The sequence below is a fragment of the Psychrobacter communis genome, assembly GCF_014836505.1.
GTDB classification, from domain to species: Bacteria; Pseudomonadota; Gammaproteobacteria; order Pseudomonadales; family Moraxellaceae; genus Psychrobacter; species Psychrobacter faecalis.
The window spans coordinates 1-42,201 of record NZ_JACSQR010000024.1; the positions used below are offsets into that span (position 1 = coordinate 1).

Genomic DNA, 42,201 nt, shown 5'->3' on the forward strand with positions numbered 1-42,201 from the left:
GAGCTTAAAAACTTGTGCCAAATCGAACACTCACGCCATCGTAGTGTCACGGGGTTTATCACAAACTTGCTGTCAGGTTTAATTGCTTATTGCTGGTTTCCCTATAAACCCACCATCAAAAACATGCCTCAGCAGGGACAGGTAGCAACATTGTAAATAGTATCAATGAGTTACAATGTGGCTTATCCCGAACTGGGGTTCTAATAGGGTTTTTTGCCTGTGCAATAGTGAAGTAGCTGTTATAATCCCGCAATATATTAGTGGAATTAGCAATAAATTAAACGTATTTGCGTAATATAATGCTAGGCTAGTATTTGCCAAACAGAATATTAGACAGGCTCTGATGCTATCGCTTTTCGATAACAATCGAGATAACTTTCATTTATATGACTAATAAGTTTAGAGGTGATTGTGTCAAACCGTCGCTATCATATTCACGTCATATGCGCTGACAACGACCAACTGTTGGTTTTAGACAGTGTGGCGATGTTTTTCCAAGGCCGCGCATTTTTAACCTATGACGTTTCTAGCAAATTACCCAAAGCGGCGTTATATGGTCGCCAGTGTATCGATGCTTGCGATTATGCGCTGATGATAATCGGTGATAGCTATGGCACGGCGCAAAATACTGGTGTCAGTCAAATGCATTTGAGCTATCTCAATGCCAAAGCCAAGCTCAAACCCTTGTTAATATTGGTCAAAAGTCATCATAACGAGGTCAATATCAGTCGGCAGCTGCAAGAATTCACCAACATGGTGACCAAAAAAGCCGATAAGATTTATTACTATGAAACAGAAAATGATATCGAGCAGCTACTCATTCAGGCCTTCTATAAAATGGTCGCCAATCATGAAGTAGGGGACGGCTGGGTAAGAGTGAGCGACGAGCTGATGAAAGCCAATAAATCGGCACTGGCCGAAGAAACGGCCACGAGCTTTTCTACCAAGAAAGCCAAACTTACCCTATCTCGCCCTGCTGTTACCGATCATTTAGCAGCCGATAGTGTCAGCAAGCCACTGGTGCTGACAGACACTTTTGAGATTCAGTACAAAGCCCAAGCCTATGAAGGCGGTAATTTAACCGACGTCACCCGCCCTATGACTTTATCGTGGCAAGAAGTGCTCATCGCCTTAATAAAAATACCGGCTACCTTTTCAAGCTATGGTTTACAGAGCGCCATTAATCGCTTAATCGCAGTCAAAGCTGAAACAGATATCAAAAATGACATGCCAAATGTTCACGCGGTGGCACGTTGTCAGATTTATCAAGATGACTTAAACCAATTACAGCGGCAGTTGGTGGCGGCTAACTGGATTCAACTCACCACCTATGGCACGCGCGTGTCACAAGAGCTTTGGAAACTCACCTTTTATGCGAAGAGCTTATTGACAGGCACTGACGCCAACACTTCTAGTGCGCCAACTTTACCGCTTAGCTAGGGCAAATGCTCTCTGCTCTATTTATAATTTTATGGATAAAAAATCCATTTATAAAGCCGGCGCTTACCCTTTGTAATACAAAGCATACGTCTCTGTAGTTGTGAAGCTGAGCAATACCCGTAATAATAAGCGTATAAATACATAATAATGCTTAATAATTAGGGAGAACGAACAATGAGTGATGCCAAAAAAAATTTAAATAGTGAACTAACCAGCTTAGAAGAAACCATGCTTGAAGCCGACCAGTTTCGTACGCTCGAAGAACAAGTCGCCGATATGAAGCGCCGCGGCATTGACCCAACCCAAGCCTATAAAGACTTGGATAGAAAGGAAGAAGATGCTGACTGGGGTGATGCGACGTGGAAAGAAAACGGTAAATGGAAACCAAAAACGCCTGCGGATTTAGATGACAAAGCCCGCGAAAATTGGGATGGCGATAATGGAAAACCAAATCCGCCACCTGTTATCTAGTAGGTATTATTTAACAAAATAATAGAATGATGACCGTATTTTTTCCAATTTATTCAATTCATTTAATAAAAAAGCCACGCTCATTTGCGTGGCTTTTTTATTAGTCGCTAATACATGCTTGTAGATACTAAATAAATCATTCCTTAGCTTAGCTAATTATGAACCTTCATCGACACGTACAAGCTTTATCGTACCATCAGGACTGGTAACCCGGCGATAACGCGTATTGCCCGATGAGGTTGATGGTCTAACGGTTGGCTGCACAGACGGCTGTACCGAGTAAGGATTAGAGTTTGAGCTGCCAGTTTGCTGTTGAATCAATTGCCCCATACGGTCTGCAGGCGCAGGGTTTAAAGGACGACTGTTTGCTGGTTGTCCGTACGGATTGCCATATTGGGAAGTGCTTGCAGCACTATTACCAACGATGGCCCGATAAAATTTTTGTCCGGCGCGTCCATCGGCTGGAAAGATGCCATGGCTTGATTGATATTGCTGAATCGCCGTACGCGTATTATCACCAATGATACCGTCCACTTCGCCAATATCGTAGCCTGCATTTAATAATGCTTGCTGGATATCTTTAGATTGCTGACGGCTGATACCAGGGTCGTCCGTCGGCCAGGCAGTGACAAAGTCGGTTTTGCTGCTGTCTTCACGCGCGATTAAGTCTGATAAGTGGGCAATTGCTAAAGCATAATTTTCTGAAGCGTTATACGAATAAAACGTGTCGAAGTTTTTACCCACCAAGAATGCTGGGCCATCAGTGCCGGCTGGTAATAATAAACCTGCGCTGCCCAAGGTAGAAGGCAGAGGGCTGCCGTTCGCCAATGTCAGCCCTTGATTGCGCCAATGGCTGATAGATTTTTTGTCTTTACGGTTTGATGCGCCCCAAAAACCACTCGGCAGTTTGACTTCATAACCCCATGGCTCGCCGGTACGGTAACCACGTTTGTCCAAAAAGTTGGCAGTAGAGGCGAGCGCATCAGGGACGCTATTAACTAAGTCGCGGCGGCCATCACCATCGAAATCGACAGCCAGTTCTAAAAAGGTACTTGGCATAAACTGCGTTTGCCCAAATGCACCTGCCCATGAGCCGGTCATATCACTAGGTGCAATATCGCCATTTTGGACGATTTTTAGCGCATTGGCATATTCGCCTTGGAAGTAGCTTTGACGACGATCAAAACATGACAGCGTCGCTAAAGATTCAAACAAGGGCTTTTTACCCAATGTCTGACCAAAGTTTGACTCCACGCCCCATACGCCCAGTACGTGCTCGGCTTTAACCCCATAGCGCGATTCAATGCGGCGCAAGGTATCTGCCCATTGGTGCTTAGCGCGAATACCATCTTCGACCCGCTCTTTATCTACCAACGAAGACAAATAATCCCAAACGTCTTTTTGAAATTCAGGCTGGTAATTGAGTGACTGAATCACACTAGGATCAGGCTGGCTTGGACGATAATTATTAAACGTATAACTATCGACGCCGCGGAATTTACTAGAGTTTTTCAAACCATCTAAGCACTGTTGAAACTGGCTATTAGATAAGTCTGGGGCTGGTGGTTTGGCCGCTTGCGCAGTACTGGCAAAGCTGAGGCCAACTGCGATGCTAAGTAGCGATAACGTAGAGGTCGAAGAAAAACGCATGGAAATATCCTATAAACATCAAAATAGTCATTGAAAGAGAACAAAGCTGAATTAAGCAGTATGAACTTAGAGTAACCAATCTCAGTAATAAAGAAAAGGTATCGAAGCACTCGGTTACTATAAATTGACGTGAGCGTGAGGTTAGAAGAGGGTTTGGCTATCCTGTTGAAGCAAGCTTTAGCGCTTTTTCGTGGTTTAGCTCCAATGGATGAGTAGATTAAGGATTTAATAGCCAAACCTGTTCAGTTACGGCTAGCTCAGATGCCGCATTCAGGGTTGATGACTGGTTTTCAAGCTCGATAATTTTATAGTCGGTATCATAATACTGCTGTAACTGCTGCTGACTAATCGAAAAAGGCGGGCCGTCTTTTTTACTTTGGTCATAGTTTAGGGTGATTAATAGTTGTGGTGCATGATTGCTAAGCTTGACTATTTGCGCACTATAATTAGCACGCATCGTAGCTGGCAAGGCTATCAATGCTGCTCTATCATAAACAGCATTAATCTCGCCTATATCTGTTGCGCTCAGAGCAAAAATATCTGCTGCCCATAAAGTGATGGTTTGTCCAGCTAGCTGACCCTGATAGCGTTTTAAAATGGCATTATCCGTAGCGCTCGTAAATTCAGTAATAGTAGGAATAACCTTTTGTTCAGCAAAGAACGCTTGCACAGCGGTTTCGATAAGCTCGACGCCAACGACATCGTAGCCTGCGTGCGCAAGCCATACCATATCAACCGATTTACCGCATAAAGGTACCAAGACTTGGCTACCGATGGGCACTGCCAGTTCAGAAAAATACTTGATTAGCTGAGGATTGACGTCAGACTTATGAAAGCCAATACGGCCGTCTTGCCAGCGCTGTTGCCAAAATTTAGAATCCATACCTTTATTCCCAACCTATCTATGCTTTAAATGTTTGGTATTATCATACCGCTAAACGCAATAAAAAAGCCAAGCGTCTTAACCCTTGGCTTTGATAGCGTATAAAATTCACGTTACTTGTTTAATTCACCATATACTGACTAAATTCTTTGCGCAGTTTGGCAAGTTTTGGCGGAATAGCAAAGTTACAATAGGCTTGACCCGGGTTTCTATTATAGAAATCTTGATGGGCGTCTTCAGCTTTGTAAAATTCCATAGCGGGATGGACTTCTGTCACCACATTGAGGCCCATGTCGCGTAATTTGCTAATGGTGCGGTCGACCGTTGGTTTTTGCGCCTCATCGGTATAGAAAACCACGCTGCGGTATTGGCTGCCGACATCATTGCCTTGACGATCCATGGTGGTGGGATCATGCGTAGCAAAAAACACATCAAGAACCACTTCTAATGGTACGATAGATTCGTCAAACTCAACCTTGATTACTTCAACGTGTCCGGTATCACCACTGCAGACCGCTTCGTAGTTGGCAGAAACGGCATCGCCGCCCATATAGCCTGACACCACAGATTGCACGCCCTTTACGGATAAAAATACTGATTCGGTGCACCAAAAGCAGCCACCGCCTAAGATAATGGTTTGCATGATTGTTCCTATTATTATAGCTGTTGTCATAGAGATGCGCTAAGGTCTTTATTTGGTTGCAATATCTCATCTTTCAATACTAATTTTATGTCTCAATATTGCCTTTATAAAGAATTAGCGTTACCTATTTAGCTTAGCAAGGCAGTTGCTCGCCATAAGTAACAAACAGTAATGTTATAATGGGCTTTTGCTATCTTTAAAGCACTGAGCAATTCACCATTTAACTAACATTTTATTTTTAAAGAATTAAAGTTTCATTATTAAAAAACGAGCCACCATCAAAAAATGAGCAACCTCATGAGCCAAACTAAGCCTACTAACCTGACTAATAACACCGTAAAGCACGATACCTTATTTACCACGCCACTCGATAAAGCGGCGCGTTTTTCTTTTGATGAGCAAGTGGTGGCGTGTTTTCCTGATATGATTCGCCGTAGTGTACCCGGTTATGGTCAAGTGCTGGCGATGTTGCCGATATTTGCTCGTCGTCACTGTAAATACCGCCAGCAAGATGATAGCGGCCAGCGTGTCAGCCGTGTCTATGATTTGGGCTGCTCACTGGGTGCAGCAAGTATGGCGTTGGCAGGCGAGTTTGAGCCGCAAGATTTACAGATTAAGGCGATTGATATCTCACCCGCGATGACCAATGAGGCGAGCACGTTATTAACGGAGAATTATCCCGCGCATAACATCGAGGTCATCACCGCCGATATTCGTGATGTCGAGCTTGAGCCATGCGATATGGTCATTCTGAATCTGACGCTACAGTTTTTGCCCGCTGCCGATAGAGTGACAGTGCTTGAGAAAATTTATGCCGCATTAAGTGAAGGGGGTATTTTGGTATTGACCGAAAAAACCCATGCTTTTGATGAGCAGTATGATGCGTGGTTGGTTGAGCGTTATTATGATTTTAAACGCGCCAATGGTTATACCGAGATGGAAATCAGCGGCAAACGCAATGCGTTAGAGAACGTTTTGATTACCGATACCTTGGATGAGCATCATACGCGTCTAGCGCACGTTGGCTTTGAGCGTCATTTGACCTGGTTTCAATTTTTAAACTTTGTCTCTATTGTGGCCTTTAAATAATATTTAAACGCGATAGTAATAACGGCTCGACTTTTAATATAAATTTTTACTCTATCTTTTCCCCATATGGCAATCTGTTTTTATGCTTAACGACACCATTATTCACGCTGAACGCGAATTATATTTAACCTTGCTGTCATTGGCGCAGCAGCAGCCGAGTGCTTATGAGTGGCTCACGCGCTTACCAACGTGGCTTAATGCTATTAAAGATAAAGCCAATTACGCACACGCGCCTGCTTACCAAGCGTCGGTGGCACGTTTGCCAACAGTAGCGGCTGATGAAGTAGATTTGGACAGTGATGTATTAACGATTGCCGCCAACCTCAGCGACTCTGAGCGCAAACAAACCTTAGCGCTACTAAAGCAGCTAATGCCGTGGCGTAAAGGGCCTTTCCAGATTGGTGGTCAGATTGGCGATGATGAGTCAGGTATTAAGATTGATACCGAATGGCATAGCGATTGGAAATGGCAAAGGGTCGTGCCGCATTTAGGCAATTTAAAAGGCCGGCGCGTACTGGATGTAGGCGGTGGCTCAGGTTATCACGGTTGGCGGATGGCAGGGGCAGGCGCGGAGACGGTCATCATTATTGACCCATCGTGTTTGTTTTATCATCAATTTATGGCTATTCGTCATTTTGTCGGCGCCGCTGATCATTATAAAACGCATTATATCCCTGTACCACTTGAAGCCTTACCGGAGCACAGTCAGCTATTCGATATCGTATTTAGTATGGGCGTGCTCTATCATCGCCAGTCGCCGTTTGAGCATTTGCAACAGCTAAAAGGGCAACTGGTTAAAGGTGGCGAGCTGGTACTCGAAACCTTGGTTATCGATGGTGACGCCAATACTGTCCTTGTACCGCACGACCGTTATGCGCAGATGAATAATGTCTATTTTTTGCCATCCGTTGAGGCGCTCACTGGTTGGCTAGAAAAAGCAGGGTTTAGCGAGGTACGCTGCGTCGATGTAGCGGTTACGTCGACTGAGGAACAGCGCAAAACCGAATGGATGACGTATCATTCCTTGGCGGATTTTTTGGACCCTACTGATGGAAGTAAAACCATCGAAGGGTATCCTGCGCCGAAACGGGCAACCTTAATTGCAAAAAAATAGCGCTGGTTAGTTTGCGGTTGGCAAAGAGAGGTTGGTTAAATAAACCAGCGTTTAAATGCCATCTCTATCAATACTTTTAGGATAAAACCGATAAAACCCGCACCTAAGGCCAAAAACATCCAAAAAGTACCAGCGCGCCCAGCGTTAGACTGTTTTGATAAATCCCAAATGATAAAGAATAAGAAAGCAATAAAAATGGGCAATAAAATATACATGCCCCAACTGGTGACGGTACTAGAAGCAATGGCAAACATGGTTTTGTCCTGTCAATGAAAGTGTAAAGTGCTGCGTTTTCTATGGTCTGTTTTTATATATGGTTATAAATGGCATCAGCATTTATAGCAGTAATAGATTAATGTTGCCATTATAACGCGGAATGAGGTTGCTATAAATGTTTCACCAACGTCAAACAACAGTAACGCTACAATCCGCCTAAATAGACTTGTATTGGCAGCCTATAATAGTCGTTACCTTGTCACTTGCACATATCTAGTATAATAGCGGTGATTTTAATGCTATTTTTGGTTCAAATAGTGCAATAGCAGCTAAAGGTTGTTATATTTATAGGTTACTTATTTTTTCTGTTTTATCTTATATTACCCCAATTTTTTGTTCATTTATCTGAGTTTATAGTCCTATGTCACAAGCCCAAATCGATACGCTCGCCTCACTGTTTGACAGTGCCATTGAAGTCCTAAAAACGAACGGCGAACTACCGGCTGATTGGCAAAACAACAGCCAAATTACGCGGACTAAAGATACCAGTCATGGTGACTTTGCGAGCAATATCGCCCTAACGGCTGCCAAAGCTGCGAAAGCCAATCCGCGCCAGCTTGCTGAAAAAATCGTCAACGCCTTGCCTGAAAATCAAAATATTCGTCAAGTAGAAATCGCAGGCCCCGGTTTTATCAACGTCTTTTTAAATACCGAAGCCAAATTTGCGGTGTTAGAAGATATCTTTAAGTTGCAAGAACGCTTTGGTTTAAGCAAGCAGTTTAAAGGTCAAAAAATCCAAGTTGAATTTGTCTCGGCCAACCCTACGTCTAGCTTACACGTCGGTCATGGACGCGGCGCTGCTTTTGGAATGAGCGTGGCAAATTTGCTTGAAGCCATTGGTTATGACGTCACGCGTGAGTATTATGTCAATGACGCCGGACGCCAAATGGACATTTTAGCGACCAGTACTTATTTGCGTTATCTAGAAGCTAATGGCGAGGCAGTCACCTTCCCAGTCAATGGCTATCAAGGCGATTATGTCAGTGATATTGCGCAAACGCTAAAAACCCAGCATCGCGATAGCTACGTTCACAGTTTTGCTGACATTGGCAAAGACGTAGCGGAAGACGCGCAGTTTGAAATAAATAATGATGGCGAAAAAGTACTGCTATCAGGCGATAAAGAAGCCCATATCGATGGTTTGATTGCCAATAGCAAAGCCTTGCTTGGCGCCGGTTATGAGCTGTTTTTAAATGCAGCATTGAGCAGTATTTTGGCTGATATCAAAGACGACTTAAATGACTTTGGTGTCCGTTATGAGTGCTGGTTTAGCGAAAGATCCATCGATAGCGAGATTGAGCCTGTTTTACAAATCCTTGATGAAAAAGGCTATTTATACGAAAAAGACGGCAATATCTGGTTTAAATCGACTGATTTTGGCGATGAAAAAGATCGCGTTGTGCGCCGTGCCAATGGTCAAAGCACCTATTTTGCCTCTGATATTGCTTATCATAAAAACAAGTTCGATCGCGGTTTTGATAAAGTCATTAATGTTTGGGGCGCTGACCATCATGGTTATGTGCCGCGCGTAAAAGCGGCATTGACGGCGCTTGGTATCGATGCCGACCGCCTTGATGTGGTATTGGTACAGTTTGTTGCCTTATGGCGCGGTAGTGAAAAAGTGCAAATGTCATCGCGCTCGGGCAAATTTGTCACCTTACGTGAGCTGCGCCATGAAGTCGGTAACGATGCTGCGCGTTTTTATTACGTCGCTCGTAAGCCTGAAGTGCACGTCGATTTTGACTTGGAGCTGGCCAAATCGCAAAGTAAAGACAACTTGGTTTACTACATTCAGTATGCGCATGCCCGGGTTTGCCGTGTGTTAGAAAAACTAGAAACCAGTGGTCTGCAAGTAGACGATATTACTGGCGCTGAAAAGCAAGCGTTACTAGTCGCACCAAGTGAAGAAGAATTGATTAAGTTACTTGCCGCTTATCCGTCAACCTTGCTACGCTCAGCGACAGGCTATGAACCGCATATCTTAACCAACTATCTAAAAGAGTTGGCGGCGTTATTTCATGGTTGGTATGATGGCAATCGCATCTTGCCGGTCAGCCTAACTTCAGGTGAAACGCCAAGCCAAGTTGAGATGGATTTGATGCAAGCGCGTTTACGCTTATCTAAAGCCGTGCGTCAAGTATTGGCCAATGGATTGAGCTTATTAGGTTTGTCTGCACCGTCTAGCATGTAGTATAAAGGAAGACGGCTGTAGCCATTATTTGATGATAATTCTTCAATTCTAATCTAATCGACAGTGCTGATTCGATAAAGACAATTCGATTACGATAACTCGACAACGACAGATAATTCAGTAGGGAGAACGAGATCCATGTTAGCCAAAAAACCAAAAGGTGCCACTGAAAAACGCAAAACCAGTAGTGTGTCAGGCTTATTATGGATGTTTGTTGGGGCAGTATTGACGCTCATGATTGGGGTGTTTTTATACCTTTCACCCTTGTTTAACTTCAGTCCTGCGGGCAGCGGTGAGAGCACAGATGCTGATAGACAAGTTCAGCAACGAGTCAATACCGATACCGACAATGGTGATTATGAGTTCTATGATATTTTGCCAAATCAAGAGATGGCGACCATCCCTGATGAAGACTTTGGTGAAGGCAGTAGTAGTAGCCAATCCGGTCAAATCACTGATTTTGAGCCAGATGTAGTCGTTAATCAGCCAGAAAACACCGCGCCAAGTAATAATGATGCGGGTAATTTTGGTATCTCTGAGAGCACTACGATTGAGCCTAGTCGTAGCAACAACGCGAATAATGCAGCAAATAGTAGTAATGACGACGATATTGTCATCGTCGAAGAAGATGCGACTTATGATGGTACGCCAGCTGCCAATAATACAGGCGCGGCTGCAAACAGAGCTAATACAGCGAACGCTAGCAATGCTAGCATTCAGCCAGCGAAGCCTGCGGCGACTTATATTTTGCAAATCAACAGCTTTGGTGATGCCGATGAAGCAGACCGTCGCCGTGCACAAGTGTTGATGGCTGGTGTCGATGCTAGAGTGGTGAAAAACACTACCAGTAATGGCCTGCCTATTTATCAGGTGATTTCACGCCCGATGAATAATCGTCAAGCGGTTGCCACCGCTCAGCAGCGCCTGCAAAATAACGGTATTGATTCTATTATCGTTGAGCAGCGCCGTTAAACCTAAAGCATTGATAAAGAAAGCGTCAGAGGACGCTTTTTTTATCCCTTTTTTTTGATATGTTTCTTAGCTCCTTTCCGCAAACTCAATATAAGAGCATCATGATGACTGTGACTCCTTCAGAAACTGCGCCCGTTGGCATGATGAAAGCTTTTTTTCAAAAGTATTTTATCGATGCTTTTACCGGCATGGCGTTAGGGTTGTTTGTGACCCTTATCGCTGGTCTTATCATCTCGCAAATTGGTGGTTGGTTAAGCTTGTCAGCCTTGGTCGCAGTTGGCAAGCTGGCGTCAGTATTAATGGGCGCAGGTATCGGTGTTGGTATCGCCTACTACCTAAAAGCACCAACTTTGGTGATGCTAAGTTGCTTGGTTGCAGGGATGCTTGGCGCGCATTCTGAAGCTTTGATGGCGGGCAATTTATTTATCGCGCAAGAGGCAAGTCCAGCAACTTTCGTTGCTGTGCCCGGTAATCCAATTGGTGCTTATTTGGCTTCAGTATTTGCTTATCGCGCTGGTACTTGGATCGCTGGCAAGACCAAGCTCGATATTTTGCTTATCCCTTTAGTGGTATGTACGGTGGCACTCATCGTCTGTGCGCTACTTAATCCTCCAGTCGTCGCTGCGGTCAACGCCATTGGTCAGGGTATTCAAGCAGCGACTGAATTACAGCCGCTACTCATGGGTATCGTCATAGCAGTGGTGGTCGGGATTTTATTGACGCTACCGACCTCAAGCGCGGCTATCTGTATCGCTATTGGACTTGGTGGTTTAGCAGGAGGGGCAGCGGTCGTTGGCTGCGCGGCGCATATGATTGGCTTTGCGGTGGCCAGTTTTAAAGACAACGGCGTCAGTGGTGTCATATCCCAAGGGCTGGGCACCAGTATGCTACAGATTCCTAATGTCCTTAAAAAACCGCTCGTACTATTGCCTGCTGTGATTGCCAGCGCCATTGTTGGTCCTATCGCAACCGTTGGCTTTGGGCTAGCTTGCACAGCAACTGGCGCTGGTATGGGCACGGCAGGACTGGTTGGGGTGTTTGGCGTCATTGAAGCATCACAAGAAATCATGAGCAGTGCTCAGTTGTGGACGGCGATTATCTTATTGATGTTTGTATTACCAGCGCTCATTGCTGGTGTGGTCGCTTACGTGATGCGCCGCCTTGGCTGGTTGGTCGATGGCGATATGAAATTGCCTTAAATTAAAGATAAAGCTAAAGCACGCCAATTATCCTAACTATTTGTCTTAACTATCTATGATAAGAAAGCCCAGTTATTGAATAGCTGGGCTTTTTTATGGTCTGACTTATAAGCTTTTCAATTAACGACGCACATCTTTTGGTGCATCGCCATTTGGCCAATCTTTGTCTTTATTGGCTTTGACAGGGCGCGGCAAATGGGTAAAGTAGGCGGCAATATCGACCGCTGTCGCTTAGTGTATTGCCCTGACCGAACGGCATTTTACCTTTAATAAAGGCCGCGGCGGTATATGTACGCGCCATGCCTGCGCCATCATTAAAAGACTTGTCGCCTGCGACTGCTGGGTAAAGGTAAGTACCATCAGCATTGTATTGACCTTCGCCATCAGCACCGTGGCAAACGCTGCATTTTTCTGCAAACAGCTTTTTGCCGGTTTCAGAATTTGGCTCTAACTCTTTATTCACTTTTACAAAACCGCGACCTTCAGGTGATACCCCAAATGGCATATCTTGCGACAACCAGCTCATATAAGACGCCATCGCATTCATATTATCTCAATCAAGATCAAGTGCTTTACCATTCATCGAACGCTCAAAACAACCGTTAATATGCTCTTGTATGGTATCGACGCGACCTGCACGTGAGCGATAAATCGGATAGACGCTGGGCATATTGTTCCAAGGCGCGGCATACGCTTCTGAGCCATTGCCTAGGTGACAGCTGGTACAGTTAAGCTGGTTACCAACGTTATTCGGCAGCTCTTTATAAGTATGGTTGGCAAGCTGTAGACCGCGCCGTACGGCAGCGCCATACTCATCATCTGGAATGGTCAATTCATCTGGCATCTTAATGGACGGCTTACCGCTTGCAGCATCAGCGCCGCCTACAGTTATATCATTGGCAGCAGGCATGTTACCTTTTAAGGCGTCTGCACGTGCCTCAAGATCCTTTACGCGTGCTAGGGCTGCTGCCTCTTCAACGCGATCAACTGCCTTAGTTTCACTACTATTATCACAACCTGTGAGAACGGTTGCACCAAGAGCAAAGATAGACGCTACTAAAATAGAAGACTTAGTGCGTAAAAACTTTCTCATTGGAATGTCATTATCTTAAAATATAATATATAAAAATCTATCGATGTGTCAATTTAGCAGCAATGATGGCAGCACTTATGCTGTGGTTTAGATAAAAACGACAGCATGACTTTGCGTATACGCTCCACTTTGTTCATCAAAAACTACGGGGTAATCAATCAGTAACATGATGGTATCAAATACAAATACGTAAAGTTATTTTAAATTGAAAATAAAACATAACGTGACAAACCAAGTTAAAGAAAGCTGAAGCGCAAACCAAAGTATCTATAGTGAGTGGGAAGTAATATCGATATATCAGCAATACCGTCGCGTTTTTAGGATATTTTGACTATATGTTGTTTTCTACTAAAAAAGCGCGTGAATAGCGAAGTATTCACGCGCTTTTTGCTAAGAATGTTTCTTTAATAATTTAACTTATCGTCGTGTATTTGCCACTATATTAATGAGTAGATACCGCTTTACGGTTGGCACTTTTCGCGCGTTTTTTGCCTTTTAATTTACGTGATAATTTGTTGATATTATTGAGTACCTGACCATAACGAGACGGGAATACGCGCTGGACGGCATCCATCATTTTGGCATCGTTGCCAATCAAACAGCGTGGCTGGTTGGTGGCGGCGGCATGTAAAATAATCCAAGCCGCTTTACTGGCATCGAATTTTAAGAATTTATTAAAGCTACGAATGGCTTTGCTACCGCTACGCATACCGAGGTCGCTGATACTGTCGTTACCGCGTGCGCTATTGGCAATATTGGTTTTGATACCGCCGGGATGCACAGAAGTTGCCGACACGCCGCAGCGCTGAATGTCTAGCTCTTGGCGCAAGCTTTCGGTAAAGCCGCGCACCGCAAATTTACTGGCGTTATAGGCAGATTGTGACGGCTGCGCGGTCAAACCAAACAGGCTTGAGATATTGATGATATGACCATGTTCGTTAAATTGGCGTGGCTTGCTGTCTTTTTTACCAGTATCAATTTCGCTTTCTTTGACGCTATTTTTAATTAGGGGTAAAAACGCCTTGGTGCCATAAACCACGCCCCAAAAATTGATATCCATCACCCATTCAAGCTCGCCAATACTGCTACCTTCTACCGTTGAGTAGAGCGCCACGCCTGCATTATTAAAGATAAAATTCACTTTGCTATGTTCCGCCATCACGTTGTCCGCCCACGCTTCGACAGCTTTATTGTCCGAGACGTCGAGTACGGTAGTGGTAACTTTGACATCATAGCCGACCAGTAGCTCCTTGGTCTGCGCTAATTGTTCAGGATTGATATCCGATAACGCCAGATGGCAGCCCATTTTTGCTAAATGCAGGGCAAGCTCGCGCCCCATGCCAGAACCTGCGCCAGTGATAGCGGCGACATGATTGGCATAATAAGGGGTAATATCGTGGTCTTGCTGCGAGGGAAAAGGTAGATATTGGCGCAGTGAATTCGCTATAGTTGAGACATTGCTAGAAACGTGGTTAAGCATGATAAACAGTCCTTTGTATCATTGATTTGAAGAGTTTGTTGGTCGATAAGGATAACGTATAAAAGTCACTTTACCTTAGCATGATTTGTCCCTGTGGCTGCTATCGATTGATAAACGCAGCTGTCATTTTTAAACAGATTATAATGATAAAACACAGACATAAAAAAGCGCCTGAATAACTATCAGACGCTTTTTAAATCAATAGCCTGTTAAGCATATAGCCCGTCAAACTTGATGAAGCGCTTTTACCCAATCATCACTTATGCAATTTTAGGGGTTTTGCCTTCGTTAATCACTTGTTCGTCAACCAATACCGTTTTGGCATTTTTCATCGATGGCAGCTCGTACATGGTTTCAAGCAGAGCGTTTTCGACGATAGAGCGCAGACCACGGGCACCAGTTTTACGCTCCATGGCTTTTTTGGCAATCGCATCAAGCGCTTCTTTGGTAAACTCAATCTTAGCACCTTCCATTTCAAACAGATATTTATACTGTTTTACCAATGCGTTTTTCGGTTCTGTCAAAATCTGTACCAAAGCTTCTTCATCGAGCTCTTGTAGCGCTGCAAGTACAGGCAGACGACCAATCAATTCAGGAATGAGACCAAATTTGATTAAATCTTCTGGCTCGACTTGCTGCAGCAAATCAGAGCTGCGGCGGCTGTCATCTTTTGAGCTGACATCGGCGTTAAAACCAATACCGCCTTTTTCCGTACGCTGCTGAATGACTTTATCAAGGCCAGCAAACGCACCGCCAACGATAATCAAGATATTGCTGGTATCGACTTGGATCAGCTCTTGCTGTGGATGCTTACGACCACCGTGTGGCGGGATAGCGGCAACCGTGCCTTCGATAAGTTTCAGCAACGCTTGCTGTACGCCTTCGCCCGACACGTCGCGAGTGATAGAAGGGTTGTCGCCTTTTTTACTAATTTTATCAATCTCATCAATATAGATGATGCCTTGCTCAGCTTTGCTGACATCATAGTCAGAGGCTTGCAAGAGCTTTTGTACGATGTTTTCAACATCTTCACCGACATAACCCGCTTCGGTCAAGGTCGTCGCATCGGCCATTGCAAACGGCACATCAAGTAAGCGTGCGAGTGTTTGCGCCAGTAAGGTTTTACCAGAACCCGTTGGGCCAATCAGCAAGATATTACTTTTTGCCAACTCAACCATGGCGTCATCAGCACCGATTTTGGCTTTTTTGCTATCTCTAGCCAACGTTTGGCTGACTTTTAGGCGTTTATAATGGTTATAAACTGCGACCGCTAAGGCTTTTTTCGCCGCATCTTGGCCGATGACATATTCATCAAGCTTGGCACGCAGCTCTTTTGGCGTTGGTAGTTTTTTATTGACCCAAGAGGTATCAATGTCGCTGTCGTCGTCGCCATCTTCGGCGCTATCAGCAATCAGGTCCGTACATAGCTCGATACATTCATTACAGATATTGGCGTCGTCAGCGGCAATCAGCTGCTTTACTTCACTTTTTTCTTTGCCGCAAAACGAACAATGCGGGGTGTTGTCTTCTGCCATATACAGGCACTCCTAAAATTTAATGCTTATCAATGTTTTGATTATGGACATCAGCGCCAAAGCGTAGGGCAATGGATATATTCTCACTTACCTTAGCGCATTTAGGCCACTGATGTTTTAAAGTCCTTTAAACGTCTATTATCAAAGCTTATAAAGAAATTAAAGCTTATAAAGAATCAGGGCGACGCTCTAATACTTCGTCAACCAAGCCGTATTCTTTGGCCTCTTTAGCATCTAACCAATAGTCACGCTCAACGTCTTTTTCGATTTTTTCAACCGGTTGACCGGTACGCTCAGCCAAAATCTCGTTCAAGCGAGCACGGGTTTTTAGGATTTCACGCGCATTAATTTCGATATCGGTTGCTTGACCTTGCGCGCCGCCTGAAGGCTGATGAATCATCACGCGCGAGTTGGCTAGGGCATAACGTTTGCCTTTTTCGCCCGCTGCCAGTAAGAATGAGCCCATGCTATACGCGCCGCCCATACAAATGGTTGAGACTTCAGGTTTGATAAAGTTCATGGTATCAAAAATAGCCAAACCTGCACTGACTGAGCCGCCGGGCGAGTTGATATATAAATGAATGTCTTTATCAGGGTTTTCGGCTTCTAAAAATAATAGCTGCGCCACGATAAGATTGGCCATGTGGTCTTCAACTTGACCGGTCAAAAAGATAACACGCTCACGTAATAGGCGTGAGAAAATATCAAACGAGCGTTCACCGCGCGCTGATTGCTCAACCACCATCGGAACCAATGCGGCTTGAGTCGTGCTTTGTACGTTGTCATGCGCACTCATCAACAAATCAAAATGTGGGTTAGCAGTAATGCGATCATAATCTGTCATAGAGATGTCCTGTTTATAAGTCCATAAGATAAAAAATAGAAGCTAGCTGTTGGCTACATTGTTATTGATGATTATCATTGTAAACATTATCGCCTGGCAATAAAACCTACTAGAAAATAAAACCTATTCGCGCATACATTTTATTTTATTAAATTAATCCGACACCAAAATATGCTCAATAAAGCAGATTGGCTATGCCTAATAAAATAGTGGCTAATAAATAATGGTCGCCGCTAGAAATAAGTGAGCCAATGGTAACTTTTTTATCAAAGCAATAGTAACGGTTTAATGTGACAAATGATAAACGACTCCCTATTAATAAGGCGTCTGTGTGCACTTATCAAGGGCAGCATGAATAATCTGTTTATAAAAAATGCTATATTCAAAATATTCTAAACACGCTACGGTATTGCTGATATAAATTTTTTGTAGCCTCTGTCTGCGCAGGCACAGCAAGCAAGAAAAATTGATATCAGCAGTGTGTGATGTATCAGTATTACTTTTCACTCACTATATTAAGACAGTAGTTTATAAACGGGCAATAAAAATGCCCTAACAAAGGTGTCAGGGCATTTTTGGTAATGCTAGGTATTAAACCAGTCCGTATTGACTGGCAAAGCGCTAGATTACATCATTACATCGCTTGTTGCTGCTGAGCGGCTAGTAGGTCTTGATAGCTCACTTCTTTGTCCGTTACTTTGCCTTGCTCGATTAGATAATCAACCACTTGGTCTTCTAGCACTACTGACTCAATGTTAGCGCGTTGCTGCTTGTCATTGGTGTAGTATTCGATGACTTCCGCTGGGTCTTCGTAGTTTTCAGCGGCTTCTTTGATAAAGCTTTCAACACGCTCTTGGTCGACTTCTAAGCCTTTGGTGTCGATAACGCGAGCAACGATGATGCCAAGACGGGCAGCACGTAGCGCTTGCTCTTCAAACAGCTCATTTGGCAGCATGTCTTTATCGAAGCTATCAGCGTTGGCGCCGAACTGCTGAGAAAAACGTTGCATCATCATGTTGCGTTGACGATCGATTTCTTGCTCTAGCATGGCGTTTGGTACGTCAAACTCGTTCTTTTCTAGTAGCGCATCAAAGGTCGCTTGTTTTACTTGGCTACGCGCGGCATTTTTGATTTCGCGTTCCATGTTTTTACGCACGTCTTCTTTTAATTTCTCAACGCCGCCTTCTTTAACGCCGAATAGCTCTAGGAACTCGTCGTCGATTTCAGGGAGTTTTGATTTTTCAACCAATTTTACGTTGATTTTAAATTGTGCTTCTTTGCCAGCTAAGTTCTCAGCTTGGTAATCTTCTGGGAAAGTCACATCGATGACTTTTTCTTCGCCAGCTTTCATACCTTTGATGCCATCTTCAAAGCCTGGAATCATCTGATTGCTACCGATAACCAACTTGAAGTCTTCAGCAGAGCCGCCTTCGAATTTTTCGCCGTCGATTGAACCTTCAAAGTCAAAGGTCACTTGGTTGTCTTTGGCCGCTTTACCTTTTTTCTCAACGAACTCTTGACGCTGCTTTTGTAAGTTTTCGATCATGGTGTCAACGTCTTCGTCGCTGACGGTCGCTGTGTGACGCTCAACTTCGATTTCATCGATACCTTGGACATCGATTTCTGGGAAGATTTCAACAGTCGCTTGATAAACCAAGAAGTCGTCTTCAAGTTTGACGTCGTCGATGTTTGGCATGCCAACAGCACGGATATCTTCAGATTTGATCGCTTCAAATACGGTATCACGGATCACATCGTTGATGACTTCTTGCTGAATGCCGGCACCGTACTGTGAACGGATATGCGACATCGGTACTTTACCTTTACGGAAACCGTCAATCTTGGCGGTTTTCGCCACTTGGCTGATGCGGCCTTCAACTTTATTTTGAATTTTTTCAACGGGTACTTTAACCGTTAGCTGAGTTTCTTTGTTAGACAGCTTGTTGGTTGTGACTTGTAAATCTGTAGCCATATTCGTTACACCTTTAGGATTAAATAGAAATAGACAACCAGGCTGCAAAATACGCGTGTGCTACTGGTTGCCGTTGGAATAAATAGGGGATATTGCTAGCGCGCGATTTCGCAATCTGTGAGCGTAGCAATCGCTGACGGCACAAAAATATGAAACGCTTTATTCTAAATAAACGCTCTCAGATATCAATATTAACTGCTAATCGCCCGCATAATAACGCTTTTTGCTCAATTATACAGACAAATAACGGCTTTCAACAAAATTTTAAAAGTAGAACAGTATAATCTATCTGTTTATCAAAGTAAAAATTATCTGTTTAATCGCCTCGTCGAGAATTTATAGGTTTAGCTATCATTGTAATAGTCTACTTATTAAAAAATACGCTTATAGCGGCAATTGCGCCAATAACTGCTCAATGGCTTGACCACGATGACTGATGCTGTTTTTGTCCTCAGCGCTAAGACTTGCCGCCGTCGCTTGTAATTCTGGCAACCAAAATAGCGGATCGTAACCAAAACCACCATCACCATGCGGCGCGTCTAAAATCTCGCCGTGCCATAAACCTTGGGCGATAATCGGTAGCGGGTCATCGGCGTGACGCACCATCGCCAATACACACACAAACATGCCTTTGATAGGGGTATCTGGCTGTGCTGCACGGATAGGCTGCAAGTCAGCGATAAGCTTGGCGTTGTTTTTGGCGTCATTGCCATGCTCGCCGGCATAACGGGCAGAGTAGATACCGGGCGCATTGCCCAATACGGGCACACAAAGCCCTGAATCATCTGCAATCGCCGGTAGGTCACTTGCTCGGCTGGCATGCCGCGCTTTGATTATAGCGTTCTCAACGAAGCTTAAACCGTCTTCGATGGCATCATTGATATCAAGCTGACCTTGCGGGACAATCGTCACAGCCAAATCTGCCGCTGCAAATAAGCGTTTAAACTCAGCAAGTTTGCCTTTATTATTACTGGCAAGCACCCATTGATTGGCGAGGGTCGTTTGCGTTAAATGCTCTTGTGGAGTAAGGTTTGCGCTGCTGGCTTGCGTCATATTTTTTGTCCGTCATTGATTCGCTAATACTGCTATATTCTAGGCTAGCATGAGCTAAATTACCAATTAGCATAACGAATCGTTGATTCATAACATTTGGTAACTGATATTTGTCGTCACTATTGCTATAATAGGCAACAAGCTACAGTGAATTATATCTTATAGCTTGTGAACTTTTAATTAATAATTCTTATAAATATTTATCATGGTTTTTGCCCATTACATATTTATAAGTACATTAACTAATAAGTGATGCGCGCTTAAGATAATTTTAGCATGCAAGCCTTTTAGGTTTACCGCAATATGTTTAGCATATTGAGTAATGACTTTCACTAACAATAAACTAAGCCAATTTAGTCCGATAATTTATAGCGTTGATTTAAGCTATACCTAATACTAATGGCTAAACCAGCAAGGATAAAATAACTATGTCAAATATTACTTTACCAGATCTACCTTATGCAAAAGACGCGCTTGAGCCGCATATCAGTGCTGAGACGCTAGAATACCATCATGACAAGCATCATGCCGCTTATGTAAACAAGCTAAATGAATTGCTCCCGGGTTCTGGTCTAGAAGACAAAACATTGCCAGAAATCATCGTAGCGACTGCAAAAGATGATAGCAAGCAAGGTATGTTTAACCAAGCAGCGCAAGTTTGGAACCACACCTTCTATTGGAACTGCATGACGCCAACTAACGGCGGTGGCGAACCTACTGGCGATCTAAAAGCTAAAATCGAAGAAGACTTCGGCAGCTATGACAAGTTCCGTGAAGAGTTCAAAAACGCAGCATTGACTCAGTTCGGTTCAGGTTGGGCATGGCTAGTGGCTGATAAAGTCGGTGGCAAATTGTCTATCGCCAAAACAGCTAACGCTGATACGCCACTTGCACATGACCAAGTAGCGGTATTGACTTGTGACGTGTGGGAACATGCGTACTACATCGATTATCGTAACCGTCGTCCTGACTATGTGGACACGTTCCTAGACAAGCTAGTGAACTGGGACTACGCAAATGCAAAATATAAAGGTCAAGATGCGGGTGTTGAGAAATAATCTGTAGTCATTAAGTATTTGATTTACTTTATAAGTAGAAAAGGGGACGCTGAGAGGCGTCCTTTTTTTGGTTTACTGTTATCAAAAATTAGTTTCTGTAGGGTGTGCCCTGCGCACCATTTATAAAAGCAAATTCTCAAACTAAATACCCTATATCTTAAGGGCCTTCTGCTATTCATATAAAACAAAGGTTAAAACAATCGTTGGTATGTAGGGGACACGCCACGTTTTAACATTCAACTTGTTCAGATCACCTCAAATCCAAACCTACCCAACGCCTCACGTAACATCGCAATATTATAATAAGCATGCGCGTTGACGGTGTTTTGAAAAAAGATATAGAGCGTGTCAAAGTGCTGACGCTGATTGGCAATCGCTTGCGCCCAGTCGTTCATCTCAGCCTCAGAGTAGCGATAATCATGGCGGTCAGCCGCACTCATCGCATCCCACCAGTTTAGATTGTTACCATGCATACGCAGATAGCCCGTGCGCTCGGTAAATATCAATCGTGATGGTGGAAGACCGCTGACTTTGGGGTAATCGACGCTACACCAAATCAAGCCTTGTTTGACAAAACTATCAACCACTTGCGGGGTATGCCAACCATTATGGCGAAACTCAACGGCTAGTGGATAGTCTTGAAACCAACTGACCAGATTGGCGAGATACAACCGATGCTCGCGAGTACGATCAAAACCGTGTGGGAATTGCAGTAGTAATGGCGCGAGAGCATTGGCTTCGATAAGTGGTGTAAGGGCAGTAATAAAAGCTTGCGCATGCTCGCTTGTGCCCTTGCGTGCATGAGTAAAGTCTTGATGCAGCTTGACGGCAAATTTCAATTCACTGTCTGCTTGCATATAGGCTTTATCAACCATACCAGCAAAGGCTTTTTGTCCGATGGGTACGTAAAAAGTGCTATTAATCTCGACCGCGCCGTATTGCTTGGCGTATTCGCGTAAGAAGTCGGTCTTTTTGGTGCCAGTTGGGTACAGCGTACCAAGCAGATCGGTATCGCTATAGCCGCCCGTGCCGAGGTAGATACGCTGAGTAAGGGTACTTTCCATGTTGACCACCCTTTATCGTTTTTAATGTTTATTGCTGAGCTTATTTTTTACGTGACCATAGCCATTCAATGAGTGCCAATAAGGCGTTGGTGTCCTTATTAGCGCTTAACTCACGACTATTTAATTCACGATTAAGCGCTGCGCGGCCGTCATTAAATAGCGATTGCGCATAGTGGGTCGCTTGCTCAACGCCCATCAGTTTCACATAGGTAGATTTGTCTAACTTTTCATCGCTGCCCGCAGGTTTGCCGAGGGTATCGGTGCTGGTAGTCACATCTAAGATATCGTCTTGGACTTGAAAAGCAAGGCCAATATGCTGCGCGCAATCTTGTAGGGCAATACGCTGCGGCGCCGTCGCTCCTGCACAGATACCGCCCATTAACATCGCCGCTTCAATCAACGCACCAGTTTTATCACGGTGGATGGCTTCTAAATCATCTTGTGAAATGTTGGCGCTGGCTTCAGCATTCAGGTCGAGCATTTGCCCAGAAACCATGCGTCTGGCACGCGGCGCGAATATCGCGATAAGCTGGCTTGCGATAGCAGAGTCATAGGGCGCAAAGGTTGGCAGCTCAGCGGTTAGTACTTCAAAAGCAAGTGTTTGTAGCACGTCACCGGCGAGCAGGGCGGTCGATTCTGCAAAGACGATATGGGCAGTTGGCTGACCACGGCGCAGCTCATCGTCGTCCATACATGGCAAGTCATCATGCACCAATGAATAGGTATGCAACAGCTCTACCGCCAATGCTGCACGGCGCGCCATATCATAATCGGAGTCGTTTTCTAGTAGTGATTCTAAATCGCTATTTTGCTGAATTTGCTTAGCTTCTTTATCCGTGCTTTTATCAACATATTCATCAGCCTTATTAACGTCGTCATTCGCATTGCTTCGATTGACACTATCAAAGGCGCTGGCGACCAATAACGGCCGTACCAATTTACCCTGACCGGTCATCACATAACGGCAGGCATCAAGCAGCGGACTTGGCAGCTCAGCGTAAGCAAATAGCATCTCGATATCTTGCGCCAGTTGCGCGCGCACGGCGCTATGAAATTGCTCAGTATTATTATTAAAGCTCGCAAAAGGTACCGTTATTGAAACAGTGTTTGAAGCCGTTGTTGAAGACATAGGGCTTGGCATAGAAGTAGAAGCAGGGGAAACAGTCATAATCCAACCATTAATCAGGTGAATAATAAAAATAGCGCTAGTGTAGCATGATAGATTATATTCCTTATGCTACGAGTATTATCAATGACGTATTTTTGGCGGTTTAATGTTAAAAATTGGCGTAAAAAAGCCCGTTGAATAGGTGTAATAATGCAACAAACCCTTGTTACCTATTATTGATTTAACTTGACGGTTAGATGTGTTTTGATAATAAAGGCTAATTCTTATCTTAAATCTCAGTATACAGGCGGACACCTAAAGCACCTTGGCCGCAAGGTAAAGGGTTGGTGTCGACTTAAGAGTGACTTGCGAGTATGGTATTAGCTTGTGACAGTCGGGGGCATAATCCCCTACACTAATTGGCGTGAAAATGGTCTGGCACTTAGCGCATAGGTTTTTAGCCTGATTTAAGTGACTGATCATCTCAATGTTCAGTCAGTGTTTATAACATCAGTACCGGTAACAAACGTATATAAATGAAGCGCCGTATTCATATTTGCTATTACCTGATAGCGTTGCAAAAAATGAATACAAACATGAGCGCTGGATAATAAAGACATCTGCACTGCTCATATACTGACTTTTAAAGCAGTATGTTGGCAGTGTTATTACTCGTTTTACTAACAATAACTGACTATGACCTTTAATTTTAAAGCTTTTAATTTTAAAACGTAGCTTTCGTTATATAGCAAGGAGTTTCAAATGGTATACCAAGGAAATCGCATTACGGTGACAATGCTAGAGGATGGCATCGCCAACATGCAATACAACGCCGAAAATGAGAGCGTGAACAAGTTTGATGCTGAAACCAATAAGCAATTTGCTGAAGTTGTGACAGCGCTAGAAAAAGCGGATGACGTGAAAGGCTTAATCGTCACCTCAAGCAAAGGCGTGTTTATCGCTGGGGCGGACATAACAGAATTCGTCGGTTCATTTAAGAATCCAGAAAACGAAATCAAAGATTGGGTCGTTAATATCAATGACGCTTTCAACCGTTTTGAAGACCTGCCATTTCCAAAAGTAGCGGCCATCAATGGCGCAGCGCTTGGCGGTGGTTGTGAGATGACCTTGGTTTGTGAATACCGTGTCATGAGCGACAAAGCCATTATCGGTCTACCAGAAACCCAATTGGGTATCTTCCCAGGTTTTGGTGGTACGGTGCGTAGTACGCGTGTGATTGGTATCGACAATGCACTTGAATTGATCGCCACTGGTACGCCGAAAAAACCACTTGATGCGCTAAAATTAGGCCTAGTCGATGCGACTGTTCCTGCCGATGACTTGCAAGATGCCGCCATTGACCTAGTCAAAAAATGTATCTCAGGTGAGCTTGATTGGCAAGCGAAGCGTGAAGAGAAGCTGAATCCTGTAAAGCTAAACCAGCTTGAGCAAGCGATGGCGTTTAACAGTGCCAAAGGTATGATCTTTGCCAAAGCCAATCCTAAGCAGTACCCAGCGCCAGCAATCGCTATCGAAACCATTGAAAAACACGTCAATTTGCCACGTGATAAAGCGATCGAAGTCGAAGCGGCTGGTTTTGCCAAAGCGGCGAAAACCCCACAAGCAGAAAGCTTGGTCGGTCTGTTCTTAAACGATCAATTGGTCAAAAAACTTGCCAAGCAGCACAGCAAAAAAGCACACGAAATTACTGAAGCAGCCGTACTAGGCGCCGGTATCATGGGCGGCGGTATCGCGTATCAGGCAGCGAGCAAAGGCTTGCCAATCATCATGAAAGATATCAAGTCTGAGCAATTAGACCTTGGTATGGGCGAAGCTAGCAAGCTACTTGGTAAAATGGTCGAACGCAAAAAGATGACCCCAGCGAAAATGGGTGAAACCTTAAGCCGTATCCGTCCAACTTTGAACTATGGTGATTTTGCAGAGACTGATATCGTTATCGAAGCAGTCGTAGAAAATCCAAACGTTAAGCGTGCGGTACTTAAAGAAGTTGAAGGTTTGGTTAAAGACGATTGTATCCTAGCGTCAAACACCTCGACGATTTCTATTACTTATTTAGCAGAAGCACTTGAGCGTCCAGAAAACTTCGTCGGTATGCATTTCTTTAACCCAGTACATCGTATGCCACTCGTCGAAGTTATCCGCGGTGAAAAATCATCAGAAGAAGCGATTGCAACTACAGTTGCGCTAGCGTCTAAAATGGGCAAAGTGCCGGTTGTCGTCAATGACTGCCCAGGTTTCTTGGTCAACCGTGTGTTGTTTCCATACTTTGGTGCTTTTGACTTGCTGCTTAAGCAAGGTGCGGATTTTGCTCATGTCGATAAAGTCATGGAAAAATTCGGCTGGCCAATGGGTCCTGCTTATCTAATCGACGTGGTTGGTTTAGATACGGGCGTACACGGCGCAGAAGTGATGGCAGAAGGTTTCCCTGACCGCATGAAGCCTGATTATAAAGGCGCGATTGAGCATTTATATGAGAACAATCGTTTAGGTCAGAAAAACGGCGTTGGTTTCTATAAGTATGAGACTGACAAACGCGGTAAGCCAAAGAAAGTGGCGGATGAAGCGACTTATGAGCTACTAAAAACTACAACGGATAGCGATAAGCAAACCTTCGATGATCAAACCATCATCGACCGCACTATGCTGGCGTTCTGTAATGAAACCGTACGTTGCCTAGAAGACAACATCGTCAGCACGCCATCTGAAGCCGATATGGCGATGATTATGGGCGTTGGTTTCCCGCCGTTCCGCGGTGGCCCTTGCCGTTATATCGACCAAATGGGTCTAGATAACTACTTGGCGCTATGCGAAAAATACGCGCACCTTGGCAAAGCCTATGAAGCGCCGCAAAAGATTCGCGATATGGCAGCCGCAGGCGAGACTTTTTACGCCACTGCGTAATGGTCGGTCATTACTAGGATGAAGTGCCGTACCCATGCTCGATAAGGTTGTTGATGATTTATTTATTATGAATGATTTTTTACATAAAATATGACGAGCATTGTGGTACTGCCACTGACAATAAAAATTGAAAAGGAAGATAGTATGACAACTTTAAGTCCAAAAGACGTGGTCATCGTAGATGGCGTACGCTCAGCAATGGGTAAATCTAAAAACGGTATGTTCCGCCACGTTCGCGCTGATAGCATTTCTGCTGAATTGGTTCGTGCCTTGGTTGAGCGTAATGACTTTGACCCACGTGACGTTGAAGACATTATCTGGGGCTGTGTAAACCAGACTTTAGAGCAAGGTTTAAACATCGGTCGTAATATCGGTTTGCTTGCTGATATCCCTAAGACTGCTGGCGGCCAAACCGTGAACCGTCTATGCGGCTCATCTATGCAGGCGCTTCATACAGCTGCGGCGCAAATTATGACCAACCAAGGTGAGGTTTTCATCATCGGTGGTGTTGAGCATATGGGTCACGTTGGTATGATGCATGGCGTTGACTTAAACCCTGAAGCTTCAAAGCACTATGCAAAAGCGTCAAACATGATGGGCTTGACCGCTGAAATGCTGGGCCGTATGAATAACGTCACTCGTGAAGAGCAAGACGCCTTTGGTCTTGAGTCGCATCGCCGTGCATGGGCTGCCACCACAGAAGGTCGTTTTGACAATGAAATCATCGGTATCGAAGGTCATGATGCCGCCGGTCGTTTGCAACTATGTACTGTTGACGAAGTGATTCGCCCAGATGCGACGATGGAGCAAATGCAAAAGCTACGTCCAGCCTTTGATCCAAAAGGCGGTACGGTCACTGCGGCAACTTCATCAGCTCTATCTGACGGTGCGTCAGCGATGCTGGTCATGAGCGCGCAAAAAGCCAAAGATTTGGGTCTAAAACCACGTGCGCGTATTCGCAGCATGGCAGTTGCTGGTTGTGATGCGGCTATAATGGGTTATGGTCCAGTTCCTGCGACCCAAAAAGCCCTAAAACGCGCTGGCATGAGCATCGATGATATGCAAACCATCGAGCTTAACGAAGCGTTTGCAGCTCAAGCACTATCGGTACTTAAAGCCTTGAACTTGACCGACAAGCAAGACATCATCAACGTCAATGGTGGTGCAATTGCCCTAGGTCATCCACTCGGTTGTTCTGGTGCTCGTATCACAGTTACTTTGCTAAACGCTATGGAGCAAATGGATACTGAAATCGGTCTTGCCACTATGTGTATCGGTCTAGGTCAAGGTATCGCGACTGTAATTGAGCGTGTTTAAGCGTTTTAATAAATCTTTTTAGTTTTATATCTTTAAAAAAACCCCTAGTCATGAAGACTAGGGGTTTTTGTGTTGATCAATTAAAAACTGGTTTTATAATATCCTGTTCATAATTGTTAATAAGATTTATCTTCATTGACCCGCTTAGCAAACTATGACTAAATAAGAATAAGAACAATAACGAAAACACCCATGATAAATCTAACATAGCCTTTAATAATAAGGTCAGTCGTACAAGGAGTGTACTATGTCTACCATGATTACCGATCGCACTTATCGTATCGCCCGCGAAAATACCCAAGCGATGATTATCGATATTCAAGAACGCTTGACGCCACATATCTATGACCACGAAAATATCGTCAAAAAAACCGTCACTCTGATTAAGGGTTTGCAAGCGCTCGATATTCCTATCATGCTCAATGAGCAGTATAAAAAGGGACTTGGCGATACCTTGCCTGAAATACGCGATGTATTAGAAGGTGACAATGCCAAAAGCTTTGAGAAAGTGACGTTTAGCGCCTGCGATAACGATGATTCGTGGCATTATTTAGCCCAGCAAAATCGTAGTATCGTTTTATTGTTTGGGGTAGAGGCACATGTTTGCGTGATGCAAACAGCGCTTGATTTACTCGATAATGGTATGCAGCCCGTGATTATTGGTGATGCGGTCGGCTCACGCTTTCCTTATGATAAAAAGCAAGCGATTCGCCGTATTCGCCGCGCTGGTGGGGTCATTAGCACGGTAGAATCCATTCTGTTTGAATTATGCCGCAGCAGTAAAGACCCAGCGTTTAAAACCATTAGTAATTTGATTAAGTAGCCTAATTAAGCATCATGCTTAAGCAAATTTAATTATTAAAAATAGTTTCTTAATAACTCTCAAAAATAAAATAGCGCTCAATACTATCGGCGCTATTTTTTTATCGAAAAATTATATTGAAGCAAGTTGTTTACGGTTTTTATAACGGCTATCAATGCCGCAGTGCTTAAATATTTACTATAATATCTGCCTTTGCGTGAAAAGACAGCGCTCAAATTTATCAGTTATTTAGAGAGAATCATGACGTTACCCTATTCTAATGGTGTCAACCATACACCGTTGACCGACCCTGCGACTGCTGCAAATATTGATATTGACGATGTAACGCATTTTTTATTAGAGTTGGATGCGCTAAAACGCGTCAATCGGCGCAGTTATGTGACGAAAACAAATCGGTTGGAGAATTCTGCCGAGCACTCTTGGCATTTGGCGATGGCTTGTTGGTCAATTGCTGAACAGTTTGAGATTGATGTTAATCATGAAAAATTGCTGAAGATGGCATTAATACATGACTTGGGTGAAGTTGATGCCGGTGATACATTTTTATTTGCCAATAGTAGAGCTGACGCTCACGCTGGAGAGCGCGAGGGCATCGCTCGATTACGAGCTGAGCGCGGCAATGGTATCAAAAACTTAAGTGAGATTTGGGAAGCGCAAGAAACGGGCAGGAGCAAAGAGGCTGAGCTGCTGAGAGTGATTGATCGAATTTTGCCATTTTTGTTAAATTTAAATACGGGCGGGAAAACATGGAGTGATCATGAGGTGACACGCTCGCAAGTGACTGGCGTCATAAGGTTTATTAAAGACAGCTTTCCGAGTATTCATCAATGGCTATTGGAACAGGTTGAGTATGCGACCGAGCAAGGCTGGCTGATTGATAGATAAGTGGTTAAAAGTTTTTTTTGCCTGTCAGCTGTTTACAAATTACTCATTATCTTCCTGCACTAAAGCCTTTATATTAGGGACAATCACGCAAAGAGACGGTCACATGAAAATAGCTGGTACTTATAAAACATTCGCGAAATCACTGGTTTTTCTTGGCGTACTAAGTTTGGCGCAATTGGCGCAGGCGACTGAGTCTGTTGGTAAGGGCGATAAATTGGCCTATGATGCCAAAAAACAGATAGGTGTGACCACTAGCTATGACCCTACCTATCGTCAGCTGGATTTTCCGCGTGGCGATGTACCGATAGAAACCGGCGTTTGTACCGATGTTGTCGTACGGGCATACCGTCTGCAAAATATCGATTTACAGCAGTTGGTCAATCAAGATATGAAGTCCAATTGGTCGGCCTATCCAAAGACGTGGGGACTAAAATCAACCGATAAAAATATCGATCACCGCCGTGTGCCGAATCTTGAGGTGTTTTTTAGCCGTCATGGTCAAACATTATCTACCACTGATAAATCTAGCTTTCAAGCCGGTGATATAGTGACGTGGCGGCTGCTGAACGGCAATTTACCGCATATGGGCATCGTTTCTAATAAAGTCGCCGCTGATGGCTCGCCGTTGATTATTCATAATATCGGACGCGGAACGCAAGAAGAAAACATCTTATTTGCGTATCCTATTCACAAGCACTTTCGGTACTAGATTGAATACGTCTAATAAAAAACCTAGCTAAGCTGAGTGGCTTAACTAGGCTTATACGTAGAGGTTTTTATAGCCTTCATACAACTGCTATTTATTCGCAACACCCAATAGCTGTCCCATTTTTACCATACTGTTGGCTTGTAAGCTGTCTTGCCAATCGGCTTTTGCGCCTTTTGGTAGAACGACAATCGCCGTTGAACCTAAATAAAAGCGTCCAAGCTCATCGCCTTTGGCAAAGCTCATATTGTGAACCATTTCTTGGATATCCTCAGTGCGGCTGATTTTACCCGTCGCGACGGTTTCGATACCAGCGACAATCATAGCGCCAACCATCACCACCGCCGCTTTGCCGTACTCTGTATCAAATAAACAGACCAAACGCTCATTACGGGCAAATAAATCCGGCACGTTTGCCGCCGTGACATTATTGACAGAAAATAGGGTACCCGGTATATAACGGGTCTTGGTCAAGGTACCAGCAAATGGCATGTGCACGCGGTGATAGTTACTCGGCGCGAGATATACAGTGGCAAAGCTACCATCAGCAAAATAACTGCCATCTTCGCTATCAGCGAGTAGTTGACCGATGTCATAATGACGACCTTTGGCTTGCAGTAATTTATGGTCGCGGATTTGCCCTAACTGCGAGATAATGCCATCGGCAGGACTGACAATTCCATTTGCGCGGCTATCGATGAGCCGCGCGTCGTCTTTTAGCTCACGGGTAAAAAAGTCATTAAAGCTTTCATAAGCATTGAAACTTTGGCGCTCGTATTCATCTAAGCTGACATTGTAAGCTTTGGCAAAGCTGCGGATAAACGCACGTTTGACATAAGGGTGGCGGCTGGCGGCCAGACGTCCAGCGACTTTACTCAGCTGCTGCTGCGGTACAAATTGTTGAAGGGTGGCAAATAAATTCATAATGAGGTTACCAAAACAGGGTTCGATGTAATTATTAATAGGCAAGTTAATGGCGGTATTTTATCATGGTCAGGGTATGATTGTATGACCATAAACTGTAAGCGATTTATAAATAAGGAAGGCTGTAAATGAGAGCACTGATACAAAGGGTGCAGCGCGCCAGCGTCACTGTCGATGCGCACTGCGTTGGTGCGATTGAGCATGGAATCTTGGCTTATATTGGCTTGGGTCATGAGGATAACTTGCAAAGTGCGCAGCGTATGATTGATAAAATCCTCACTTATCGCATTTTTGAGAATGACGATGATCCTGCTAAGTTTGGTAAATTGGATAAAAATGTCCAGCAGGTAGGCGGTGGTTTATTATTGGTGTCACAATTTACCTTAATGGCAAAAACCGATAAAGGTCGCCGTCCTGACTTTGGCGGCGCGATGGCACCTGATGCTGCGCAAGCGTTATTTGAGCAACTGGTAAATTACGCCAAAACCCAACATCCCCATGTAGCAACTGGTGAATTTGGCGCTGATATGCAAGTGTCGAGTGTCAATGATGGGCCGTTAAATTTTTTATTAGAAGTTTAGAGCTTTAACGTTTTAGACGTTAAAGCTTTAAAGGCTAAAAATTTAAAAGCTAGCGTTCAGGCTTTTGTAAAAGTGGATAAGGGTTGACCGCGCTGCCATTGATATAAATCCCATAATGGACGTGCGGCGGCGTGCCTTTGGCATTCCCACTGTCGCCGACGTAACCGATGATATCGCCGGCATTGACCCAGTCGTTCGGGCTGATATCGGCATAATCCTCTAAATGGGCATAATAATGTCCGGCGCCGCCCGGGCCAATGATGACCACCACGCGCCCGCCTAAGCTGTTTTCGCCAACTTTGCTGACGATACCTTGTGTCGTTGCTTGTATCGGCGTACCTCGTTTGGCAAATATATCGATGCCTTCGTGAGAGCGACCTTGGCTACGCGCCGCGCCCCATGTATCCGTTAAGTGTTGTTCGGGCAGTGGGCTAGGTAAGCTATTTTCTGTCGGTAATGCTTGTTGTAATAAACTGAGCTGTTGCCATTTTGCCAGTACAAACGACTGAGTTTGCTTGCTGATACTCGGTAAGAGCTTGTCAAAGACAAATAACAGCATCAGTAACACCGCCGCCTTGATGAATACACTTAGTACACGGCGTAAAAGGTTTGGTTTTTTACTTGGGCTTGGCTGCGGATTATTGCCATCTGCTAGCATTGATATCTCTTTTTTAAATTAACGCTCATAGATAGTATAAGAGCTATCACCGCTATTTTTTGTATACCATTGTTATCTTTAGCTTTTATCCCCATAAATATAACGTAGTTTTTAAAAATCACCTATTTTTTAGGTATATATAGAAAACTGATATTGCTACCTATTTTCAAATAATGATGGCCAAATCTTTATGACCGACACTGCGCTGATTATCGATACCGAAACCGACCAAGGTCGTGATCCGCGTCCGATTCAAGTGGCGACTATTAATGTGGCGACAGGATTTGAGTGGATGAAATACTTTAATAGTGGGCGCCCGATATCACCCGTGGTCATTAGAATTCATGGTATTACCGATGATGATGTCGCCGGTCTTGAGCGCTTTGAGTTGGATGCGTTTGAGTTGCCGCAGTATTTGATTGGCCATAATGTGCGCTTTGATTGGCGGGTGATTGGTAGTCCGACTACTAAGCTGATATGTACGGTGCGGCTGGCGCGCGTGGCCTTTCCAGAATGGAGCGCCTATGGGCAGTCGAAATGTATCGAGCAATTATTAGGTAAAGGCGAGGCAGGTAAAATGACGATTGCTGCTCATGATGCGCTGGGCGATGCGCGCATGTGTTATCTGCTATATCAGGCCTGCTGCGAGCGCCTAGAGATTGCGCCGACAGATTTTGCAGCAGCGCACGCTATCGCCAATAAAGCCAATCCACTGAGCAAAATGCCCTTTGGCAAACATAAGGGTACGTTGATTAAAGACGTGCCAATTAGCTACGTAAAATGGATGCTAGGCAACATTCATAATATGCAGCCGTCGCTGTATTCTGCGTTGACCAAGCGTGTGCAAGCAGAACAAGCAGAACAAGCAGCAAAAATCACGCAAGACTAAATACAGTTGCGCTTGAATGGCATGCGCTTGAATAGCTGCACTAAACAAAGCTTATTACTGCTTGGCTAGCCAATCGATTGCCATTTGCCAAAGCTGCGGGGCTTTAGCATTGGTTTTGCTACTAAAATAGCGCATATGACCGATACTATTTAAGCCAAATTCTTCGGGGTCAAAATAGCGTTTTTCGACTGGCATTTTGCTAAATACGCGAATCATATCGTCCATATTGTTGCTATTGGCAATCTCATCATCGCTAAAGCCGAGCCACAACGCAGGCATATCAATCTCATCGTAAAAATGGGTGTGAATACTTTTGCCAAACGCGGTTTTAATATAGCCTGCGCCATTGCACCACTCGCGCCATTGACGAGCGACGCCACGTGGTAGTGGCTCGCCCATGCCGATTTTATCCGCTGGCGTATAGCCTAGCGTTAAGTTGGTGAGCGGAATAAAGACGTCCATAAAACCCATCGCTTTGAGCTTGTAAGGCATGTCCATATTTTTGATTTGCCCTGATGAACAAGCAACATTAAATACTGAAGTAAGCGCCTTATAATTTGGCATCAAACCTATCAGCTGACCGCCGGCGCTATGTCCAATCAAATGATAAGTGGCATCGGCAAATTCGTCTTGTAAGGCATCAAGGACGGCTGGCATGTCATGACGACCCCAACTGATTAAAGAAGCATCACATTTCGTCAAATCAGACGATAGCGATTCACCGATACCTTCATTATCAAAGGTTATGACCCCAAAGCCGCTTGCTGCTAAATAAGTGGCAAAATTATGATAAAACTGGCGTTTGATACCAGTAGCCGGCGCGATCATGACTGCGGCTTTTACTTCGTCTCTAGGGCGATAAACGGTCGCTGCCAATGCTCGATTGCGCTCAGTCATGATGCTTAGGGCATAAATATCTGTTTGATTGTGCGGATTTTCCATGGTTTAACCTTCATGTATTTTTGTCATTTTTATGAGTAAGAGTTTTCTTATAAGTAAAGACTTTGGGTAAATAAAAACGCTTGCTAGGCGCACAGCGTTTAAAAACCAGCGTTTAATAATCAATATTAAGCGTGCAGTCATTAAGCCGTGATTGGTTGCTTACTTTATAGCTTAGCTAGGTGATCACCGCATGATGACTTTGCAGTAACACTGCTTATGGTAAAATAAATCTTAGTGAGGAAGGCAGGCAAAAATGACTTCTAAGTTCTATGAGCAAGCTCGACGTTGTATATTTTGAGCAATTAACCTACATCAAAAAAACAACATCTATAACTAATCATGTTTTAATAGTTAAGTATTTAATAAGAACAATGTATATAAAATTAAGGAAACTCTATGCAAATGAAAATTAACAATGACACTTATGAAGTCATTACCAGTCAAGACATTACCAATATTGAAAAAGCCGTGGATAAATCAGCGCTCACCATGCCACTGGTAGCGGTTTATTGTGGCTCACGTTTGGGCAATAATGACGTTTATGAGCAGGCGGCGCGTGAGCTTGGCAGTGCGCTTGCTGATAATGGCATGGGTTTGGTCTATGGCGGAGCGAGCATCGGGCTGATGGGCGCAGTCGCTGATGAGGTCATCCGAGGTGGCGCACAAGCGGTCGGCGTGATTCCAACCTTTATGCTCAAGCATGAAATTGCTCATGAGCAGCTGACGCGCCTGCATTTGACCGATACCATGCATACCCGTAAAACAGTGATGGCAGAGTACGCCGATGCCTTTATTACGTTGCCGGGCGGGCTTGGGACGCTAGAGGAAATTATGGAAATTGCCACCTGGCGTCAGCTATATCAGCATGAAAAACCGATGATTATTCTTAATATCAATGGTTTTTATGACTGTATGATTGAACATTTACAATACACCGCTGAGCAAGGCTTTATGAAGCAACAAGACCTTGAGCGTTTGGTCGTTTGTAATACCATTGGCGAAGCGATTGACATGCTAAAGACCGTCGTAAAAATAGATGACGCCGTTGATACTGAGAAAATGGCGGGAAACTAGCAGCGGTTATCTTTATCAATAACTTTAAATAAAAAAGAGAGCAAGGCTAACATTAAGCCTTGCTCTCTTTTTTGCTTTGACTTTATTAACATTTAAATCATTTTAACTCGTTTCACAAATACCATGATTTACGCCCGCCATTGCCATTGGAAAGCCGCGTTCTTGCGCTAAATAACGCGCAATTTTATCAATCGCCACGCTATCATTTTGCGCTAAATACGCCCATTCATGCGCATAACGCTGATGGTTTTCTGGCGCTTCATCAGCAACCAAACCAAGCGTCGTCAATTCATCAACGATTTGATCAGCAGCAATCAGCGTCGATGAGGCTTTGACGTTTTCTGCCCGCGCATAGCGAATATTAGAGTATAAGCTCACATCGGCAACGCGCAGCGTATCGTCTTGCCCAGGTATTTGCTGCCCGCCATAGAGCGCATTGCCAACTGTTCGCGCGCTATGAAAGGTCGGGACGAATTCAGCCACGTAATCAATCGCTTGCTGGCTGCGCGCTTGTAGTGGCGCTTTATCCCAGCCGTCTTCGATATAGTGCAAATATTGCGACGGTAATTTCGGTTGGGCGCTATTTTTGTTAGAAGCAACCAAACCATCATCAAATAGGGTAATAAATTTACTCATGCCATGTATCTGAAAATAACCATCAGGGTAGGGCGTTAGCTGCGCCATGCCTTCCGGTGTGCCGCGCTCACCGTAAACGATAATTTCTGGTATTTGACCGCCAGTATCGCCCCAATGAGTGATATAAGACGATTTAAACTCGACCATACGCGTGACTTTGACACCGACCATATCATCGATAATGCCGGTACGAAAACCACAAGCGTTGATTAAATAATCAACTTCGATAGAATCGGTTTTGGCTTCAGTATCAGTATCAGAGCTCGCTGCTTGCTGATAATCAATACGCCATTTGGTCACATGATGGTCAGCATTTGAGCAGTTTTCGCAGTCGATTGGCATCACTTGTTTCACCTGCGTATCGGTAAAGACATGCGCGTGCTCATAGACTTCTAAAGCCACTTGTGCAGACGCTGCCAAACGGAAGATATTCCAGCCGTATTCTTGTACGACAATCAGCGGAAATTTAACCTTATTTAAATCCAAATACTTAGCAACTGGTATCATCCATTCATCAACCGTGCGCGGCACCGCGACTTGCTCGCGCTCAGATAAGGCAATCAGTTGCTCATGGCTGTAGAGCTGATAGTAGTTTTCAGGTTCGCCAAGCACTTTATTATTGGCGTCTTCGGCGATAAGCTCACGATAAGCGTCGGTTAAGATATCTAAGCGTGGCAATAAATCCTCAGGCAAACCTTCATCGCGCGTCGGTACTGCAAATACCGTTGGGCGTACATCAATGGTATAAGGATAAAGGCGCAAAATATCTATGCATTGTTTGAGCAGGGCAACGCAATCTTCATCAGGTATTTCACGATATAGGTTGCCACCGGCATGCAAATGACACATCGGCGGCCCGTCAATTAGCGAGGTATTTTTTTCAAATAAATACGTTTCAAGGCCCAATGCCGCAAGGCGAATCGCGATGGTTGCACCCGCTGTACCGCCACCGAGAATACCAACCCGTTTGCTAGCAGGCACTTGATTGTTCATAACAGAATGAGTCATTGTCGTTGTTATATCCTTAGTCGCATTCCTATCTTCAATTAGTAGGAATGGCTCGGCGTCTGTGTGAAGTAATTCGTTGCTAAGTTTCTTCTCTTAAGTTTTTTATATTCGCCGCGCTTATATGTTAAATAACATGTTTTTCTAATGCGTGTTTTTTCATGCAAGGCTACCGATATGCGTACAGCGAACCCTAAGTTCAACAGTCATTTTAAACCGCTATAGTCATATTTCTTATTGTGTAGTAGTTCTTAATTTATATGGCTTATTCTACGAAAAAATTACTCAAATTAGCATGGCAAAAACGTAAGTAGATGCATAAGTTTTGTCAAAGGATGGCAAACAATGAGCGTCTAAAACACAGCCTTTTAAAAGCATTTTTAGAAAATTGAAGAGCAAACTTTATTTAATTTGTAAACTTTATACGCTTCTGTAAATTTATATGATGTAAGAAATAACTGATTTTATGTCTGTGCTATAGTAAAAATACTTACGGTAAGCTTTAAGCCGTTTTATGCTTTAAGGTATAGGTTTGCAGACCACAAAAAACCATATAAAAGAAGCAATTAAAAAAATCACTATTAACAAGGACGTTACTATGAAACACATACTTATGTTATCTGTCATTTCTGGTGCATTAGCGCTTAGCGGCTGTTCTACGTTTAACAACATGCTGGGAAAGGACGATTCTGGCATGCATGAGGTGCAAGCGACCACTAAAAATACCGCGCCAGTTGCCAGTAAAAATGGCATGTTGGTCGATGCAACCAATCATATGACCTTATATACTTTTGATAAAGACTCTATGAATAAATCAGAATGTGGCTCAGCTTGTCTGGTTGCTTGGCCAGCGTTTTTGGCACCAAGTAATGCCAAAGCGTCAGGGCAGTTCGCCGCCTTTAAACGTGAAGATGGCAAATATCAATGGGCGATGAATGGTAAGCCGTTATACTTTTATGCCAATGATACCAAGGTTGGCGATAAAGATGGCGACAACAAACTTGGCGTTTGGCACATCGTAAAAACTAAATAGCGTTAAAACTATTTTAATACGAATAAAGAAGCAGCTACCTATAGCTGCTTCTTTAACGAGTTACTGATAGAAAATTTTAACCTATCGTTATAATCTGATAAGCGCTTAACGTGTGCTCTGAGCAGATAAGCGGCTTGCATCGAGCAACAAAAACCGTTAAAATCGCGGTTTGATTTTCCCGCTGGGGAAAGGCTAAGTGAGCAGCGGTGTGGTGTTGGGTGCTGGAATAAGCCAGTGACGTAATTGCCAGACTGACAGATGTCCTTAGTGCCTCAGTTACGTATGTGAGCGTGCTTAATAGCTAAAGAGGCTATTAATCAAAATGCTTACCATACATCGGACATAGAGAGTTTATTATGCGTAAAGATATCCATCCTAATTACCAAGAAGTTTTGTTCCATGACACCAACGCTGACGTGTTTTTCTTAACTCGCTCAACCGTTAATACCAAAGCCACTCGTGAATACGAAGGTAAAGAATACCCATACTACCCACTTGATATTTCAAGTGCGTCGCATCCATTCTATACTGGCGAACAACGCAAAACGTCTACTGAAGGCCGTGTTGCAAGCTTCAACAAACGCTTTGGTGCGTTTGGTGGCCGTAGCAAGAAAGCTGCTGATTCTGCTGAATAATTTATACTTATGGTATAAATATATGTCGCGAAGCAGTCTTTTGCTAAGCCATAAAAAAACCGCTGATTATTCAGCGGTTTTTTTATCTAAATTTTAATGTTCAGTATTTGCACTACTCAGCTACTTAACTTAGTAGTCGACGAATCTAGCAACTTCACAATCAATTCTGCCACTTGCTGCGCCCAATAACCATACATCAAACTGCTTGGATGAAAGCCGTCGCTGGCAAACATCACTCTGATATCGATCGGCGTGCCGTTAGAGTGTTCTTCTATCATGCGTGCAAAGTTCGTTGCCATGTAAGTGACATTGTCATGAGCGGCACAAATTTGCTGCAAGCTATTATCAAGGATAGCGGCTTTGGCACCAACGAAGTTATTCAATGGCGCAGGTATCGCAGGCATTTGAGCCATCGGCGGTAAGCTTAAAAAAACCAGCTCGCGTACGCCGAATTTACGCTGGGCGATAGCAATGATATTTTCAACCTGCTGTTGCCATTGAGCCGCAGAGACTTTGGAGGTAGTATCATTAACGCCGACACTTAATACCATCACATCAATAGGTTGGCTCGGTGCAGGCAACACATAAAGCCTGCGCAAAATATCAAAGCTGGTATAACCCGTGGTCGCTTGTAACGACCAGTTTAAGGTATCAAAAGCGCTTTGGATAGCAGCCTGCTCAGTCAAAATAGGTATCAAATGACCGACCAGCGCCTCTTGTTGGGTCTGACTACCGACGCCAGCCGCTGCCGAATCACCAACGACCATCAGGTTCAATATATTGTTGCTTTTACCCTTTGAGGTAATAGGCGAGTTATTGAGCTGAACCTGTCCATGACGCTCGCCATTTGGCTCAGGTAGGCGTACAGTATCACGCTTGATTTTGTGCCCTTGATAAAGGTAAACAGGAGCAAGCAGCACGTCCTTGGCAGCAGCGGTTATTTTATTTTGCATTTTTTTAGTAGCTACCATCCTGCACGCTCCCGAATCGTAGTGAGGTTGTCTTCAATAAGTAATTTACCATCGATATATACATCGCGTAGTAGGTTATCTGCAGCTGACGTTAAATTATCCGCTTTAATGGTATCTATGTTGCCTTTGCTATTTTTTATGAGTGCCAAACGGCCTCTTTTTGAGCGTTTTGAGCGACTGGTGACAGGGTCTTTATAGATATCTTTCCATACACCATCGATAGAGATGGCACTGGCTTTCATCGCCCAGCTCATGGTATCGCGATTGACTTGCTGCAATAAGCCGCCGCCCATCCCAAAGGTGATATTGTCGGCGCTAAAGCCTGCGTTTAAGACCACATCGATGATTTTGCTTAAGCTTTGCGGGCTGATACCATCGCCTTGGATAATGCGTACATAGTCGGGCAGCACTTTATAGCCTTTGCTATTGATGGTGGTGCCAAACTTTACCGCCAAACGCTCCAAGGCTTCGCGCACCACTTTTGCCGGATCGCCGCTATCTGGACGGATAACCAAAGTTCCGCCCATATTTTTGACGTCGTCTTTTAGGCTACCGCCCCAAATATTATCAATGGCATTCCATAAATCATAGCTGTCAGATACCACAGAAAAACTTTTACCAACGCCGCCAAATTGTTCAATCATATTGGCAAAGGCGACAGTTTCTCCGTCGCGACCCCACGCCGTCATGGTGCTATGCTCAGCAGCAGGGATAGAAAAAGCAGCTATTTCTTTGTCCATGTGATACCAGCGGCTGGCGGCAACCAAGGCCGTCATCGAGTCGGTACCAGCAAAGTTCACCAAATGCGCAAGACTACCAAGGGCGACAGATTCTTGACTAGACGCACCGCGCGAACCAAAATCATGCAAACGGAAAATGAGGGATTCGGTATTGTCGGCAGATTTTTCTAGTGCCTGACGAATAATGCCTTTGCAATAATGAGAGACGCTAGCGACGGTTGAGGGATACCAAATCGCCCGTAGCAATGCCGTTTCGATATAGCTTGGTAGCCAGTAAAACTCAGGGTCAGTATTGATAATTTGACAGACCACATTGGATGCTGGAACGACGCTGCCTTCAGGAATGGCTTCGATGCGCAGTGGCAGATAGCCGCCATGCTTATCGACTAATAGCTCCCAGCCAGCACGGTTAAAGGTTAAGCCATGAGCTTGAATGACCGTTTCGGCTTCATCGATATCTTGATGGGTAATCGGCGTGCTAAGGTATTCTTTGATAAAGGCTTGCAAGCCAAAAAATACCACATCGTAGTCACCTTTACGCGCTTCGATATAGCTTGATAGATACTCGCTACCTTTTGGATATTGCGCCCAATGGGAGGTTTTATAGCTGTCGCTATTTAAGATTAAATTGTTTAAATTGCTGGTGTACATCACAGAACTCCTCTGCTTTTAGATGCTGCAGCTGTTTTTTAATAACTGCCGCGGCGGTGAGCCATTGCCGTCTATCGGCGCTGGCGTGAAAAAAGGTTAATAAAAATTGCACAGTCGCCTGATAAAAGCCTACAAACCAACCATTTTGGTGATAATCGCATAATGGTCTTCAAACATCATGGTCGCATCAAGCTCTGCCAGCGGTAGCCAAAACGCGGTAGCTGCATCGTCGCCACCTTTGACTTTTGGCAACCCTTTTGGGTCATTTTTAAGCTGAAAATAAAAGGCTTGAGTAATCGTACGCCCACGCGCCGAGCGATACGGGTCGTCAAAGGTATGCTGGCTGTGGCAAGAGCCACGTAATACCGGTTCAGGGACTTTCAAACGAGTTTCTTCGCGTAGCTCGCGGATACAGGCATCAAATAAGGTTTCTTTTGGATTCAAAAAACCACCCGGTAATGCCCATAGCCCGCGTCCTGGCATACTGCGGCGTTCAACCAATAAAATGTGCCCTGATTGTACGACGAGCGCATCAGTGGTCATAAAGGTTGGTGGATAAGGCGCAGACTCCCATTGTCTTTTATATTTATCGACAAAATCGGCTTCTTCATGCAGGTTTTGATAAATATCAGTCTTTTTAAAGTCATTGAGGACGTTGCGGGTTGATTCGGGGGTGCGCTCAGGCGTTGGTGTGGCGCCCATTAGATAACTGTCACGAATAGGGGTCGCGGATAAATTGTGATAATTGGGTACAGAAACCGACGCCCAATTTGGGAATAAGGATAAATAATAAGATGAGCTGTCTTTTGAATGACCAATCAGCCCAATATCAGCCTGTAAGTCGCCGGTGACGGATTTGACGCCCGTCTGCACATATTGCAGCCAACGCGTGTCATTGTAGAGCGCATCGTCGAGACCGACGCAATGAATTCGCGCCGCTTCTGCTGGCGAGTAGGCGTTCTTAATCATCGCCGCGCGCTCATCGACACTAAATGGATTACGCAGACTGCGCGGGAGGTTGGCAGAACCAATCAGCATAATGACGTTATCGGCACGTTTTAATGCTTCATCGACCACTGCCTTGTGCCCGCAGTGAAACGGCTGGAAACGCCCAATAAATACCAAATAACGGTAGTTTTTACTGTTATTTTTATCCGAACCTTGCTCTGCTGATTCACTCATAACGGCCAACTCCTAACTTACTGCTATTAATTATCAATTTAAAATGTCTCAAAGAGGCTAATACTGACACAGCCTATATCTGGCTGACAAGTATAAAGATGTTTAGTGCCGTGACTTTATCGCTTTAACGAATTTTAGCGCTTGGTTTTTGCGCCATGAATGTTATTTTAAAGGATAATATTTTTATAGATATAAAAGCAAAAACCCTTCTAAAGGCTAGAAAGGTTAAGGTTAGAAAGGTTTTTGCAAACGCTCAAAGCATTAATAATATCAAATCTCAAGTGTTTTGATTTTTTCTAAGCCTTGCTGCTCAATGACGGCGGTCAAACCTTTATCTTCTTCAATACGTTTGACAAAGGTATCAAGGTTTTTATAGTCAGTTGACATACTCCCGCCACTTTCGACAAGCTCAAGTGGGGGATTCTAAAAGCAAAAGCTCTTAGGCGACTTTCTCACGACCGTCGCAAGTTTTCTGCTTCAACGGGCGACCTT

The 42,201-nt window shown here is 44.2% G+C and carries 38 protein-coding genes and 1 pseudogene; 19 read left to right on the top strand and 20 right to left on the bottom strand.

Features of this window, described 5'->3' with window-relative positions:
• From H9653_RS08820 to H9653_RS08830, 3 genes and pseudogenes are all read left to right on the top strand, one after another.
• Positions 1-156: pseudogene (locus tag H9653_RS08820) on the top strand (IS982 family transposase); the annotation flags it as partial.
• Between the two features lie 255 nt (positions 157-411).
• Positions 412-1,440 (top strand): DUF4062 domain-containing protein, encoded by a 1,029-nt coding sequence (locus tag H9653_RS08825; RefSeq protein ID WP_318242162.1) that lies wholly within the window; start codon positions 412-414, stop codon positions 1,438-1,440.
• 174 nt (positions 1,441-1,614) lie between these two features.
• A complete protein-coding gene (locus H9653_RS08830) occupies positions 1,615-1,911 on the top strand; it encodes a hypothetical protein (RefSeq protein ID WP_068406968.1) in 297 nt (98 codons plus the stop codon).
• 156 nt (positions 1,912-2,067) lie between these two features.
• Here the strand turns inward: H9653_RS08830 and H9653_RS08835 are convergent, their stop codons facing one another.
• From H9653_RS08835 to msrA, 3 genes are all read right to left on the bottom strand, one after another.
• Entirely contained in the window at positions 2,068-3,561 is a 1,494-nt protein-coding gene (locus tag H9653_RS08835) for a lytic murein transglycosylase (RefSeq protein ID WP_191691943.1), read from the bottom strand.
• Between the two features lie 217 nt (positions 3,562-3,778).
• Positions 3,779-4,444, bottom strand: coding sequence for a thiopurine S-methyltransferase (tmpT, locus tag H9653_RS08840; protein WP_191691945.1), 666 nt, complete (start codon positions 4,442-4,444; stop codon positions 3,779-3,781).
• 121 nt (positions 4,445-4,565) lie between these two features.
• Entirely contained in the window at positions 4,566-5,087 is a 522-nt protein-coding gene (gene msrA, locus H9653_RS08845; RefSeq protein ID WP_191691947.1) for a peptide-methionine (S)-S-oxide reductase MsrA, read from the bottom strand.
• Between the two features lie 285 nt (positions 5,088-5,372).
• On the opposite strand from msrA, the gene cmoA reads away from it, so the two are divergent.
• Complete coding sequence (gene cmoA / locus H9653_RS08850; RefSeq protein WP_191691949.1) at positions 5,373-6,176, top strand: carboxy-S-adenosyl-L-methionine synthase CmoA; 804 nt, start codon at positions 5,373-5,375, stop codon at positions 6,174-6,176.
• 82 nt (positions 6,177-6,258) lie between these two features.
• Positions 6,259-7,290, top strand: a complete 1,032-nt coding sequence (gene cmoB / locus H9653_RS08855; RefSeq protein WP_191691951.1) for a tRNA 5-methoxyuridine(34)/uridine 5-oxyacetic acid(34) synthase CmoB — start codon at positions 6,259-6,261, stop codon at positions 7,288-7,290.
• Between the two features lie 35 nt (positions 7,291-7,325).
• Here cmoB and H9653_RS08860 read toward each other — a convergent pair whose 3' ends face one another.
• Positions 7,326-7,544, bottom strand: coding sequence for a DUF2788 domain-containing protein (locus H9653_RS08860; protein WP_068406984.1), 219 nt, complete (start codon positions 7,542-7,544; stop codon positions 7,326-7,328).
• Positions 7,545-7,927: 383 nt separating this feature from the next.
• On the opposite strand from H9653_RS08860, the gene argS reads away from it, so the two are divergent.
• From argS to H9653_RS08875, 3 genes are all read left to right on the top strand, one after another.
• Positions 7,928-9,757: an arginine--tRNA ligase gene (gene argS, locus H9653_RS08865; protein WP_191691952.1), complete on the top strand. Its 1,830-nt coding sequence runs from the start codon at positions 7,928-7,930 to the stop codon at positions 9,755-9,757.
• 138 nt (positions 9,758-9,895) lie between these two features.
• Positions 9,896-10,729 carry an SPOR domain-containing protein gene (locus H9653_RS08870; RefSeq protein WP_191691953.1) on the top strand — a complete coding sequence of 278 codons (834 nt, stop codon included), beginning with the start codon at positions 9,896-9,898 and terminating at the stop codon, positions 10,727-10,729.
• 101 nt (positions 10,730-10,830) lie between these two features.
• A complete protein-coding gene (locus H9653_RS08875; protein ID WP_225211689.1) occupies positions 10,831-11,928 on the top strand; it encodes a PTS transporter subunit IIC in 1,098 nt (365 codons plus the stop codon).
• A 169-nt stretch (positions 11,929-12,097) separates the two neighbouring features.
• Here H9653_RS08875 and H9653_RS12525 read toward each other — a convergent pair whose 3' ends face one another.
• The 7 genes from H9653_RS12525 to rdgB form a co-directional block, all read right to left on the bottom strand.
• Positions 12,098-12,454, bottom strand: a complete 357-nt coding sequence (locus H9653_RS12525) for a c-type cytochrome (protein WP_225211690.1) — start codon at positions 12,452-12,454, stop codon at positions 12,098-12,100.
• A 27-nt stretch (positions 12,455-12,481) separates the two neighbouring features.
• Entirely contained in the window at positions 12,482-13,021 is a 540-nt protein-coding gene (locus H9653_RS12530; protein ID WP_225211691.1) for a c-type cytochrome, read from the bottom strand.
• A 442-nt stretch (positions 13,022-13,463) separates the two neighbouring features.
• Positions 13,464-14,501, bottom strand: coding sequence for an SDR family NAD(P)-dependent oxidoreductase (locus H9653_RS08885; RefSeq protein WP_191691955.1), 1,038 nt, complete (start codon positions 14,499-14,501; stop codon positions 13,464-13,466).
• 260 nt (positions 14,502-14,761) lie between these two features.
• Positions 14,762-16,036 (bottom strand): ATP-dependent protease ATP-binding subunit ClpX, encoded by a 1,275-nt coding sequence (clpX, locus tag H9653_RS08890; RefSeq protein ID WP_191691957.1) that lies wholly within the window; start codon positions 16,034-16,036, stop codon positions 14,762-14,764.
• 166 nt (positions 16,037-16,202) lie between these two features.
• Positions 16,203-16,832, bottom strand: coding sequence for an ATP-dependent Clp endopeptidase proteolytic subunit ClpP (clpP, locus tag H9653_RS08895; RefSeq protein WP_068407788.1), 630 nt, complete (start codon positions 16,830-16,832; stop codon positions 16,203-16,205).
• Between the two features lie 682 nt (positions 16,833-17,514).
• A complete protein-coding gene (gene tig / locus H9653_RS08900; protein WP_144297796.1) occupies positions 17,515-18,852 on the bottom strand; it encodes a trigger factor in 1,338 nt (445 codons plus the stop codon).
• Positions 18,853-19,236: 384 nt separating this feature from the next.
• The gene (gene rdgB, locus H9653_RS08905) at positions 19,237-19,905 is read right to left on the bottom strand and encodes an RdgB/HAM1 family non-canonical purine NTP pyrophosphatase (protein WP_191691959.1); all 669 of its coding nucleotides are present in this window, start codon (positions 19,903-19,905) and stop codon (positions 19,237-19,239) included.
• 428 nt (positions 19,906-20,333) lie between these two features.
• On the opposite strand from rdgB, the gene H9653_RS08910 reads away from it, so the two are divergent.
• On the top strand, positions 20,334-20,963 hold the full coding sequence (locus H9653_RS08910; RefSeq protein WP_191691961.1) for a superoxide dismutase: 630 nt from the start codon (positions 20,334-20,336) through the stop codon (positions 20,961-20,963).
• Between the two features lie 245 nt (positions 20,964-21,208).
• On the opposite strand, the gene H9653_RS08915 is transcribed toward H9653_RS08910, so the two are convergent.
• Both H9653_RS08915 and H9653_RS08920 read right to left on the bottom strand, forming a co-directional pair.
• Positions 21,209-22,027 carry a DUF72 domain-containing protein gene (locus tag H9653_RS08915; protein WP_191691962.1) on the bottom strand — a complete coding sequence of 273 codons (819 nt, stop codon included), beginning with the start codon at positions 22,025-22,027 and terminating at the stop codon, positions 21,209-21,211.
• 40 nt (positions 22,028-22,067) lie between these two features.
• The gene (locus H9653_RS08920) at positions 22,068-23,156 is read right to left on the bottom strand and encodes a polyprenyl synthetase family protein (protein WP_191691991.1); all 1,089 of its coding nucleotides are present in this window, start codon (positions 23,154-23,156) and stop codon (positions 22,068-22,070) included.
• A 741-nt stretch (positions 23,157-23,897) separates the two neighbouring features.
• Between H9653_RS08920 and fadB the strand changes: the two genes are divergently transcribed.
• From fadB to H9653_RS08945, 5 genes are all read left to right on the top strand, one after another.
• Positions 23,898-26,057, top strand: coding sequence for a fatty acid oxidation complex subunit alpha FadB (gene fadB, locus H9653_RS08925; protein WP_144297792.1), 2,160 nt, complete (start codon positions 23,898-23,900; stop codon positions 26,055-26,057).
• A gap of 144 nt (positions 26,058-26,201) precedes the next feature.
• Positions 26,202-27,374, top strand: a complete 1,173-nt coding sequence (gene fadA / locus H9653_RS08930) for an acetyl-CoA C-acyltransferase FadA (protein ID WP_191691964.1) — start codon at positions 26,202-26,204, stop codon at positions 27,372-27,374.
• A gap of 247 nt (positions 27,375-27,621) precedes the next feature.
• A complete protein-coding gene (locus H9653_RS08935) occupies positions 27,622-28,197 on the top strand; it encodes an isochorismatase family protein (protein ID WP_191691966.1) in 576 nt (191 codons plus the stop codon).
• A 240-nt stretch (positions 28,198-28,437) separates the two neighbouring features.
• Complete coding sequence (locus H9653_RS08940; RefSeq protein ID WP_191691968.1) at positions 28,438-29,082, top strand: HD domain-containing protein; 645 nt, start codon at positions 28,438-28,440, stop codon at positions 29,080-29,082.
• 103 nt (positions 29,083-29,185) lie between these two features.
• Positions 29,186-29,791, top strand: a complete 606-nt coding sequence (locus H9653_RS08945) for a DUF1287 domain-containing protein (protein ID WP_191691970.1) — start codon at positions 29,186-29,188, stop codon at positions 29,789-29,791.
• Between the two features lie 87 nt (positions 29,792-29,878).
• Here the strand turns inward: H9653_RS08945 and asd are convergent, their stop codons facing one another.
• Complete coding sequence (asd, locus tag H9653_RS08950; RefSeq protein WP_191691972.1) at positions 29,879-30,712, bottom strand: archaetidylserine decarboxylase; 834 nt, start codon at positions 30,710-30,712, stop codon at positions 29,879-29,881.
• A 128-nt stretch (positions 30,713-30,840) separates the two neighbouring features.
• On the opposite strand from asd, the gene dtd reads away from it, so the two are divergent.
• Positions 30,841-31,293 carry a D-aminoacyl-tRNA deacylase gene (dtd, locus tag H9653_RS08955; protein ID WP_191691974.1) on the top strand — a complete coding sequence of 151 codons (453 nt, stop codon included), beginning with the start codon at positions 30,841-30,843 and terminating at the stop codon, positions 31,291-31,293.
• Between the two features lie 49 nt (positions 31,294-31,342).
• Here the strand turns inward: dtd and H9653_RS08960 are convergent, their stop codons facing one another.
• The gene (locus tag H9653_RS08960) at positions 31,343-31,951 is read right to left on the bottom strand and encodes a M23 family metallopeptidase (RefSeq protein WP_191691976.1); all 609 of its coding nucleotides are present in this window, start codon (positions 31,949-31,951) and stop codon (positions 31,343-31,345) included.
• 190 nt (positions 31,952-32,141) lie between these two features.
• Between H9653_RS08960 and H9653_RS08965 the strand changes: the two genes are divergently transcribed.
• Complete coding sequence (locus H9653_RS08965; RefSeq protein ID WP_191691977.1) at positions 32,142-32,840, top strand: putative quorum-sensing-regulated virulence factor; 699 nt, start codon at positions 32,142-32,144, stop codon at positions 32,838-32,840.
• Positions 32,841-32,894: 54 nt separating this feature from the next.
• On the opposite strand, the gene H9653_RS08970 is transcribed toward H9653_RS08965, so the two are convergent.
• On the bottom strand, positions 32,895-33,782 hold the full coding sequence (locus H9653_RS08970) for an alpha/beta hydrolase family protein (protein ID WP_191691979.1): 888 nt from the start codon (positions 33,780-33,782) through the stop codon (positions 32,895-32,897).
• 396 nt (positions 33,783-34,178) lie between these two features.
• On the opposite strand from H9653_RS08970, the gene H9653_RS08975 reads away from it, so the two are divergent.
• Positions 34,179-34,856: an LOG family protein gene (locus tag H9653_RS08975; protein WP_144297782.1), complete on the top strand. Its 678-nt coding sequence runs from the start codon at positions 34,179-34,181 to the stop codon at positions 34,854-34,856.
• Positions 34,857-34,958: 102 nt separating this feature from the next.
• On the opposite strand, the gene H9653_RS08980 is transcribed toward H9653_RS08975, so the two are convergent.
• Positions 34,959-36,500 carry an FAD-dependent oxidoreductase gene (locus H9653_RS08980; protein WP_191691981.1) on the bottom strand — a complete coding sequence of 514 codons (1,542 nt, stop codon included), beginning with the start codon at positions 36,498-36,500 and terminating at the stop codon, positions 34,959-34,961.
• A gap of 595 nt (positions 36,501-37,095) precedes the next feature.
• Between H9653_RS08980 and H9653_RS08985 the strand changes: the two genes are divergently transcribed.
• Both H9653_RS08985 and H9653_RS08990 read left to right on the top strand, forming a co-directional pair.
• Positions 37,096-37,530 carry a COG4315 family predicted lipoprotein gene (locus H9653_RS08985; RefSeq protein ID WP_068405150.1) on the top strand — a complete coding sequence of 145 codons (435 nt, stop codon included), beginning with the start codon at positions 37,096-37,098 and terminating at the stop codon, positions 37,528-37,530.
• Positions 37,531-37,886: 356 nt separating this feature from the next.
• The gene (locus H9653_RS08990) at positions 37,887-38,165 is read left to right on the top strand and encodes a type B 50S ribosomal protein L31 (protein ID WP_068405148.1); all 279 of its coding nucleotides are present in this window, start codon (positions 37,887-37,889) and stop codon (positions 38,163-38,165) included.
• Between the two features lie 116 nt (positions 38,166-38,281).
• Here the strand turns inward: H9653_RS08990 and H9653_RS08995 are convergent, their stop codons facing one another.
• The 3 genes from H9653_RS08995 to H9653_RS09005 all read right to left on the bottom strand — a co-directional run bounded on the left by H9653_RS08995 (position 38,282) and on the right by H9653_RS09005 (position 41,709).
• Entirely contained in the window at positions 38,282-39,136 is an 855-nt protein-coding gene (locus H9653_RS08995; protein WP_191691983.1) for an SGNH/GDSL hydrolase family protein, read from the bottom strand.
• Positions 39,130-40,527: a nicotinate phosphoribosyltransferase gene (locus H9653_RS09000; RefSeq protein ID WP_191691985.1), complete on the bottom strand. Its 1,398-nt coding sequence runs from the start codon at positions 40,525-40,527 to the stop codon at positions 39,130-39,132. The genes H9653_RS08995 and H9653_RS09000 overlap by 7 nt, the downstream gene beginning before the upstream one ends.
• 129 nt (positions 40,528-40,656) lie before the next feature.
• Positions 40,657-41,709, bottom strand: coding sequence for a bifunctional nicotinamide-nucleotide adenylyltransferase/Nudix hydroxylase (locus tag H9653_RS09005; RefSeq protein WP_191691987.1), 1,053 nt, complete (start codon positions 41,707-41,709; stop codon positions 40,657-40,659).
• Positions 41,710-42,201: the final 492 nt, after the last annotated feature.

What these genes read in the sequence shown, in the direction of transcription:
- H9653_RS08885 (WP_191691955.1), bottom strand. Translation starts at nt 14,501, where the DNA reads ATGCTTAACCACGTTTCTAGCAATGTCTCAACTATAGCGAATTCACTG.
- H9653_RS08965 (WP_191691977.1), top strand. Translation starts at nt 32,142, where the DNA reads ATGACCGACACTGCGCTGATTATCGATACCGAAACCGACCAAGGTCGT.
- H9653_RS12525 (WP_225211690.1), bottom strand. Translation starts at nt 12,454, where the DNA reads ATGAGCTGGTTGTCGCAAGATATGCCATTTGGGGTATCACCTGAAGGT.
- H9653_RS08860 (WP_068406984.1), bottom strand. Translation starts at nt 7,544, where the DNA reads ATGTTTGCCATTGCTTCTAGTACCGTCACCAGTTGGGGCATGTATATT.
- fadB (WP_144297792.1), top strand. Translation starts at nt 23,898, where the DNA reads ATGGTATACCAAGGAAATCGCATTACGGTGACAATGCTAGAGGATGGC.
- H9653_RS08995 (WP_191691983.1), bottom strand. Translation starts at nt 39,136, where the DNA reads ATGGTAGCTACTAAAAAAATGCAAAATAAAATAACCGCTGCTGCCAAG.
- H9653_RS08985 (WP_068405150.1), top strand. Translation starts at nt 37,096, where the DNA reads ATGAAACACATACTTATGTTATCTGTCATTTCTGGTGCATTAGCGCTT.
- asd (WP_191691972.1), bottom strand. Translation starts at nt 30,712, where the DNA reads ATGAATTTATTTGCCACCCTTCAACAATTTGTACCGCAGCAGCAGCTG.
- H9653_RS08910 (WP_191691961.1), top strand. Translation starts at nt 20,334, where the DNA reads ATGTCAAATATTACTTTACCAGATCTACCTTATGCAAAAGACGCGCTT.
- cmoA (WP_191691949.1), top strand. Translation starts at nt 5,373, where the DNA reads ATGAGCAACCTCATGAGCCAAACTAAGCCTACTAACCTGACTAATAAC.
- tig (WP_144297796.1), bottom strand. Translation starts at nt 18,852, where the DNA reads ATGGCTACAGATTTACAAGTCACAACCAACAAGCTGTCTAACAAAGAA.
- H9653_RS08970 (WP_191691979.1), bottom strand. Translation starts at nt 33,782, where the DNA reads ATGGAAAATCCGCACAATCAAACAGATATTTATGCCCTAAGCATCATG.
- H9653_RS09005 (WP_191691987.1), bottom strand. Translation starts at nt 41,709, where the DNA reads ATGAGTGAATCAGCAGAGCAAGGTTCGGATAAAAATAACAGTAAAAAC.
- H9653_RS08980 (WP_191691981.1), bottom strand. Translation starts at nt 36,500, where the DNA reads ATGACTCATTCTGTTATGAACAATCAAGTGCCTGCTAGCAAACGGGTT.
- H9653_RS08830 (WP_068406968.1), top strand. Translation starts at nt 1,615, where the DNA reads ATGAGTGATGCCAAAAAAAATTTAAATAGTGAACTAACCAGCTTAGAA.
- H9653_RS08915 (WP_191691962.1), bottom strand. Translation starts at nt 22,027, where the DNA reads ATGGAAAGTACCCTTACTCAGCGTATCTACCTCGGCACGGGCGGCTAT.
- H9653_RS08945 (WP_191691970.1), top strand. Translation starts at nt 29,186, where the DNA reads ATGAAAATAGCTGGTACTTATAAAACATTCGCGAAATCACTGGTTTTT.
- H9653_RS08990 (WP_068405148.1), top strand. Translation starts at nt 37,887, where the DNA reads ATGCGTAAAGATATCCATCCTAATTACCAAGAAGTTTTGTTCCATGAC.
- rdgB (WP_191691959.1), bottom strand. Translation starts at nt 19,905, where the DNA reads ATGACGCAAGCCAGCAGCGCAAACCTTACTCCACAAGAGCATTTAACG.
- argS (WP_191691952.1), top strand. Translation starts at nt 7,928, where the DNA reads ATGTCACAAGCCCAAATCGATACGCTCGCCTCACTGTTTGACAGTGCC.
- H9653_RS08975 (WP_144297782.1), top strand. Translation starts at nt 34,179, where the DNA reads ATGCAAATGAAAATTAACAATGACACTTATGAAGTCATTACCAGTCAA.
- H9653_RS08870 (WP_191691953.1), top strand. Translation starts at nt 9,896, where the DNA reads ATGTTAGCCAAAAAACCAAAAGGTGCCACTGAAAAACGCAAAACCAGT.
- fadA (WP_191691964.1), top strand. Translation starts at nt 26,202, where the DNA reads ATGACAACTTTAAGTCCAAAAGACGTGGTCATCGTAGATGGCGTACGC.
- H9653_RS08940 (WP_191691968.1), top strand. Translation starts at nt 28,438, where the DNA reads ATGACGTTACCCTATTCTAATGGTGTCAACCATACACCGTTGACCGAC.
- H9653_RS09000 (WP_191691985.1), bottom strand. Translation starts at nt 40,527, where the DNA reads ATGTACACCAGCAATTTAAACAATTTAATCTTAAATAGCGACAGCTAT.
- dtd (WP_191691974.1), top strand. Translation starts at nt 30,841, where the DNA reads ATGAGAGCACTGATACAAAGGGTGCAGCGCGCCAGCGTCACTGTCGAT.
- H9653_RS12530 (WP_225211691.1), bottom strand. Translation starts at nt 13,021, where the DNA reads ATGAGAAAGTTTTTACGCACTAAGTCTTCTATTTTAGTAGCGTCTATC.
- H9653_RS08835 (WP_191691943.1), bottom strand. Translation starts at nt 3,561, where the DNA reads ATGCGTTTTTCTTCGACCTCTACGTTATCGCTACTTAGCATCGCAGTT.
- H9653_RS08875 (WP_225211689.1), top strand. Translation starts at nt 10,831, where the DNA reads ATGATGACTGTGACTCCTTCAGAAACTGCGCCCGTTGGCATGATGAAA.
- msrA (WP_191691947.1), bottom strand. Translation starts at nt 5,087, where the DNA reads ATGCAAACCATTATCTTAGGCGGTGGCTGCTTTTGGTGCACCGAATCA.
- cmoB (WP_191691951.1), top strand. Translation starts at nt 6,259, where the DNA reads ATGCTTAACGACACCATTATTCACGCTGAACGCGAATTATATTTAACC.
- clpX (WP_191691957.1), bottom strand. Translation starts at nt 16,036, where the DNA reads ATGGCAGAAGACAACACCCCGCATTGTTCGTTTTGCGGCAAAGAAAAA.
- H9653_RS08920 (WP_191691991.1), bottom strand. Translation starts at nt 23,156, where the DNA reads ATGTCTTCAACAACGGCTTCAAACACTGTTTCAATAACGGTACCTTTT.
- H9653_RS08960 (WP_191691976.1), bottom strand. Translation starts at nt 31,951, where the DNA reads ATGCTAGCAGATGGCAATAATCCGCAGCCAAGCCCAAGTAAAAAACCA.
- H9653_RS08935 (WP_191691966.1), top strand. Translation starts at nt 27,622, where the DNA reads ATGTCTACCATGATTACCGATCGCACTTATCGTATCGCCCGCGAAAAT.
- tmpT (WP_191691945.1), bottom strand. Translation starts at nt 4,444, where the DNA reads ATGGATTCTAAATTTTGGCAACAGCGCTGGCAAGACGGCCGTATTGGC.
- clpP (WP_068407788.1), bottom strand. Translation starts at nt 16,832, where the DNA reads ATGAGTGCGCATGACAACGTACAAAGCACGACTCAAGCCGCATTGGTT.